This window comes from Variovorax guangxiensis (assembly GCF_003952165.1).
Lineage (GTDB): Bacteria > Pseudomonadota > Gammaproteobacteria > Burkholderiales > Burkholderiaceae_C > Variovorax > Variovorax guangxiensis.
Genome location: NZ_RXFT01000002.1, coordinates 557092 through 612937, shown reverse-complemented (window position 1 = coordinate 612937; position 55846 = coordinate 557092). Strand labels below are relative to the sequence as shown.

The following is a 55846-nucleotide window of genomic DNA, read 5'->3' as shown; positions in this document are numbered from 1 at the left end:
GGAACTTCGGCTGATCGATCGTTCGATCAGTCGTTGATCAGGTTCAGGATGTTCCCGTCCGGGTCCTTGAACCACGCGACCTTCATGTCGCCCATGACATGGAGGTCGCCGACCAGCTGCGTGTCGGGCATGTCGTAGTGCTCGAAGCGCACGCCCCGCGACTTCAGCGCGTCCACGACGCGCTCGATGTCGCCGTCGACCGACCATGTCACGGCCGTCGCCTGGTTGGTGCCCGCGAACTGCGAGCGGTACACGTTGATGCGGGTATTGCCGCTGCGATAGACGATGACCTCGTCCCCTTCCGCATCGACCTGGGTCAGGCCCAGCGTGTCTTCGTAGAAGCGACGGGCCACGGCGAGATCCTTCACCGCGAGATTGGCCACTGCGTTGATGTTTCCGAGCATGCGAGTCTCCTTCCAGGCCCCGCGCGCCATCGAAAATGAAGGGCGCCGAGCTTGCCAAAAATACTCAACCATGCGGTGCAGTATTTGCGTCGGACAGGGCCCTGTCAAGGCATCGGAAAATGGGGCCCCGCAAGTCGATACGTGCCCCATCGCGAATGAAGAAATCCTTCTTACGCGGCTTCCGGCACACTGCACCCCCGGTGCAGTGACCGCAGGCGACGGCTGCAACCCCCGATCCATTCCGACGAAGAGACAACCCATGATCCGCAGACATCTCGGCAAGCTGGCCACCTCGCTGGCGTTCTCGCTGGCACTCCCGCTGGCCCTTACCGCCACCGCCACCGCCCACGCACAGGCCACCGCCTACCCCGCCAAGCCCGTGCGCCTGATCGTGCCCTTCCCGCCCGGCGGCGGCACCGACATCCTGGCCCGCCTGGTGGCCCAGAAGCTCACCGAGGCCAAGCACTGGACCATGGTGCCCGACAACCGCGCGGGCGCCGGCGGCACCATCGGCATCGCCGAGGCCGCGCGCGCGGCGCCCACGGGCTACGACATCGTGATGGGCCAGAAGGACAACATGGTCGTCGCGCCCTGGCTCTACAAGAACCTGAGCTACAACACGGTGAAGGACCTGACCGCGGTAGCCCATGTGGCCTACACGCCGGTGGTGATCGTCACGCAGGCCAACTCCAAGTTCAAGACGCTCGACGACGTGGTGAAGGCCGCGCGCGCCGCGCCCGACACCGTCACCTACGGCTCGCCCGGCAACGGCACCACCATCCACCTGGCCGGCGAGATCTTCAACGGCGCCGCCAGGATCAAGATGCGCCACGTGCCCTACAAGGGCTCCAACGCGGCCATGATGGACGTGCTCGCGGGCAACGTCGACCTGATGGTGTCGTCGGTGCCCTCGGCCATGGCGCAGATCAAGGCCGGCAAGCTGCGTCCGCTGGCCGTCACCTCGGCCAGGCGCAGCACCTCGCTGCCCGAGACGCCCACCGTGGCCGAGCTCGGCTACAAGGACTTCGACGTGAGCACCTGGTACGGCATCTTCGTGCCGGCCGGCACGCCCAAGGACGTGGTGACCACGCTCAATGCCGAAGTCAACAAGCTGCTGGCCACGCCCGACATGAAGGCGGCCATCATCGCGCAGGGCGCCGAGCCGCAAAGCATGACGCCCGAGCAGTTCGGCGCGCTGCTGAAGACCGACTACGAGAAGTGGAAGGGCATCGTGCAAGCCTCGGGCGCGACAATCGAATAAGACTTCGCGTCGCAGAATGGTGTCTCCAGAACAGGCCGCAACGACGGCATGGAGACACCGATGGTTCCTTCGCTTCCCCTGAAGACGGCTGCCCTCGCGGCGGCCGTCGTCCTTTTCCAGGGCTGCGCGCAGACGCCTGCCGCGCAGAAACCTTCAGATGCCACCGTCGCCGCCCACGTCGCGGCAGCCACGAAGGCCGCGGGCACCGACCTCGGGCAGCTGCTCTCGCTGTGCAAGCCCGCCCCCGCCACGCGGCCGCCGCAGGAAGAGCTCGACAAGGGCCTGCCCCTGCTCATCAACAGGCCGGCACCGCCGCCCGCCAAGGCCTTCGACAACCTCTACTTCGTGGGCGCCGACTGGGTCAGCGCCTGGGCCATCAAGACCTCGGACGGCATCATCCTCATCGATGCGCTCAACAACCAGGTGGAAGCCGCCGCGCTGATCGAAGGCGGCATGCGCAAGCTGGGCCTGGACCCGGCGCAGATCAAGTACGTGATCGTCACGCACGGCCACGGCGACCACTACGGCGGCGCGCCGTATCTCGCGCAGAAGTACCGCGCGCGCGTGGTGATGAGCGAGCCCGACTGGACGATGACCGAGACCAAGCTCGAATTCGCCACGCCGATCTGGGGGGCGCCTCCGAAGCGGGACATCTCGGTGAAGGACGGCGACCGCGTCACGCTGGGCGACACCACCGTCACGCTCTACCTCACGCCGGGCCACACCATGGGCACGCTCTCGCCGGTGTTCGACGTCAGCGAGAACGGCAGGAAGCACCGCGCCATGCTCTGGGGCGGCACGGGCTTCAACTTCGGCAAGGACATTCCGCGGCTGGACAACTACATCGCCTCCACGAAGCGCATGGATTCGATCGTGAAGGCGCAGAACATCGACGTGATGCTGTCGAACCACTCGAACGTCGACAGTTCGCAGGCCAAGATGGCCGCGCTGCGCCAGCAGCCTGCGGGCGCGGCGAACCCGTTCGTGATGGGCACGCCGACGGTGGAGCGTGCGCTGAACGTGATGGGCGAATGCGCGCAGGCGCAGCGCGACAGGTTCTCGATGCAGTAGCAAACAGCAGCGCCTCCCCGATGGTTTTACTCCCTCTCCCCTCGGGGAGAGGGCTGGGGTGAGGGGGTAACGGCGGTAGCGAAGGTCGCGCATCTTCCTGAGCCGCCGCCCTCACCCTAACCCTCTCCCCAAGGGGAGAGGGAACAACGCCCGAACTCAGTCAGGCACGAACTTCCTGTTGAAGACGTCCACATCCGCCGCGTCCTCGAACGTCGCCACCTGCCCCATCTTCCCGTCGCTCATGCGGCAGGCCGAGAACAGGCTGTAGCGCCCCTTGAAGCCGAACTCGTTCATCACGATCAGCGCATAGGGGTGCGGCACGAACACCTGGTGCTCGAACACGATGCGGTGCACGTTGCGCGGCGAGGGAAAGAGCTTGTACTCGCCGGTGTCGATGGCCTGGGCCGTTGCCATGGGGTCGCTCGCCTTCCGCTCAGTCGGGGTCGCGCACGTCGGCCACGGGCTTGGCGCCGAAGTCCGCGCGGCCAAGGTACTTCAGCACCTTGGCCGCGGCCGTGGCGGGGCTGTCGAGCATGCCTTCGTTCTTCATCTTCTCGAAGCGCGTGCGGTCCGGAAACTTCTCGGCCGAGGCGCCGCGCAGCTGCACCTGCATGTCGGTGTCGATCACGCCCGGCGCCAGCGAGACGATGCGCGCGCCGTTCGGCGCATTCGCCTCCTCCAGCGCCACGGCGCGCGAGAAGTGGTCCATGCCGGCCTTCGCAGCGCAGTACGGCGCCTGGCTGCCCATGGCGTTGCGGCCCAGACCCGAGGAAATGTTGAGCACCTTGCGCGCGCCGCGCCATTCGCGCGTGGCGCCGAGGAACGCCGCCGTCAGCAGCATCGGCGCTTCCAGGCCGATGCGCAGGGCCAGCGACAGCTCGGCCTCCACGGCGCGCGACAGCGGCGCGGGGTTGCCGACGGTGCCCGCGTTGTTGATGAGCGTGACGCTGTCGAAGCGCTGCGCGTCGACGGTCTTGAGCCAGGCCGAGAGGCGCTCGGCTGCGGCCACCGGGTCGGAAAGGTCCTGCTCCCATTGCGTGAGTTCGGCGCCGGCGGCCTTGGCCGCTTCGGCCAGCGCGGGCGACTGCTTGCGCGAAATGCCGACGACCGTGTGGCCGGCCTGCAGCAGCTGCTCGGCCATGGCCAGGCCCAGGCCGCGCGAGGCGCCGGTGATGAGGGTGAGGTGAGAGGTAGACATGGGATTGCGGTGGAGACGGAAAGAAAACCGCGAGCTTAGGCGATGCGATGAATTTCGATCGGGCCCACGGTTGAATCCGTCGCCGCGGCACCCAGTCCTGAACGTACCGGCGATAGATGGAGTTTTGTCCTTCAAAATAGACAAATTCCGTTTTCAACCCAAAAATGTGGCGCATGAAGGACAAAATCAGGCTCCCCGGCGAGCTTGGACAAGCCATCAAGCGCGCGCGAAAAGAAGGCCGCCTGAAGGCGACCGACATCGCCTCACGGTCGGGCCGCGCGCGCAACGTTCTCTACCGCCTGGAGCGAGGGGAAGACGTCACCCTCGCCTCGCTTTTCGACATCCTGCGCGCCATGGATCTCACGATCAGCCTGGAGCGCCTGGGCATGCCGACGCTGGAGGAAGTCACGCAACGCTTCGGACAGGACGAGGACGACGATGCTTCCTGAAAAGATCAGGCAGCTCGACGTCGAGATCGCCGGCGCGCCCGCCGGGCAGTTGCTCAGGCACTCCGTCTACGAGTTCCGGTACCTCGACGGCCGTGCGGACCAGCCCTCGGTCGCGCTCCTCATGCCGCCGACCCGGCCCACATACCAGGACGGCGACCTCTTCGCGGTCATGGATCAGAACCTGCCGGAGGGCGACCTGTACCTGCGCCTGCGGGCGATGTTCCCCAAGCAGCAGCTCACCCCGATGCACCTGCTCGCGGTGATCGGCTCCCACGGCATCGGGCGGCTGGGCTTCCAGCTGCCGGGAGCGCAGCCGCTTGCGGCGCCTCGGACCATCGACCGCAAGACCTTGCTGCAAACCCGCTACACGCCCGAGGTGTTCGACGAACTGGTGCGGGCCTACCTGAGCACGGGCGCCGGCATTGCGGGCATGCAGCCGAAGATCATGGTGCCGGACCGGGTCACCCTTCCCGTGCCCACGATCATCGTGAAGGCCGCCGCGCCTTCCTATCCGGGCCTGTCGGCCAACGAGTTCATGTGCCTGACGGCCGCCGGCCACGCCGGCATCGAGACACCCGGCTTCGATCTCTCGGACGACGGACAGCTGCTCCTGGTCGACAGGTTCGACATCGCGGCGGACGGCTCGCGCATCGGGTTCGAGGACATCGCGGCGTTGATGAACCTCCGGGTGCGCGACATCCAGTCCGATCGGAAGTACCACGGCAGCTACCAGCGCATCGCCGAGCTGATGCAGTACCTTCAGCTGCCCAGCGAGAACCTGGCGCGCTTCTTCGAGCAGGTCGCCTTCAGCATCATGGTGCGCAACGGCGACGGCCACCTCAAGAACTACGGATTGCTCTACACCTCGACGGCGGATTGCCGCCTCGCGCCCATGTTCGACGTGGTGACCACCGCGATCTACAGGTACACGCGCTACGAGGGCGGGCCCGAGCTGGAGGACCGCACGCTTGCGCTCAAGCTCTTCGCGGGCAAGGGCTACACCAGGGCCTATCCGACGACCGAGGAGCTGCTGCTTTTCGGCAGCAAGGTATGCGGGGTCGCCAAGCCCGCCCTCGTTCTCGAGCGAATCGCCGAAGGCATGCGAAAGACGCTGGACGAGGCGCGCGGCGACCAGCGGATTCCGAAAGACCTGCTGGCGAAGATGCGAGACACGTGGACCGACGGGATGATCCACGCCAAGACGCGATAACAGCCGGAGGCGGCCCTAGCGGAACTGCTTCCTCAGGAAGTTGCGATGCCGCGCAATGTGCTGCATCTGCGCCGGCGCGATGGTGCCGCCAAGATCGACCTCGTCCGCACCGTTGAGCACCGCGTTGGCATTGGCCATGGCGCGCGCCACCACCTCTTCCTCGCTCACGCCGAGCTGCGCCGCGAGGTCGAGCGCCACGCGGCGCATGGCGCGCTGCGAGAGCATCCACATCGCGCCGAAACGGTCCCAGGCGAGTGCGGCTTCCTCGGCCTTCTCGCGGTCGGCTAGGATCTCGGCGAGCGGCTTTGCCAACACCGCGTCGAGCGCTTCTACCTTTTCGGTGAGCGCCTCGTTGCGCTCGATGACTTCCTCCAGCGTGGGGCCGGCGCTTTCGGGCTTGGCCTTGGGTGGTTCCGGAGGCGGGATGAATGCGGCCTCGGCATTCGCGGGCACGATCTGGAGCTTGTCGGAGAGATTGGTCATGATTTTTCCGCCTGGGTTGGCACCGGCTGGTTCTTCTTGTTCGACATCGCGGTCGCGCGCAGGCCCGGCAGGTCGAGCACGCGCAGGCCGCCGTACTCCACGCGGATCAGCCCCTGCGCCGACAGCGCGTTGAGCGCCTCGTTCACGCGCTGGCGCGAGAGGCCGACCAGGTAGGCCAGTTCCTGCTGCGTGATCCGTAGCACTTCGCCCACGCCAGGGTAAAGCACCGGATTGAACAGCGACACGAGGTTGCGCGCCACGCGCGCGTCGGGGTTGTTGAGCCGGTCGATCTCGAGCGCAGCGATGAACTGGCCCAGCCGCTCGTTGAGCTGGTTCATCACGAAGCGGTTGAAGCCGATGGAATGGTCGAGCAGCCAGTGAAAGCTGTCGGTGGGCAGGCCGGCGATGAGGCTGCGCCGCAGCGCCTGGATGTTGTAGCGGTAGGGCTCGCGCTTCATCACCGTGCCTTCGCCGAACCAGCCGCCGGGCGGCACGCCGGTGTAGGTGACGGAGCCGCCGTCGGCGTTGTCGTTGCTCATCTTCAGGAGCCCCTCGACCACGCCGAACCAGTAGGTGGGCGAGCGCCCGACACGGCAGACGAGGTCGCCGGGCTCGGCCTCGCCGACCACCAGCGCGGCCTCGGCGCGGCGCCGCTCGGCGGGCGTGAGCGTGGGCAGCCACGGAATGCCTTCCAGTTCCTGCGCATTGGCTGCGCGCACCCGGTCCCTGATGGTCGAACCGCCGAGCGCGCTGTGGGTGGGATGGCCATGAGGCATCGGGAAACTCCGGGGAGTAGTGTCCCTAGGATTGTCGTTGGAACGACAAGCGGGCGTCAAAGTGAGTCCTACGATCCGGCCACTGTGCAAACACCCGCCCCCACCTTTCCCCGTCTGCTGCTCGCGCACGCCGAGGCCCAGCCCGAGGCCCCAGCCATGCGCGAGAAGGACCTCGGCATCTGGCAAACCTGGAGCTGGAGCGCCGTCGCGCAGGAAGTGCGCGAGACCGCCTGCGGCCTCGCGAGCCTGGGCTTCAGGCCCTTCGACAACCTGGCCATCGTCGGCGCCAACCGGCCCCACCTGTACATGGCGGCGGTCGCGGCGCAGAGCCTGCGCGGCGTGCCGGTGCCGCTGTACCAGGACGCGGTGGCCGGCGAGATGGTCTTCATGCTGCAGGACGCCGGCATCGAGTTCGTGATCGTCGAAGACCAGGAGCAGGTCGACAAGCTGCTCGAGTGCCGCGAGATGCAGCAGGGCAAGCAGCCCGGCATCCGCTACATCGTCTACGACGACCCCAAGGGCCTGCGCCACTACGACCAGCCCGGGCTCATGAGCCACGAGCAGCTGCGCGCGCTGGGCCGCGAGTTCGACAAGGCCAACGTCGGCTACTACGACCGCGCGGTGGCCAGCGGCGAAGCGACGGACGTGGGCGTGATCCTCTACACCTCCGGCACCACCGGCCGCCCCAAGGGCGTGTGCCAGACGCACGCGAGCTTCATCGCGGCGGGCCGCGGCGGCGTGGAGACCGACAGGCTCGGCCCCGGCGACAACATCATGAGCTACCTGCCGATGGCGTGGGTGGGTGACCACCTGTTCTCGGTGGCGCAGTGGCTGGTGGGCGGCTTCACGCTCAACTGCCCCGAGTCGAGCGAGACGGTGATGAACGACATGCGCGAGATCGGCCCGAGCTACTACTTCGGCCCGCCGCGCACCTTCGAGGGGCTACTGACAGCCGTGTCGATCCGCATGGAAGACGCGGCGGCTCCGAAGCGCTGGCTGTACGCGAAGTTCATGGCGCTGGCGCAGCGCGTGGGCGCCGACATTCTCAACGGCGCGCCGGTGAGCATGGGCGACCGCCTGATGTATCGCCTGGGCGACCTGCTGATCTACGGCCCGCTGCGCAACGTGCTGGGCATGAGCCGCATCCGCGTGGCATACACCGCGGGCGCGGCCATCGGGCCCGACCTGTTCCGCTTCTACCGCTCCATCGGCGTCAACCTGAAGCAGTTCTACGGCCAGACCGAGACCTGCGCCTACGTGTGCCTGCAGCAGGACGGCAAGGTCAAGCTGCAGACCGTGGGCACGGCCGCGCCCGGCATCGAGCTGAAGATCGCCGAAGACGGCGAGGTGCTGGTGCGCGGCGTGTCGGTGCTCAAGGAGTACTACAAGCGCCCCGACGCCACCGCCGAGGTGCTGGACGCGAACGGCTACTTCCACACCGGCGACGCGGGCGTGCTCGACAGCGAGGGCCACCTGCGCATCATCGACCGCGCCAAGGACGTGGGCCGCCTCGTGGGCGGCGCGATGTTCGCGCCCAACTACATCGAGAACAAGCTCAAGTTCTTCCCGCAGATCAAGGAAGCCGTGTGCTTCGGCAACGGCCGCGACGAGGTCTGCGCCGCCATCAACATCGACTACGAGGCCGTCGGCAACTGGGCCGAGCGCCGAGGCCTGGCCTACGGTGGCTACGTCGACCTGGCCGGCAAGCCCGACGTGCTCGCGCTGGTGGCCGAGTGCATCGCCAAGGTGAACGCCGACCTCGCCGCCGAAGACGGCATGGGCGAGACGCAGATCGCGCGCTTCCTCGTGCTGCACAAGGAACTCGACCCCGACGACGACGAGCTCACCCGCACGCGCAAGGTGCGCCGGGGCTTCATCGCCGACAAGTACGCGGTGCTGGTCGACGCGCTCTACGGCGGCAGGAAGGAGCAGTTCATCGAGACCCAGGTCAAGTTCGAGGACGGACGCACGGGCGTGGTGAGCGCGACGCTGAAGATCGTCGAGGCGAAGCGGTTCGCGCCGTTGGGAAAGGCGGCGTGAGATGAATGCACTCGAATTCGGACAGCCGAACGCAGAAGAAATACAAAAACTACGCAGAAGTCGCAGAGGGAATCGGATGAACTTTTCATGGTCTTCTTTCGCGACTTCTGCGAAACCTTCGCGACTTCTGCGTTCGGCTGTCCGCGTCCAGGAGCCCGTCCATGGCTAGAAAAACCGGCGACGTCATCCTGGACGTGCAGAACATCTCGCTGAGCTTCGGCGGCGTGAAGGCGCTCACCGACATCAGCTTCAACGTGCGCGAGCACGAGGTGCGGGCCATCATCGGGCCGAACGGCGCGGGCAAGAGCTCGATGCTGAACTGCATCAACGGCGTGTACTGGCCTCAGCAGGGCTCCATCACCTTCCGGGGCCAGACCTTCAAGCACATGAACTCGCGCCAGGTGGCCGAGATGGGCGTGGCGCGCACCTTCCAGAACCTGGCCCTCTTCAAGGGCATGAGCGTGCTCGACAACATCATGACGGGCCGCAACCTCAAGATGAAGAGCGGCCTGTTCGCGCAGGCGCTGCGCTGGGGACCGGCCGAGCGCGAGGAGCTCGCGCACCGCGAGTTCGTCGAGCACATCATCGACTTCCTCGAAATCCAGGCGCACCGCAAGACGCCGGTGGGCCGCCTGCCCTACGGCCTGCAGAAGCGCGTGGACCTGGGCCGCGCGCTCGCGATGGAGCCGCAGGTGCTGCTTCTGGACGAGCCCATGGCCGGCATGAACGTGGAGGAGAAGCAGGACATGAGCCGCTTCATCCTCGACGTGAACGACGAGTTCGGCGCGACCATCGTGCTGATCGAGCACGACATGGGCGTTGTGATGGACATCTCCGACCGCGTGGTGGTGCTGGACTACGGCAAGAAGATCGGCGACGGCACGCCCGACGAGGTGCGCAGCAACGAAGACGTGATCCGGGCCTATCTGGGTGTGGAGCACTGATGGCCGCGCACGACCGCTTCCTGTCTTGCCCCCTCTCCCGCCTGCGGGAGAGGGTTGGGGTGAGGGTCGACGGCCTCATCACAAACGGCAGCATCTCCAACGCCGCTTGCCCTCACCCCTGCCCTCTCCCGCAAGCGGGAGAGGGAGAAAGAAACTGACCATGGGCTTTTTCCTCGAAACCCTCTTCGGCGGCCTGATGGTCGGCATGCTCTATTCGCTGATCGCCATCGGCTTCGTGCTGATCTACAAGGCCTCCGGCGTCTTCAACTTCGCGCAGGGCGCGATGGTGCTGTTCGCGGCGCTGGCTATGGCGCGCTTCGCCGAGTGGTTCCCGCAGTGGTTCGGCTTCGAAAGCCAGATCCTCGCGAACATCCTGGCCTTCGTCGCGGCCATGGCGGTGATGGTTCTCGTGGCCTGGCTCATCGAACGGCTCGCGCTGAGCAAGCTGGTGAACCAGGAAGGCATCACGCTGCTGATGGCCACGCTGGGCATCGCCTACTTTCTCGACGGCGTGGGCCAGACCATCTTCGGCAACGACATCTACAAGATCGACGTGGGCATGCCCAAGGAACCGCTGATGGTGCTGGAGAACACCTTCCAGGGCGGCCTGCTGCTGAGCCAGGAAGACCTGATCGCCGCACTCGTGGCCGCGGGCCTCGTGGTGGTGCTGGCCATCTTCTTCCAGAAGACCGCCACCGGCCGCGCCCTTCGCGCGGTGGCCGACGACCACCAGGCCGCGCAGTCCATCGGCATTCCGTTGAAGCGCATCTGGGTGATCGTGTGGTCGGTGGCCGGCTTCTCGGCGCTGGTGGCCGGGATCATCTGGGGATCGAAGCTGGGCGTGCAGTTCTCGCTCTCGCTGGTGGCGCTGAAGGCGCTGCCGGTGGTGATCCTGGGCGGCCTCACTTCCATTCCGGGCGCCATCATCGGCGGCCTCTTGATCGGCGTGGGCGAGAAGCTCTCCGAAATCTATCTCGGCCCCATGTTCGGCGGCGGCATCGAGATCTGGTTCGCCTATGTGCTGGCGCTGGTGTTCCTGCTGGTGCGTCCACAGGGCCTCTTCGGCGAAAAGATCATCGATCGGGTGTGAGATGAAGAACTTCGAATACCGACAGCCGAACGCGGAAGAAATACAAAAGTTGCGCAGAGGTCGCAGAAGAAAACCTCAAGATTTTCTGCATTCCTTCTGCGACCTCTGCGAGACCTTCGCGACCTCTGCGTTCGGCTGTCCGATCCCGCTTTCGACCTACTGACATGTTCTACAGAGAAAACGGCCAATTCAAGTCGAGCTACCGCGCCGACCAGCAGATCTTCCCGATCGCGCAGGACCGCCTGGCCATCCTCGTTCTGCTGCTCGTGGCGTTCGTGGTGGTGCCGCTGGGCGTGTCGGACTACTGGATGCGCGCCATCCTCACGCCCTTCCTCATTCTTTCGCTCGCCGCACTGGGGCTGAACATCCTCGTGGGCTACTGCGGCCAGATCTCGCTGGGCACCGGCGCCTTCATGGCGGTGGGCGCATACGCGGCCTACAACTTCCAGGTGCGCATCGACGGCATGCCGCTCATCGCATCGCTGCTGCTGGGCGGACTGTGCGCCACGGTGATCGGCGTGCTCTTCGGCATTCCGAGCCTGCGCATCAAGGGGCTGTACCTGGCCGTGGCCACGCTGGCGGCGCAGTTCTTCACCGACTGGGCCTTCCTGCGCATCCAGTGGTTCACCAACAATTCTTCCTCCGGCTCGGTGAGCGTGGCGGGGCTCAACGTGTTCGGCGTGCCCATCGAGTCGCCGGCGCAGAAGTATCTTTTCTGCCTGATCTTCGTTTCGGTGTTCGCGCTGCTGGCCAAGAACCTGGTGCGCAGCGCCATCGGCCGCGAATGGATGGCGATGCGCGACATGGACGTGGCGGCCGCGGTGATCGGCATCCGCCCCGTCTACGCCAAGCTCACGGCCTTCGCGGTGAGCAGCTTCATCGTCGGCGTGGCCGGCGCGCTGTGGGGCTTCGTGCACCTGGGCGCGTGGGAGCCGGCGGCCTTCAGCATCGACCGCTCGTTCCAGCTGCTGTTCATGGTGATCATCGGCGGGCTGGGATCGATCATGGGCAGCTTCTTCGGTGCCGCCTTCATCGTGCTGCTGCCGCTCCTGCTCAACCAGCTGCCGGGCTGGCTGGGCTTCTCGATTTCCACCGCGCTGGCCTCGCACCTGGAGACCATGATCTTCGGCGCGCTGATCGTGTTCTTCCTGATCGTCGAGCCGCACGGCCTCGCGCGGCTGTGGTCCACGGCCAAGGAGAAGCTGCGGCTGTGGCCCTTCCCTCATTGATGAGTTCGCGTTCGTAAAAACCCGGCACCGAGGTGCCCACAAAGGAGACAGGCATGAAACTGAAATCGCTCGCTCTGACCGCCGCCCTGGTGGCCGGCACCCTCGGCGCCGCGCTCGCGCCATCCGTGGTCAACGCGCAGGCCAAGGAGCAGTTCTTCCCGCTGCTGGTGTACCGCACCGGCCCCTACGCACCCAACGGCACGCCCTGGGCCAACGGCAAGCAGGACTACATCAAGCTGGTCAACGCCACCGGCGGCATCAACGGCGTGAAGATCGCGTACGAGGAGTGCGAGACCGGCTACGCCACCGACAAGGGCGTGGAGTGCTACGAGCGCCTGAAGGGCCGCCCCGGCGTGGCGCTCTTCGACCCGCAGGCCACCGGCATCACCTTCGCGCTGACCGACAAGGTGCCCACCGACAAGATCCCGCTGATCACGCTGGGCTACGGCCTGGCCGCCTCGCAGGACGGCGGCGTCTTCAAGTGGAACTTCCCGCTGATGGGCTCCTACTGGACCGCGGCCGATATCCTGATCCAGCACATCGGGAAGAAGGAAGGCGGCATGGACAAGCTCAAGGGCAAGAAGATCGCCCTCGTCTATCACGACTCGCCCTTCGGCAAGGAACCGATCCCGCTGCTGCAGGAGCGCGCCAAGCAGAACGGCTTCGAGCTCTCGCTGATTCCGGTGACCGCGCCCGGCGTGGAGCAGAAGTCGGCCTGGCTGCAGGTTCGCCAGCAGCGCCCCGACTTCGTGCTGCTGTGGGGCTGGGGCGTGATGAACTCCACCGCACTGAAGGAGGCCGTGGCCACCGGCTACCCGCGCGAGAAGATGTACGGCGTGTGGTGGGCCGGCGCCGAGCCCGACGTGAAGGACGTGGGCGCCAACGCCAAGGGCTACCACGCGCTGGCGCTGAACACCTCGGGCACGCAGCCCAAGGTGATCCAGGACATCCTCAAGCAGGTGCACGACAAGGGCCAGGGCACAGGTCCGAAGGACGAAGTGGGCTCGGTGCTCTACACGCGCGGCGTGATCATCCAGATGCTGACCATCGAGGCCGTGAAGCGCGCGCAGGAGCGCTTCGGCAAGGGCAAGGTCATGACCGGCGAGCAGGTTCGCTGGGGCATGGAGAACCTCGCGCTCGACCAGAAGAAGCTGGACGCGCTGGGCTTCTCGGGCGTGATGCGCCCGGTGAGCACCTCGTGCCAGGACCACATGGGCTCGACCTGGGCGCGCGTGCACACCTGGGACGGCGCGAAGTGGGGCGACATGTCCGACTGGTACCAGGCCGACGAGCAGATCATCAAGCCGATGGTGAAGGCCGCGGCCGACAAGTACGCGGGCGAGAAGAAGCTGACACGCCGCGAAGCAGCGGATTGCCAATCTTGAGCTGACCCCCAGTCTGCGCGCACTTCGTGTCGCTTCGCCAACCCCCTTCCAGGGGGCAACACCTGCGGCCCGGCAAAGCCGGTTCCGCGGTGTTCCCCGAAGGGCGGTAGGCCAAGCGGGCATCTGAAAGAACAGCACCGTTGTTCTTTCAAATGCTTCGGACCACACCATGAGCGAATCCAACATCCTCCTCAACGTCAACGGCATCGAGGTCATCTACAACCACGTGATCCTGGTGCTCAAGGGCGTGTCGCTCACCGTGCCCGACGGCGGCATCGTGGCGCTGCTCGGCGGCAACGGCGCGGGAAAGACGACCACGCTGCGCGCGGTGAGCAACCTGCTGGCGGGCGAGCGCGGCGCGGTCACCAAGGGCACCATCGAGCTGCGCGGCGAGCGCATCGAGGCGCTGTCGCCGGCCGAGCTGGTCAAGCGCGGCCTGATCCAGGTGATGGAAGGCCGCCACTGTTTCGCGCACCTGACCATCGAGGAGAACCTGATGACCGGCGCCTACACGCGCACCGACGGCAAGGCCGCGGTGCAGCAGACGCTGGAGAAGGTCTACGCGTACTTCCCGCGCCTGAAGACGCGCCGCACCTCGCAGGCGGCCTACACCTCCGGCGGCGAGCAGCAGATGTGCGCCATCGGCCGCGCGCTGATGGCCAACCCGACCATGGTGCTGCTCGACGAGCCCTCGATGGGCCTCGCGCCGCAGATCGTGGAGGAAGTGTTCGAGATCGTGAAGGACCTCAACGCCAAGGAGCGCGTGACCTTCCTGCTGGCCGAGCAGAACACCAACATGGCGCTGCGCTACGCCGACTATGGCTACATCCTGGAGAACGGCCGCATCGTGATGGACGGCGAGGCCAAGAGCCTGCGCGAGAACGAGGACGTGAAGGAGTTCTACCTCGGCGTCGGCGGCGCGGACCGCAAGAGCTTCCGCGACGTCAAGAGCTACAAGCGGCGCAAGAGGTGGCTGGCCTGACTCTCCCCCAGTCTTCGCGCACTTCGTGTCGCTTCGCCAACCCCCTCACCGGGGGCAATACCAGCGGCCCGGCAAAGCCGGTTCCGCGGTATTCCTGAAAGAGCATGTTGAGCGCCTTGAACCGAACTGAAAGACAAAGGGTACGGACATGACCGACCACTACGACAAACTCGAGATCCGAGACCCCGCCGAACGCGAGCGCGACCTGCTGGCCGCGCTGCCGAAGCAGATCGCTCAGGCGCAGACCGCCGCGCCCGCCTTCGCGAAGATCCTCGACGGCGTGAAGCCTGCCGACGTCACCACGCGAGAGGCGCTCGCCAAACTACCGGTCACGCGCAAATCGGAATTGCTCGAATTGCAGAAGGCACGGCGCGCGGACGACCCCTTCGGCGGCTTCTCGACGATCGTACGCGGGCCGCGCATGCCGCGCGTGTTCGCGAGCCCCGGCACCATCTACGAGCCCGAGGGCGAGGCGCGCGACTACTGGCGCACCGCGCGCGCGTTGCATGCGGCAGGCTTTCGCGGCGGCGAGCTCATCCACAACAGCTTCAGCTACCACATGACGCCCGCGGGCTCGATCATGGAAAGCGGCGCGCACGCCATGGGCTGCACCGTGTTCGCGGGCGGCACCGGTCAGACCGAGCAGCAACTCGAGGCCATGGTCGACCTCAAGCCCGAAGGATATGCAGGCACGCCGAGCTTCCTGAAGATATTGCTGGAGAAGGCCGAGGAGAAGAGCGTCAAGCTGCCATCGCTCACCAAGGCGCTGGTGTCTGGCGAGGCCTTCCCGCCGAGCCTGCACGACTGGATCGCGGCGCGCGGCGTGAAGGGCACGCAGTGCTACGCCACCGCCGACCTGGGCCTCATCGCGTACGAGACCAGCGCGCGCGAAGGGCTGGTGCTTGACGAGGGCGTTCTGGTGGAGATCGTGCGCCCCGGCACCGGCGACCCGGTGCCCGACGGCGAAGTCGGCGAGATCGTCGTCACCACCTTCAACCCCGACTACCCGCTGGTGCGCTTCGGCACCGGCGACCTTTCCGCCGTGCTCGCGGGCACCTGCCCCACGGGCCGCACCAACAAGCGCATCAAGGGCTGGATGGGCCGCGCCGACCAGACCACCAAGGTGCGCGGCATGTTCGTGCACCCGTCGCAGGTGGCCGAGATCGCGCGGCGCTTTCCCGAAGTGCAGCGCGCGCGCCTCGTCGTCTCGGGCGAGATGGGCGACGACAGGATGACGCTGCAGCTCGAATGCGCGGGCAGTGCACCCGAAGGGCTTGAAGCGCGCGTGAGCGCGGTGATCCGCGAGGTGACCAAGCTGCGCGGCGAGGTCGTCGTCGTGGGCGCGGGCTCGCTGCCCAACGACGGCAAGGTGATCGAGGACGCGCGCAGCTACAAGTAGCGGCGGTAGAAGCCGCGCGTCGCGGCGCGCGTGAGCAGCACCGCGAGCAGCGTGTAGACCAGCACGAGCGCCAGCGCGAAGCCGACGAGGCTGCCCGCGCTGTTTAAGCCGTGCAGCCAGACCGCCAGCGCCAGCCAGGCCAGCGCAATGGCGATGCAGCCGATCTGCACCAAGGCGAAAGCCAGCACCGATGCCGCCACGGCCCTGAAGGGCCGCACCCTCGAAAGGCCAGCCGTCGCGCCCAGCCAGCCGCCCCAGAAAGCCAGCGCGAAGGCGGCCAGCGGCGGCACCACCCATGCCACCAGCAGCCCGGCGCCGTCCAGGCCTTGCGACACGGAACTCCAGCGGCTCAGCGCCGCGCCGCTCCACATCTGCAGCGACGCGAACACCGACGCCCCCACCAGCGCCACCGCGCGGCGCGGCGAAGAGGCCGCGGGTACGTCATCGCCCCGCGTATCCGAGGCATCGGCACGGCCGGCCCTCAGCGCGAACCATGCCGCGAGCCACACGCCGAGCACCAGCACGATCAGCTGGGCCACGGACTGCAGGAACATGAACACCGGCATCGCCGCGCGCATCGAGGTGTCGCCCAGCGATTCGTGCAAGCGCCCGCCCGGCATGAAAAGCAGCTGCAGGTCGTAGAGCAGCGGGCTCAGCGCGTAGAAGTTCAGCAGCAGCACCACGACGTATGCCGCGCCGTAGCGCACGCGCGGCTGGGGCAGCCGTGCCACGCTGTCCACGCCGCGCTTTTCGAGCGCATTGCGCCCGTGGCTCCAGGCCAGCGCGGCCGCCAGCACCCAGGCCATGCCGATGCTGAACACCATCGGGACCCACACGCCCGGCAGCGCATAGGCGCTGCGCAGCTGCTCGGCATTGGGCGAGTCGGGCCAGAGCTGGAGGGTCATGTTGACCAGCACCATCACGGCGTCGATGGCCACGGTGATGAGCGCGAAGTCGCGCGGCAGGCGCAGTGCCTGCCGTGCTTGCGGATGGGAAGAAGTCGCCGTCATGGAAGAGATACTTTCGCCTTTCACGACGCATGACGCGGCCGGCGCGGCCGCGTCATGCGGAAAAGGCGAGCGTATCGGATGACGGCGGGTGCGCCCTGTAGGCTCAGTGCGCGAGTGCGGCCTCGCCCGATTCCTCCGGTGCAGGCCCGACGTAGACCGACTGCGGACGGATCAGCCGCCCCTTCTTCACCTGCTCGCGCGCATGCGCCACCCAGCCGCTCACTCGGCCCGCCGCGAACACGCAGGTGAAGCTCTCGCGGCCGAAGCCCAGCGCTTCGAGCAGCAGCGCGGTGTAGAACTCCACGTTGGTCTCCAGCGCACGGCCCGGCTTCTTCTCGCGCAGGATGGCGAGCGCGGCCTGCTCGGCGGCTTCGGCCAGCGCGAAGCGCGCGGCGTTCACGCTGCCTTCCTCGCCGAGCCTGCCGAGCGCGCCCTTGAGCGCATCGGCGCGCGGATCGCGCACGCGGTAGATGCGATGGCCGAAGCCCATCAGCCGCTGGCCGTCGGCTACGGCCTGCTCCAGCCATGCGCGCGCGTTGGCGGCAGTGCCGATGGCATCGAGCGCATCCAGCACCGGGCCGGGCGCGCCACCGTGCAGCGGCCCCTTGAGCGCGCTGACGCCCGCGAGCACCGCCGATGCGAGACCCGCGCCTGTCGATGCGACCACGCGCGCCGCGAAGGTCGATGCGTTGAGGCCGTGGTCGCACACGGTGACGAGGTAGGTGTCGAGCGCGGCGCTTTGCGCGGACGTGGGCGCACGGCCATGCAGCATGCGCAGCATGTCGGCGGCGTGCGGCAGCGCCTCGTCCGGCGCGAGCGCCGGCACGCCCAGGCGCCAGCGCATCACGGCGGCGGTGTAGACGGCCGGCGCGGCCACCAGGCGCAGCGCGGTCGGCAGGTCGTCGCCATCGGGAAGCCGCGCCATCAGCGCGCGCACGGCCTCGATGGGCGGCATGCGGCGCAGCTGCGCGTCGTCGTTCGGCTGCAGCAGCTCGAAGGCCCCGCGGCGCGCGCGGCCCAGGGCGCGGCGCAGGGCCGAGGCGGTGGGCAGCGTGTCGAAGAAGCCTTCGAACAGCAGGCCCACCACGTCTTCATAGCGCCAGCGCTGCGCGATCTCGTCGAGCTCGTGGCCACGGATCACCAGCCGGCCGGCCTCGCCGTCCACCTCGGACAGCACGGTATGCGCTGCCACCACGCCTTCGAGGCTGCCGTCATCGTTGTTCATCGCTCTTTGCTCCTGGGTTGTCACGATGACATCGATTCTGGTCCGATGGATATTGACGTCAATCTTGATCTATTCTGTCAACATGACCATGAAGAGAAGCACGCCCCTGTGGCTGCCGGCCACCGAGGCGCTGGAGCTGATGCAGGTGCGTCCGCAGACGCTCTACGCGAGCGTGAGCCGCGGCCGCATCCGCGCCAAGCCCGATGCGGCGGATCCGCGCCGCAGCCTCTATCACCGCGACGACGTGCAGCGCATCGCGGCGCGCGCGAGGGGCCGGCGCAGTGTCGAGACGGTGGCGACCGAGGCGATCCAGTGGGGCGAGCCGGTGCTGGCCTCTGCCGTATCGACGGTGGCCGAAGGGCGGCTGCTGTATCGCGGGCAAGATGCCTGCGTGCTGGCGGAGCAGGCCGCGCTGGAGGATGTGGCGGGGCTGCTGTGGGAAAGCACGCCACCGCGCTTTCCTGCTTCGGCCGCATCCGCTGCTTCAGGCAACGCACCGCTGCAGGCCGGCCTGCTCGCGCTCGCGGCGCGCGCCGCCACCGACCTGCCATCGCGCGGCCGCTCGCGCAGCGTGCTGCAGGCCGAGGCGGCAAGCGCGATCGGCGCGCTGGCCGATGCGATGCTGGGCACCACGCCTGCCGCGCGCGAGATGCCGCTGCACATGCGGCTGGCCACGGCGTGGCGCCGGCCGCGCGCCGCCGACGACCTGCGCCGCGCCCTGGTGCTGCTGGCCGACCACGAACTCAACGCTTCGACCTTCGCCGCGCGCGTGACGGCATCGACCGGCGCGTCGATGGCTGCCTGCCTGCTCACCGGCCTCTCGACGCTGACCGGGCCGCTGCATGGCGGCGCCTCGGCAGCGGTGCAGGCGCTGATGCACCGTGCGTCGGACATCGGCGCCGAGGCCGCGGTGCGCGAGTGGCTCGCGCACGACCGGCCGCTGGCGGCCTTCGGCCATCCGCTCTACCCGGGCGGCGACGCGCGCTGCGGCGCCCTGCTCGCGAACATCGAGCTGCCGCCCGCCTTCGAGGAATTGCGCGGCATCGGCGAGAGACTGCTGGGCGAGGCCGCGAACATCGATTTCGCGCTGGCCGCCCTCGCTGCCGTGCACAGGCTGCCGCCAGGCGCGGCGCTCACGCTCTTCGCGCTCTCGCGTACCGTCGGCTGGACCGCGCACGTGCTGGAGCAGCAGGCCACGGGGCAACTGATCCGTCCGCGAGCCCGCTACACGGGGCCGATGCCCGGCGCGGCCGAAGAGATCAGTGAGCCGCGGTTTCCCGCGCGAGCGCGAAGGCCTTCGTCATCTCGCGGTTGAAGGCGGGCAGGTCGTCCGGCTTGCGGCTGGTGACGAGGCTGCGGTCGACCACGACTTCCTCGTCGGTCCACTTCGCGCCGGCGTTCTTCAGATCGGCATGCAGCGAGGGCCACGAGGTCATCTTGCGACCCTTGACGCCGCCGGCATCGATCAGCGTCCAGGGTCCGTGGCAGATCGCCGCGATGGGCTTGCCGGCCTCGACGAAGGCACGCACGAAAGCGACTGCCTTCTCGTCGATGCGCAGCGCGTCCGGGTTCACGACGCCGCCGGGCAGCAGCAATGCGTCGAAGTCGTCGGGCCTCGCATTCTTCAGCGGCACGTCGACGGGGAAGCTGTCCGCCGGGTCGTGATGGTTCCAGCCGCGCACGCGCCCGACGGGCGAGACGATTCGCGTCTGCGCGCCGGCGAGGTCGAGCGCCTTGCGCGGCTCGGTCATCTCGACCTGCTCGAAGCCGTCGGACACGAGGATGGCAACTTTCATTCCGTCCAGCGAGGATGACGATGTGGTGGTGTTGGGCATGGGTTGAATCTCCTTCAAAAGCCCTTCACCCTAGGTCCGGCATGCGCCGGCCGCATCGTCCGGCGCCGGCTCCGCCTGTCGGACAGTTCGACGGCCGGCAAACTTCCTTTACGAAGAATGTGCAGCCGCTTGCTGCTACTTGTCGATCCCCGCGAGGCAGACGTACTTCACCTCGAGGAAATCGTCGAGCCCGTACTTCGAGCCCTCGCGGCCGAGCCCCGACTGCTTCACGCCGCCGAAGGGCGCTTCGGCCGTGGACACGAGCCCCGTGTTCACGCCCACGATGCCCGATTCCAGCGCTTCGGCCACGCGCATGATGCGGCCGATGTCGCGCGCGTAGAAATAAGAGGCCAGGCCGAACTCGGTGTCGTTCGCGGCGGCGATGGCTTCCTCCTCGGTGTCGAAGGCGAAGATCGGCGCGAGCGGCCCGAAGGTTTCTTCGCGCGCGAACAGCATGCCGGCGGTGGCGCCACCTATCACCGTGGGCTCGAAGAAGAGGCCGCCCAGCGCGTGGCGCTTGCCGCCGGTGAGCACCTTGCCGCCCTTGGCCACGGCGTCGGCCACGTGCTCCTCGATCTTCTCGACGGCCTTGGCGTCGATCAGCGGGCCCTGTGTGACGCCGGGCGCGGTGCCGTCGCCCACCTTCATCGCCTCGACCTTCGCCACCAGCTTGCACGTGAAGTCGTCGAGCACGCCGCGCTGCACGTAGATGCGGTTGGCGCACACGCAGGTCTGGCCGGTGTTGCGGTACTTGGAGACCATCGCGCCCTCGACGGCCGCGTCCACATCCGCATCGTCGAACACGATGAAGGGCGCGTTGCCGCCCAGCTCGAGCGAGAGCTTCTTGATGGTGTCGGCCGACTGCTTCATCAGCGTGCGCCCCACCTCGGTCGAGCCCGTGAAGGTGAGCTTGCGCACGATGGGGTTGCGCGTCATCTCGCCGCCGATCTTGCTGGCCGAGCCGGTGAGCACCGACAGCAGCCCCTTGGGCACGCCCGCGCGCTCGGCCAGTTCGGCGAAGGCCAGCGCGGAGAACGGCGTCTGCGTGGCGGGCTTCACCACCATCGCGCAGCCGGCAGCGAGCGCGGGGCCGGCCTTGCGCGTGAGCATGGCGGCGGGAAAGTTCCACGGCGTGATGGCGGCCGTCACGCCCACGGGCTGCTTGAGCGCGAGGATGCGGCGGTCGGCCTGCGGCGCGGGAATAGTGTCGCCGTAGACGCGGCGCGCCTCCTCGGCGAACCATTCGATGAACGAGGCTGCGTAGGCGATCTCGCCGCGGCTCTCGGCCATGGGCTTGCCCTGCTCGGTGGTCATGATGAGCGCGAGGTCGTCCACATTGGCCAGCATCAGGTCGTTGAGCCTGCGCAGCACGGCGCAGCGCTCCTTGGCCGGCACCTTCGCCCACGCACGCTGGGCAATCTCGGCGGCGGCGATGGCGCGCGCGGTCTCTTCGGCGCCGCACATCGGCACGGTGCCGATCTGCTGGCCGTTGGCCGGGTTGGTGACGGCCACGGTCTCGCCGCCGTCGGCGTCGGCCCATGCGCCTGCGATGTAGGCCTGCTGGCGCAGCAGGGTCGGGTCTTTGAGCTGGATGGTCTGCATCGGTGGTGGTCTCCTGGTGTCGGGATGGATGAGGGGGCCTGCAGGACGAGAGGACCACGCCGGCGGCATCGCCGCAAGCGGCCCACCGCAAACCCGTTCGCGAGGCCCGGGTTTGCAAGCCCCGCCATGCGCCCCGCCGAGGTGCGCAAGACGGCCTTTGGCTAAGGGCTATTCGCTATAGGTCAGGCCCTGGTCAGCCCTTAAGATCGCGGCGTTTTTATTCCCCCCTTTCGGAGACGACATGAAGAAACTGTTCGCCCTCGCGGCGATTGCCGCCGCGGCCGTCGGTGCACACGCCCAGGATTTCCCCGCGGGCAAGACCGTGACGCTGGTGGTGCCTTTCGCCGCCGGCGGCCCGACCGACCGTGTCGCGCGCGACCTGGCCGAAGCCATGCAGAAGACGCTGGGCACCACCATCGTGGTGGACAACACCGCCGGCGCGGGCAGTTCCATCGGCACCGCCAAGGTGGCGCGCGCCAACCCCGACGGCTACACGCTGCTGCTGAACCACATCGGCATGTCGACGATGCCGGCGCTCTACCGCAAGCTGCCCTTCAACGTCGAGACCGACTTCGAGTACCTGGGCATGGTCAACGAAGTGCCGATGACGCTGATCGGCAAGCCCGGCCTGCCGGCCAACAACTACAAGGAGTTGACGAGCTGGATCGCGGCCAACAAGGGCAAGATCAACCTCGGCAACGCCGGCCTGGGCGCCGCCTCGCACCTGTGCGGCCTGCTGTTCCAGAGCGCACTGAAGGTCGAGATGACGCCGGTTCCCTACAAGGGCACCGCACCGGCCATCGCCGACCTGCTGGGCGGCCAGATCGACCTGCTGTGCGACCAGACCACCAACACCACGTCGCAGATCGAGGCCAAGAAGGTCAAGGCCTACGCCGTGACCACCAGCAAGCGCCTGACCACCCCCGCGCTGAAGGACCTGCCGACGCTGGACGAGTCGGGCCTCAAGGGCTTCGAAGTGACGATCTGGCACGGCGTGTACGCGCCCAAGGGCACGCCCGCGCCGGTGCTGAAGAAGCTCAACGAAGCCATCAAGGCCGCGATGAAGGACCCCGGCTTCATCAAGCGTGAAGAGGCGCTGGGCGCGGTGATCACCACCGACAAGCGCACCGAGCCGGCGGAACACAAGAAGTTCGTCTCGGCCGAGATCGCGAAGTGGGGGCCGATCATCAAGGCCGCCGGCGTCTACGCCGATTGACCTGGTTCGCCCCCAGGCTGCGCGCACTTCGTGTCGCTACGCCAACCCCCTTCCGGGGGCAACACCTGAGGCCCGGCGAAGCCGGTTCCTCGGTGTTCCCGGAATTGACAAATTGAAGCCGCTGTCCTTTGGGACGGCGGCTTTCTTTTTTGTTGGTGCTGCTGCGTCCTCTACTTCGGGCGGATGGCGTCGGCGGTTCCCTGGATGAAGGCCTTGATGCTCTCGATGTCGTCGTTCGAGAGCTTGCCCGTGAAGTCGGGCATGCCGCGCGACATGGCCGGGCCCTTGAGCACGAACTTGTCGAGGTTCTCGATGTAGGCCGCGTCCATGTAGCCGAGGTTGGGGATGTTGCCGCCGCGGTCCACGCCAGGCACGCCGTGGCAGAACACGCAGTTGCTCACGTAGAGCATGGTGCCGGCCTGGACCTTGGCGGGGTCGTACTTCACGCCCTGCACCAGCTTGTCCATGCGGTACTGCACGAACTCGGGCATCCTGGCGGTACCGCCCACCGCGAAGGTGTAGACCGTGCCCGGACCCTGCCGCTCGGTGGCTCGCTGCGCGAGGCCGTAGACGCCGCCCCAGCCCACCGCGACCGACACGTACTGCTTGCCGTCGACCATGTAGGTCGATGGCGCGGCAACCACACCGGTGCCGGTGGGCGTTTCCCAGAGCTTCTCGCCGGTCTTCGCGTTGTAGGCCAGCAGGCGGCCATCGGCCGTGCCCTGGAACACGAGGTTGCCGGCGGTGGTGAGGGTGCCGCCGTTCCAGGGCGATGCATAGTCCACGCCCCAGGCTTCCTTCTGCGCCACCGGGTCCCAGGCCACGAGGCGGCCGAAGGGCTTGCTCTTGGGAGGCTCGGCGTTGGCGAACTTGCCCAGGTTCCAGCCCAGGCCCGAATGCGGACGGCCGGGCACGTTCTCGTCGAACTTCCAGTCCTTGTCGTCCATGAGGTTGATCGGCACATGCTGCGCGGGCAGGTAGGCGAAGCCGGTCTGCGGGTTGAACGACATCGGATGCCAGTTGTGCGCGCCGAAGGGCCCGGGGATGCTGTCGCCGGGCTTGGTGGCGTCGCGCGCGGCGGCGATCTCGATGGGGCGGCCGTTCCTGTCGTAACCGGTGGCCCAGTTGACCTCGACGAAGTTCTTCGCCGAGATGAACTTGCCGTTGGTGCGGTCGATGACGAAGAAGAAGCCGTTCTTCGGCGCATGCAGCAGCACCTTGCGCTGCTTGCCGCCGATCTTCACGTTGGCCAGGATCATCGACTGCGTGGAGGTGTAGTCCCAGTTGTCGCCGGGCGTCTCCTGGTAGTGCCACTTGTACTTGCCGGTGTCGGGGTCGAGCGCCACCACCGAGCCCAGGTAGAGGTTGTCGCCGCCCTTGGGGCTGCGCGCCTTGTGCGACCAGGGCGAGCCGTTGCCGGTGCCCACGTACATCAGGTTGAGCTCGGGGTCGAAGGCGAAGCTGTCCCAGGCGGTGCCGCCGCCGCCGGCCTCCCAGTACTTGCCGCTGGGGTCCCAGGTCTTGGCGGCGCGCGCCATCGACTCGTCCTCGAAGGGCTTGCCCGGGTCGCCCGGCACCACGAACCAGCGCCACTTCTGGTCGCCCGTCTTCACGTCGTAGGCGGTGACGAAGCCGCGCACGCCGTATTCGGCCCCGCCGTTGCCGACGATGACCTTGCCCTTGAACACGCGCGGCGCGCCGGTGATGGTGTAGCTGCCCTTCTGGCCCTCGATGGTGTTCTTCTCCCAGACCTTCTGGCCGGTGGCGGCATCGAGCGCGATCAGCCGGCCGTCGTAGGCCGCCACGTAGACCTTGCCCTCGTAGATCGCGACGCCTCTGTTCACCACGTCGCAGCAGCCCCTGAAGCCCTTGGACCTGTCGACCTGCGGATCGAAGGTCCACAGCCGCTGGCCGGTGCGCGTGTCGATGGCGTGCACCACGCTCCAGGAGGCGGTGATGTACATGATGCCGTCCACCACCAGCGGCGTGGCTTCCACGCCGCGCGTGGACTCCAGGTTGTACGACCAGACCAGCCCCAGGTCCTTCACGTTGCCGGCGTTCACCTGGTCGAGCTGGCTGAAGCGCGATTCCGAATAGTCCAGGCCCACGCTGGGCCAGTCCGGCGTCTTCTTCTGCGCGGCGTTGGCGCGGATGAAGCCGCCGTCGACGCGTTTCGTGGCGGCTGCCGCGCGGTCCTGTGCGTTCTGGGCCGTGGCTGCGGTGGTGGCGCCCAGGCACAGCAATGCGCCGGCGAGCACGAGCAGCCCGGAGTGTGTTTTTTTCATCGCAGGTCTCCTTTGTGCGCCAAGAATCGTCGGGACGGGCCGCGCGTTCATCTTCGGGATTTCCCCAGTCCGGCGCTGTTCCATTGCGGAACACATTCGACGCTGGTCCTGAACCGGGAGGCAGCTCACCCATGGCCCTCGACAGAAGCCTTGTCGGAAGAATCGGTACACCCGATGCCCCGCGCCAGCTCTTCGCCAGCACGCCCGCGCAGCGCGTGGCGCTCGCGCGGCGGCAGTTCTTCGAGGAAGGCGTGCGCCCCTCGGGGCTGGTGGGCGAGGCGGTGATCCAGTCGTGGATGCGCTGCAGCCGCACCCACGCCGACCGCCAGCGCATCGTGCCCTTCGACCCGGTCACGCCCAGCCGGCTGCACGCCACGCTCGCGCGCAACCGCCAGCTGCTCGAAGCGGCGCGGCAGGAACTCGGGCAGATGGAGCACGCGCTCGCGGGCACCGACTGCCACGTGATCCTCACCGACCGCGAGGGCGTGGTGGTGCACGTCACGCAGCATCCCGCCGCCGCGCACCAGCCCGTGCTGCGCAAGACCGCGCGCGTGGGCGTGAACATTGCCGAGCACATCGTCGGCACCACGGCGCCGGGCATCGTGGCGAGCACCGGGCAGGCCTGCACCGTCGACGGCGCCGAGCACTACTTCGACCTGCTGTGCCACATGCAGTGCGCGGCCGCGCCGATACGCGATGTGACAGGGCAGCTCGCCGGCGTGCTCGACCTCACGGTGGAGGCGCGGCGCTTCGGCTTCGACGCGGCGTCGATGGTGTCGCTGTACGCCACCACCATCGAGAACCGGCTGCTGCAGGCGCAGTCGCGCGACCACCTGATCCTGCGCTTCCAGGCCAGCCCCACGCTGCTGGGCACGCCGCTCGAAGCGCTGGCCGGCATCGCGCCCGACGGCACCATCGCCTGGCTCAACAACGCGGGCGCGCGGCTGCTGGGTCGGCTGCCCGAGGCGGCGGACGAGCGCGACGTGGAGTTTTTGCTGGGGCACGATCTTGCGAGCCTGCTGCGCTTGGGCCGACGCGAGGCTGCGCAGCCGTTGCGGCTGGCAAGCGGCCTTGGCGTGTGGATGCAGGCACAGTTGAAGGGCGGCGCGGATGGCGCGGACTTCCGGCACGCAGTGGCGATGCCGGGCGAGGCTGCCCCACTGGCCATCGAGCGGCACGATGCGATGCCGGCCGCACAGGCCAGCGAGCACGCAGATGGTGACGAGGCAGCGCCCCACGAGCAGACCACGCTGCGCGAGCACAGCCGCAAGCTGATCGAGGAGACGCTCGCCGCGCATGGCGGCAACGTGTCGCAGGCGGCGCGGCAGCTGCGCGTGTCGCGCGGCACGCTCTACCGGCGGCTGCGGGGCTGGCGCGACGAAGCCGCGGCCGTGGCCGACGCACGCGACTGAAGGCCGTTCAGCGCCTGGGCAGCGCGTAGGCGATCACATGGTCGCCGGTACGCGTGCCGAGCGAGCCGTGGCCGCCGGCCACCACCAGCAGGTACTGGCGCCCGTCGGCGCCACGGTAGGTCATTGGCGTGGCCTGTCCGCCGGCCGGCAGGCGGCTGCGCCAGAGCTCCCTGCCGTCGTTCACGTCGTAGCCGCGCACGAACTGGTCGAGCGTCCCGGAGAGAAAGGCCACGCCCCCTGCCGTCATGATGGGCCCGCCGAGATTGGGCACGCCCATCGCAAAGGGCAGCGGCAGCGGCGAGCTGTCGCGCACCGTGCCGTTTTTGTGCATCCAGGCGACCCGGCCGGTGCGCAGGTCGGCCGCGGCGACGTAGCCCCAGGGCGGCGCCTGGCACGGCAGGCCGAGCACCGAGGTGAAGGCGCTGAGCTTCACCGCGAAGGGCGCGCCGAAGTTCTCGTTGAGCGCCGGGAGGCTGTCGTTGGGGCGTTCCTTGCCCTGAACGTAGAGCGAGGTGTCGTCCGCGCGCGGCACGAGCCTGGAGACGAAGGCCAGCGACGCGGGCGTGGCGAAGACGATCTGCCGGCGCGGATCGACCGCCACGCCGCCCCAGTTGAAGACGCCGAAGTTGCCCGGGTGGATCAGCGAGCCCTCGGTCGAGGGCGGGGTGAACCGGCCCTCGTAGCGCAGCCGGTGGAAGGCGATGCGGCAGGCCAACTGGTCGAAGACGGTGGCGCCCCACATGTCCGAGGGCTTGAGCGCCGGCGGATCGAAGGACAGGGCCGATGACGGCTGCGTCGGCGCGGTGACGTCGCCCGCGGCGGCGCCCTGCGGCGCGGCGCGCTCGTTCACCGGCAGGATCGGCTTGCCGTTGCGGCGGTCGAGCACGAAGAGCTCGCCCTGCTTGGTCGGCTGCACCAGCGCGGGCACGGTCTCGCTGCCCACGCGCAGGTCGACCAGGCTGGGCTGCGCGGGCACGTCGTAGTCCCACAGGTCGTGGTGCACGGTCTGGAAGCTCCAGCGCACGCGGCCGCTGGCCAGGTCGAGCGCCACCACCGCCGACGAATACTTCTTCGCGCCTTCGCTGCGCGCGCCGCCCCACTGGTCGGGCGGCTGGTTGCCCATGGGCACGTAGACCAGGCCCAGCGCCTCGTCCACGCTGGAGATCGACCAGCTGTTGGGCGAATTGGCGGTGTAGGTGCGGTCGGCCGCGATGGGGGCGGTCTCCTCGGGGTTGCCGGAGTCCCAGTTCCACACCAGCGCGCCGGTGTTCGCGTCGAAGGCGCGGATCACGCCGGAGGTTTCCTTCGTCGAGACGTTGTCCAGCACGGTACCGCCCACGATGAGGAGCGAGCGCGTCACGACCGGAGGCGAGGTCGAGTAGTAGGAGCCTGCCTTCACGTTCGGCATGTTCTTCCAGAGATCGATCTGGCCAGTGCCGCCGCCGAAGGCCGGGCAGGGCTGGCCGCTGGCGGGATCGAGCGCGATGACGCGGCCATCGGCTGTGGGCATGAACAGCTTCGCGTCGCAGGCGGCCGGCGACCCGGATGCGGGCGTGGATCCGGCAGATGGCGCCGCCGCAGCACCCGGGTAGTACGAGAGCCCCCGGCAGGTCAGGTGCTGCAGCGCGAGCGGCCGCGCGATCTGGGGCGTGTAGCGCCAGACCTGCTGGCCGGTGGTGGCGTCGAGCGCGATCACCGACTGGTGCGGCGTGCACAGGAACAGCCTGCCGCCGATCTTCAGGGGCGTGACCTCGAAGGTCGTCTCCTCGGGGTCGCCCGGCTGGCCGCGCACGTCGCCGGTACGGAAGTGCCAGGCCTCCTCGAGCTGGCTCACGTTCTGCGGCGTGATCTGGTCGAGCGCCGAATAGCGCTGGCCGAAGCCGGTGCCGCCGTAGGCCGTCCACTCGTCCGCCGCGGCCGCGGGGCCCACGGGCGCGCTCGCCGTCGCGGCCGTGGCATCGGCCGGGGGCGAGATGCCTTCGATGCGGCGGGGATCGCGCATCCACGAGAACACCGCCGCCACCAGGAAGGCCACGAGCACCACGCCGAGCACGGCGCGCGCGCTTCCAACGCCCGCGGCATTGCGCAGGGTGAGCGCACGCGCCACCCACGGCGTGAGCAGCAGCAGGCCGATCACGAAGAACACGTCGCCGCGCGCGGCCATCGGCCACCAGTCGAGCCCCACCTCCCACAGTGCCCAGGCCAGCGTGAGCAGGACCACCGCCGCGTACACCATCAACCCGGCACCGCCGCCGCGCCGCAACAGCAGCGCCGCCGCCGCCAGCCCCAGTCCCGCGACGAGGTAGTACCACGAGCCGCCGAGCGCGATCAGCCATGCACCGGCCACGGCGAGCGCCACGCCTGCAAGCCCGATCAGCACGGCCATCGCGGCCAGCAACACGGAAGCGGAACGGGCGGGCTCGGCGGACGGGCGCGGATTCATGGCAGGAACTCCAGGGACGGAGTCCGAACGCTAGACCGCTGCGGGCAGCCCGTGCGTAGGCCGAAGGCTCAGGTGGCGGCGAGAACCTGCGCGGCGCGCGCCCTGCGTGCCTTCGCATCGGGCTGCAGCGGCCTTAAGTATTCGTGCAGCGCGAGCGCCGCCGCACCCACCGCGGGCGCCAGTTCGCCGTAGCGCGCTGTGCGCAGGTCCGGTGCCGGCATGCCGGCGTCGTCCGCATGCCGCTTCATGCATTCGAAGGCAGCCTGCGCGAAGCCCTTGTGGTCGGCGCAGGCCTTGCCGCCGAGCACGATGGCGCGCGGATTGAAGGTGACCCACAGGTTCTGCAGCAGCACGCCGAAGAATGCGGCGGCGCGCGGCAGATCGGCGCCTTCGCGCTCCAGCACGCGCGAGCCGAAGAAGGCCTCGGCGCAGCCACGACGGCCGCACGAGCACAGTGGCCCGTCGAGCTGGAGGATGGTGTGGCCGATCTCGCCGGCCATGCCCTGCGCGCCGGTGAAGAGCCGGTCGTTGAGCACCACGCCCGCGCCAACGCCCACGTCGCAGTTGACGAAGATCAGCGGGTCTTCGCCCTCCTGGCCGACGCTGGAGGCGAACTCGTATTCGCCCAGCGCGGCGGCATCGGCGTCGTTCTGCAGCTGCACCGTCACCCCGGGTAGCCCGACGGCGGCGAAGGCTTTCTCGAGCGCCGGCAGCAGGCTCACGTTGCGCCACCCGAGGTTGGGCGCGAAGCGGACGACGCCGGTGCAGTCGTCCACCGCGCCGGGCACGCACACGCCGATGCTCGACAGCTGCAGGCCGAGCTGCTGCAGCTTCGCGTGCGCGGCCGCCGCCATGCGCGCGACCTGCGCGCATACGCCGGCGGGCGAACCGTCGGTCAGGTCGTGGCTCTGCGAATGCAGCACCTCGCCCTGCAGCGACATGCACACGAGGCGCACGGTCTCCACGGCGATCTCCACGCCCATGAGCGCGCGCACGCCCACGTCGATCTGCAGCGGCGTGGAGGGGCGACCCAGCCCGTCGGCCACGGTCGTGCCGGCCTCGCTGAGCCAGCCCTCGTCGATCAGCTCGCGCACCAGCAGGCTCACGGTCGACTTGGTGAGGCCGCTCTCGCCGGCCAGCCGTGCGCGCGAAAGGCCGGGCTGCGCGCGCAGCAGCCGCAGCAGCACGCTGCGGTTCATGCGCTTCACCAGTTGCAGGTCGGCCGTGGTGGTCACGTCGGGTCTGTCTCCGTCTACCTGTGCGTCAGGCGGGTGCCGCCGCGGTATCGGCGTGGTGGGCCTGCTCCTTGCCCTCGGGCCGCTTGCCGGCAATGATCATCCCGAGCACCTCGTCCTCGGTCACGTCGGCGGTGCGGTAGGTGCCCACGAGCCTGCCGTTCTTCATCACCGCGAGGCGGTCGCTCAGCGAGAACACGTCGGGCATGTCGTGCGTGATGAGGAAGATGCCCACGCCGTCGGCCTTGAGCTGCTTCACCAGGCCGCCGACCATCGCCGTTTCTTCGGGGCCCAGCGCGGCGCAGGGCTCGTCCATGATGAGGATGCGCGCATTGAAGTACAGCGCGCGCGAGATCGCCACCACCTGCCGCTGCCCGCCCGAGAGCCGGCGCACCGGCACGCGGATGTTGGTGAAGTTCCTGTTCAGGCGCTGGAACACCTTGCGCGCCTGCACTTCCATGAAGTGGTCGTCGAGCGTGTTCCACGGCGTCATCTTCTCGCGGCCGAGGAAGAGATTGGCCACCGAGTCGAGGTTGTCGGCGAGCGCGAGCGTCTGGTAGATGGTCTCGATGCCTTGCGCCTGCGCCTCGGCCGGCGTGCGGATGTTGACCTTCTCGCCCGCGATCAGCGTGTCTCCCGAGTCGATGGGGTAGGCACCCGCGAGCATCTTCATCAGCGTGGACTTGCCCGCGCCGTTGTGGCCCAGCAGCGCGACCACCTCGCCGGGGTAGAGGTTCACGCTCACGCCGTCCACGGCCTTCACGCCGCCGAAGGCCTTGCGGATCTCGCGCAACTCGACGAGGGGTTTGGAGGTGTCGATATCTGCCATTTCAGTTTTCCCCAAACTTGCGGCGGTAGAGCACATCGAACACCACCGCCACGATCAGCACCTGGCCGATGATGACCATGCGCTTGCCGATGGGCACGTCCAGCAGCAGCATGCCGCTGTCGAGCGACTGCATGATGAGCGCGCCCAGCACCGAGCCGAAGATCGAGCCGCTGCCGCCCGCGAGCGCGGTGCCGCCGATGACGGCCGCGGCGATCACGTACAGCTCCATGCCCGTGCCCAGCGAATTGGTGCCGGCGTTCAGGCGCGCGATCGACACGATGGCCGCGACGGTGACCAGCACCGCCAGCAGCGCGAACAGCATCAGCGTGACGCGCTTGACCGGAATGCCCACCAGCGCCGCCGCGTCGGGGTTGCCGCCCATCGCGAACACGTAGCGCCCGAAGCGCGTGCGGTGCACGATGAACGACAGCACGATGGCCACCACCGCCCAGATCAGCACCGGGATCGGAATGCCCTGCGGCTCGTTCTTGGACGAGATCTGGTAGCTGTTCATCACCCAGGCGAAGCCGAACACCACCGCCACCGGCACGGCCGTGATGAGCACGTCCAGCCACAGCGCCTCGGTGGGCATGTCGTAGCGCTGGCGCGCGCGGCGCTTCTGCACCATGCGCGCGAACAGCACCACCGCCACGAACGCCGCGAGCACCCAGCTCGCTGTGACGCCGATGCCGCCGTCGTAGCCGCCGCCCAGGCGCTGGAAGAATTCGTCGTTCACCGGCTGCGTCTTGCCGTCGGCCACAAGGAAGGCCGCGCCGCGGAAGGACATGAGGCCGCCCAGCGTGACCACGAAGGAAGGCACGCCCAGCACCGCCGTGAGCCAGCCCTGGTAGATGGACACCAAGAGCGCCACCGCGAGCCCCGCGAGGCAGGCCGTGGGCCACGACCAGCCCGAGGTGTATTGCAGGTAGGCGATGAGAACACCGACGAAGCCCATCACCGAGCCCACCGACAGGTCGATGTGCCGCGCCACGATGATCAGCACCATCACGGTGGACACGATGCCCACCACCGCCGTCTGCTGCGCGACGTTGTAGAGGTTCTCGGGCGAGAGGAACACGCCGCCGGACATGACGCTGAACGCCACGGCCATGATGACCAGCAGCACGCACATCAGGATGAGCCGCAGGTCGACGCCGGTGCGGCGCCACCAGCCCGGTGTTGATGACGATGGGTTGCTCATGTTTCGGATCCTTTTTCTGGACTGCGCGGACTACGAAGAGATGCGCAGGCCCTGCCGGCCGGCCCCGTGGGCGCCGGCAGCTGGTGCGTTGCATGGGAAAGGGAAAAAAGCCGGCGCGCTTTCCGCGGATGGCGCCGGCGCGTCGCTCGCCTGTCGTGCGGCGTTACTTGCAGGCCGCGGGCGCGCTCGCGCCCGACACGCCCTTGCAGAGCTCGTCCTTCTTGATCCAGCCGGCCTTGACCACGAGGTCGAGGTTGTCGCGCGTCACCGCCACCGGCGTCAGCAGGCGCGACTGCAGTGCGACCTTCTTCGGGCCCGAGTTCCACGGCGCGGCCTTGTCGACAGGCTTGCCCTGCGACAGCGCGATGGCCGCGGCGGCGGCTTCGCGGCCGAGCTCGCGCGAGTCCTTGAAGATGGTGGCGGTCTGCGTGCCCAGCGCGATGCGGTTGAGCGCCGCGAAGTCGGCGTCCTGGCCCGACACCGGAATGCCGCGGATGCCCTTGGCCGTGAGCGCGGCCACCGCGCCGCCGGCCGTGCCGTCGTTGGCGGCCACCACCGCGTCGACCTTGCCGCCGGCCTTGGTGAGGATCTGCTCCATGTTCTTCTGCGCGACCTCGGGCTTCCAGCCTTCGGTGTATTCGTCGCCGACGATCTTGATGTCGCCCTTCTTGATGGCGGCGTCCAGCACCTCCTGCTGGCCCGCGCGCAGGAAGTCGGCGTTCGGGTCGCTGGGCGAGCCCTTGATGATCACGTAGTTGCCCTTGGGCTTGACCTTGAAGACCTCGCGCGCCTCCATGCGGCCGACCTCGACGTTGTCGAAGGTGATGTAGAACACGCCAGGCGCCTCGATCAGCCGGTCGTAGGCCACCACGGGCACCTTCTGGCGCGTGGCCTTGGTGACGGCCGGCAGGATGGCGTCCTTGTCCATCGCCAGCACGATGAGCGCCTTCGCGCCCTTCGACATCAGGCCCTCGATGTCGCCCAGCTGCTTCTCGGGCGAGCCGCCCGCATCGGCACTGATGTACTTGGCGCCGAGCTTCTCCAGCTCTGCCTTGATGGCGGCCTCGTCGGTCTTCCAGCGCTCTTCCTGGAAGTTGGACCAGCTCACGCCGACGACGGTCTGCGCCATCGCGCCCACGGCCGTGGAACCGAGTGCCGTGGCGAAGGCCATGGCGGCCAGGGTTTGTTTCAGTCGCATCGATGTCTCTCCTGAGTTGAGTCGCCCGCAGGCGCCAGCCGTGTAAGAAATTAGTTAGTTTGAAGGGCGAACTAACTATCCCATCGAGCTGCGATCGTGGGCATCGGGGAATTCCCGGAGCGTTCGGCGCCCATGAAAAAAGGCCGGGCGAGCCCGGCCTTCATGCGCTCCATCGCTCGATTGCGATTGATCAGTCGCGAGCGCGAGCGGCGTTGCGCAGGTCGCGGATCTGGTCGTGGTTGCGCTGCGCGCCTTCGGCCTGGGCAGCGACCACGCTGCGCACGTCGGCGGGCAGGTTCTGCTTCAGGGCCTTGCGATAGCGCGCGACACCGGTGTCTTCGCCGCGCTCGCACGATTCGAGGATGGAGAGTTCGCTGTTGGCGCCGAGCGAGCCCTTCACGTGCACCCAGCCGCGATGCAGCGCACCGGCGGCGGTGCCGCCGTCGGCCGGCTCGCCGCCATAGGCCGCGATGAGCGCCATCAGTTCGGCGCCGGACTTGCGACATTCCTCGGCGCGATTGGCGAACAGCTGCTTCGCCGCGGGGCTCTCGACTTCATCGGCGCAGGCGCGGAAGCCGTATTCGCCGTCGCGCGAGTTCTCGAGCAGGTCGTTGAGCACGTCCACCACTTCGTCGTTGGCCAGCGCGGGGCCGGTCGACTGCACGGTGCCGAGGGAAGCTTCTTCGTATGCCATGGCGTTGATCCTTTCAGTTGATGATGTTCCGTGGATGGGCTGTCTGCCTCTGTTTGTTTGATTTGCCATCCGTCGCAGGCACATCGTCGAAAGACCCGTGGTGCCACCGCGTCGTCCCGTCGGGCGATACGTCGTAGGACGACCCCGCACCGGCCGACGTCAGCCGATGCGCCAGGCCTGCATCCAAACGGCGATGCCGTCGAGCAGTTCGTCCAGCGCCTCCTCGTCGGTGCGGCCGGTGCGCCTGAGCAGGTGGAAGGAATGGTCGGCGCCCTCGATCTCCAGCACGGTGGCGAACGGGCCCAGCGCCTGCACGGCGTTGTCGAAGGGGGCGGACTCGGCGAGCGCGTCGCGCGGCCCGTGCGCGAAGAGCATGGGCAGTTCGACCTCGCTCAGGTGCGCCGCACGCTCGGTCGCCTTCGCGGGCGAGCCCGGCGGGTGCAGCGGAAACCCGAGGAAGACCAGCCCTTCGACGCCCGCGAGCGGCTCCAGCGCCTGGGCCTGCGACGTCATGCGGCCGCCGAAGGACTTGCCGCCCGCGAAGAGATGCATGCCCGCGAAGCGCGCCGACGCGCAAGCCACCGCCGCGCGCACCGTGGCATGCGCCAGCGCAGGTGCGTCCGGGCGCTTGCTGCCCTGCTCCATGTAGGGAAACTGATAGCGCAGCGTGGCGATCCGCCGCTCGGCGAGCCCCTCGGCCACCGCCCGCATGAAAGGATGCGCCATGCCCGCGCCCGCGCCGTGCGCGAGCACCAGGCAGGCCTCGGCCGAGGGTGGCGACATCGCGAGGGCGGACACCGCGGTGCCGGGCCTCACGTCGATGGAAAGCTGTTGCTGGGTGGTCATCGCGCGAGTGTGCCCGCGCGGTGGTCTAGAGCTGCGACGACAGCAGCGCCGCCAGGTGCTCCATCGCCTTCTCGCGCAGCGGCCGGTCCTTCCAGGCCTCATAGGTCAGGCGCTTGGACAGGCGCAGGTCGGCCTCGAACTGCGCGGTCTGTTCGGCGGCGAAGGCCTCGTCGTAGATGTTGAGGTTGGCCTCGTCGTTCAGGCGGAAGGAGCGGTTGTCGAAGTTGGTGGAGCCCACGGACACCAGCAGTCCATCGACCGTGAAGACCTTGCAGTGGAACATGGTCGGCTGGTATTCGCTGATCTCGGCGCCTGCCTCCAGCAGCGGACCCCACGCCGCGCGCGAGGCGCCACGCACGGTCTGCGAATCGATGATCGGACCCGGCGTGATGATGCGCAGCCGCACGCCGCGCCGCATGGCCGCGACCAGCGCGCCCACGGTCAGGTCGTCGGGCACGAAGTAGGCGCTCGACAGGTCGATGGTCTTGGTGGCTGCCGCGATCGACAGCAGGTACATCAGGTGCATGCTCTCGCTGCCGCCGGAGGGCGAGCTGCTGAACATCTGCGCACGCCCGTCGCCCACCGGAGAGATCGGCGGAAAGTAGGTTTCGCCGTGCAGCACGTCGCCCGACACCTTCACCCAGTTGTCCATGAACACGGCCTGCATCTGCGCCACCACCGGCCCCTCGACCTTGTAGTGCGAATCGCGCCAGTGCTCGGCGTCCTGTGCGTGGCCGGTCCATTCGGGCGCGATGCCCACACCGCCGGTGAAGCCGGTGCGGCCGTCGACCACCAGCAGCTTGCGGTGGGTGCGGTTGTTCATGCGCGCGACGTCGTACCAGCTGGGCTTGTGGAACCTGCGGATCTGCACGCCGGCGCGTTCCATCTCGCGCACGAAGTCCTTGTCGACCTTGGCGCTGCCCACCCAGTCGAGCAGCACGTGCACCTTCACGCCCGCGCGGGCGCGCTCCGACAGCGCGTCGGCGAACTGGCGCCCGATGTCGCCAGACCAGTAGATGTAGGTCTCGAAAGTGATGCTCCGCCTGGCGCCGCGGATGGCGGCGAGCATCGGAGGAAAGATCTCGTCGCCGTTCTGCAAAGCCTCGAAACGGTTGCCGCCGGCGATGGGCGGCCCGAGCATCACGCCCAGCGCGCGCTGGTACTGGGCGTCGTGCAGGCCGTACTCGCGCTTGATCTGCTCGTCGAGCTTCTTCTCGCCGCTGGTGAAGTTGAGCACCAGCAGCGTGGCGGCCAGCGTCAGGACGAAAGTCCAGACGATGGTCCCGAGCGCGCCCCGGCGGCGCACTTCAGGACGCGGAGACTGCCTGCCCAAGCGATAAGCCGATCAAACGATCAATCGATCAGCTGCGTCTTGATCGCGTAGTAGGTGAGGTCGCTGTTGGTGGAGAGGTTCATCTTCTCCATCAGCCGCGTGCGGTAGGTGCTGATGGTCTTCACCGAGAGCGACAGAGCCTCGCCGATGGCGCCCACCGATTCTCCCTTGGCCAGCTTCAGGAACACCTGGAATTCGCGCTCCGACAGGTGCTCGTGCGGCGGCGCGTTGTCCTTGCGTTCCAGCTGGCCCGCGAGCAGCTCGGCCACCGAGGGCGAGATGTAGCGCCGGCCCAGCGCGATCGTGCGGATGGCCTTGGCGATCTCCTCGGGCTCGCATTCCTTGTTGAGGTAGCCGGATGCGCCCTGGCGGATGAGGTTCACCGCGTAGTGCTCCTCGGGGTAGCCGCTGAGGATGAGCACGCCGAGGTCGGGCGCCTTGGCGCGCACCATCGCGAGCGCGTCGATGCCGCTCTGGCCGGGCATGGAAAGGTCCATCACCAGAACGTCGAGATCGGCCGTGCGCACCAGGTCGATGGCCTCCCGGCCGGTGCCGGCCTCGCCGACCACGCGGAAGTCGACGAAAGTGGAGAAGAACGACTTCAGGCCTGTGCGGACGACCGCGTGGTCGTCGACGATGCCGATCTTGATCATGGTGATGTGCCTCCTGCGCTGTGTTTGGTGGATGGCCGCGAGCCGGCACGCGGGCCGGCAGACGGAATGAGTAGGTGAAGATGCCACAGGCCCTTGCGCCGCGGGGCCTCGCCAGGCGGGTCGGGCATTTGTCCTGCACGCGTTCGCAGAAACGTCTCGCAACGATGTAGGAGGGCAGGCAGGTGCCCGCTGCGCCGAGGGATGCGAAGGCTTGCTCACTCCTCTGGATTTCTTGCCCGATCCTTCGGGGACACGGCTCTTTTGTGGATGACGAAGCGCCCCGCGGGTAGAGTCCTGCGCAAAGTCTCGAAGCAAGCAAGATGGCCCCCAGACAGGATGCGGACGAGGACGCCGCAGCGCGGTGCAGGGCGCTGCAGCAGGCGATGGCGCGGGTCATCGATGCCCGCACGCCGCTGCCGGGCGACCACGACACGCCCATCGCCAACCTCGGCTTCTTCAGGCGCGAATCTCCCGCGCCACCGGCCGTCTGCATGGTCGAGCCGAGCATCGTGCTCGTCGCGCAGGGCGCCAAGCAGATGTGGGTGGGCGGCGAGGCCTATCCGTACGACACATCGCGGTTCCTCATCACCTCGCTGGACATGCCCGCCAATTCCGAAGTGAAGACGGCGAGCCCGCGGCAGCCCTGCCTGGGCCTGATGCTCAAGCTCGACGTGCGCGTGCTGGCCGAGCTCATCGCGCAGGGCGGCCTGCCGCCGCATCGCGAGCGGCCCATCGGCATCGGCGTGGGACTCGGCGAGGCGACGCCCGCGCTGCTGGCGCCGATCACCCGGCTGGTGGAACTGCTGGACGAGCCCGAGGCCATTCCCGTTCTCGCGCCGATGATCCATCGCGAGATCCACTACCGGTTGCTGATGAGCGACCAGGCCGCGAGGCTGCGGCAGATCGCCTCGGTCGACGGGCAGGGCCACCGGATCGCCAGGGCCATCGACTGGCTGAAGCTGAACTACGCCTCCCCCTTTCGCATCGACGAGCTCGCGGCCCGCGTGCAGATGAGCGCGCCGACCTTCCACCACCACTTCCGCCAGCTGACGGCGATGAGTCCGCTGCAGTACCAGAAGTGGCTGCGGCTGAACGAGGCGAAGCGGCTGATGCTCAACGAGCACTTCGATGCGGCGAGCGCGGCCTTCCAGGTCGGCTACGAAAGCCCGTCGCAGTTCAGCCGCGAGTACAGCCGTCTGTTCGGCGCACCGCCCAGGCGGGACATCGAAGTGCTGCGCGGCGGTGCGCGCGCGGGTGGCAGGGGAATCGACGCAGCGGGAGCCGGGCAAGGCCACGCCAGCGGGGCCTGAGGCAGGACCCGTTGCCGCCGCGCCTCATCGGATCGGGCAAGAAATGAAGAGGATTGCGCTATCGATCCTCGCGCGGCTTCAGAAGAATGGGAATCGGCCGGTCTGCCCCCGCGGCCTCCCAAGGTGAGAACCATTTTCGGAAGCGGGGAGCCCCGCGGGCCGCGGGCAGGGATCAACAGCAGCCGTTTTCCTACCGCCACCGCCCATGGCACGCGCTATCAGCAGTACTCGCCATCCCCACGAACCTCGAACAGCAGGAGCTGACATGGACAGTCCCACGACACAACTGATCTCGCGGCGCGACGCGCTCATCGTCGGCGCCGCGACCGCCGCGGCGGTCTCGGCATCCACCGCGCCGCCCGCGTCGGCGCAGACCGCGGCCCCGGCAGCGGCCGCGGGCGGCTCGCGCATGAAGCTGACGCTGAACGTCAACGGCACGGCGCAGGCGCTCGACCTGGACACGCGCACCACCCTGCTCGACGCACTGCGCGAGCACCTGCACCTGACGGGCACCAAGAAGGGCTGCGACCACGGCCAGTGCGGCGCCTGCACGGTCATCGTCGACGGAAGGCGGATCAACTCCTGCCTGACGCTCGCCGTGATGCACGAGGGCGCGCAGGTCACGACCATCGAAGGGCTGGGCACGCCGCAAGGCATGCATCCGCTGCAGGCCGCCTTCGTCCGGCACGACGGCTACCAGTGCGGCTATTGCACGCCCGGCCAGATCTGCTCGGCGGTCGGGGTGATCGACGAGGTCAGGCGCGGCGTGCCGAGCCACGTGAGCGCCGACCTCACGGCGCGCCCCATTCTCTCGGCGGAGGAACTGCGCGAGCGCATGAGCGGCAACATCTGCCGCTGCGGCGCCTACTCCAACATCGTCGATGCCATCACGGAAGTGGCGGGGAGCAAGGCATGAAGGCTTTCACCTACGAGCGCGCCGCAACCCCGGCGCAGGCGGCGTCCGCCGTCGCGGGCAGGCCCGGCGCGAAGTTCATCGCCGGCGGCACCAACCTGCTCGACCTCATGAAGCTGCAGATCGAGGCGCCGGTGCACCTGGTCGACGTGAACGGCCTGGCGCTGGACCGCATCGAGCCGACGCCCGAGGGCGGCCTGCGCATCGGCGCCCTGGTGCGCAACACCGACCTGGCGGCCGACGAGCGCGTGCGACGCGACTACGGCGTGCTCTCCCGCGCGCTGCTGGCCGGCGCATCGGGCCAGCTGCGCAACAAGGCGACCACCGCGGGCAACCTGCTGCAGCGCACGCGCTGCCCCTATTTCTACGACACCGACCAGCCGTGCAACAAGCGCCGCCCCGGCAGCGGCTGCGGCGCCATCGGCGGCGTGACGCGGCAGCTCGCGGTGATCGGGGGTAGCAAGTCCTGCATCGCCACCAACCCCAGCGACATGGCCGTGGCGATGCGCGTGCTGGACGCCTCGGTCGAGACCGTGCGGCCCGACGGACGCACCCGCGTGATTCCGATCGCCGACTTCCATCGCCTGCCAGGCGACACGCCGCACGTCGAGACGACGCTGGAGCGCGATGAGCTCATCACCGGCGTCACGCTGCCCAGGCCCGTGGGCGGCACGCACGTCTACCGCAAGATCCGCGATCGCGCCTCCTATGCCTTCGCGCTGGTGTCGGTCGCGGCCATCGTGCAGCGCGACGGCTCCGGCCGGGTGGCGCTCGGCGGCGTCGCGCACAAGCCGTGGCGCATGGAGGCTGCAGAGACCGCCATGCCGCAAGGCGCCAGGGCCGTTACCGCGCGGCTGCTCGCCGACGCGCAGCCCACCCACGAGAACGCGTTCAAGCTGCAGCTCGCCGAGCGCACGCTGGCCGCCGCCATCACGCAAGCGAGGAGCTGACCATGAGATTCGACACCCCCGCCACGACCAATCCCATCGACCAGCTGAAGATCATCGGCAAGCCGACGGACCGCATCGACGGCCCCATGAAGACCACGGGCTTCGCGCGCTACGCCTACGAGCGCAACGCCGAGGCGCCCGACGCGGCCTACGGCTATGTCGTGGGCGCGGGCATCGCGAAGGGCCGCATCGCGTCGATGGACATGGCCGCCGCCCGGGCGGCGCCGGGCGTGCTGGCGATCGTCACCGCGCGCAATGCGGGCAAGCTCGCCAAGGGCGACTTCAACACGGCCAAGCTCCTGGGCGGCCCCGAGATCGACCACTACCACCAGGCGGTGGCGCTGGTCGTGGCCGACACCTTCGAGCAGGCGCGCGCGGCCGCGCAGCTGGTGCGCGTCGAGTACGAGCGCACGCCGGGCCGCTTCGACCTGTCCGCCGAGAAGGACGCGGCGAAACTGCCCGCGCCCAACCCCTTCGCGGGCGAGCCGCAGACGAAGACGGGCGATTTCGCGGGCGCCTACGCGGCGGCCCCCGTGCAGCTCGACGCGACCTACACCACGCCCGACGAGTCGCACGCGATGATGGAGCCGCACGCCTCCATCGCGCAGTGGCAGGGCGACAAGCTCACCATCTGGACCTCGAACCAGATGATCGCCTGGGGCGCCGGCGACGTCGCCAAGACGCTCGGCATCGCGAAGGCGAACGTGCGGCTGATCTCGCCCTTCGTCGGCGGCGGCTTCGGCGGCAAGCTGTTCGTGCGGGCCGATGCGCTGCTCGCGGCGCTGGGTGCGCGGGCGGCGCGGCGGCCGGTGAAGGTGGCGCTGCCGCGGCCGCTGATGGCGAACAACACCACGCACCGGCCCGCGACCATCCAGCGCATCCGCCTGGGCGCCGGCCGGGACGGCAGGCTCACCGCCATCGCGCACGAAGGCTGGTCGGGCGACCTGCCGGGCGGCCAGCCGGAGACGGCCGTGAACCAGACCCGCCTGCTTTACGCCGGCGCGAACCGCCTCACGACCACGCGCCTGGCGGTGCTCGACCTGCCCGAGGGCAACGCGATGCGCGCGCCCGGCGAGGCGCCCGGCATGATGGCGCTGGAGATCGCCATGGACGAGATGGCCGAGAAGCTGGGCATCGACCCGATCGAGTTCCGCGTGCTCAACGACACGCAGGTCGACCCCGAGAAGCCGCAGCGTCCCTATTCGCAGCGCAAGCTGATCGAATGCCTGCGCACAGGCGCCGAGCGCTTCGGCTGGAACAGGCGCAACCCGGCGCCGGGGCAGCAGCGCGACGGCCGCTGGCTCGTCGGCATGGGCGTGGCCGCCGCGTTCCGCAACAACCTGGTGATGAAGTCGGGCGCGCGCGTGCGTCTGGACAACCGGGGCATGGTCACGGTGGAGACCGACATGACGGACATCGGCACCGGGACCTACACCATCATCGCGCAGACCGCCGCCGAGACCATGGGCGTGACGCTCGACAAGGTGCAGGTGCGCCTGGGCGACTCGGCGCACCCGGTTTCGGCCGGCTCGGGCGGCCAGTGGGGCGCCAACAGCTCGACCTCCGGCGTCTTCGCGGCATGCATGAAGCTGCGCGAAGCCGTGGCGTCGAAGCTGGGCATTCCGGTAGCCGAGGCGGAGTTCTCCGAAGGCATGGTGCGCGCCGGCTCGCGCGCAGTGCCGCTGGCCGAGGCGGCGGGAGCGCAGGAGCTGGTGGTGGAGGACAGCATCGAATTCGGCGACCTCGACAAGAAGTACCAGCAGTCGACCTTCGGCGCGCATTTCGTGGAGGTCGGCGTCGATGCGGCCACCGGCGAGATCCGCGTGCGGCGCATGCTCGCGGTGTGCGCGGCGGGGCGCATCCTGAACCCGAAGTCCGCGCGCAGCCAGGTGATCGGCGCGATGACGATGGGCGTCGGCGGCGCGCTGATGGAAGAGCTGGCGCTCGACAGGCGGCACGGCTTCTTCGTCAACCACGACCTTGCGGGCTACGAGGTGCCGGTGCATGCGGACATTCCGCACCAGGACGTCGTCTTCCTCGACGAGACCGACCCGATCTCCTCGCCGATGAAGGCCAAGGGCGTCGGGGAGCTCGGCATGTGCGGCGTCGCCGCGGCGGTGGCGAACGCCGTCTACAACGCAACGGGCGTGCGGGTGCGCGACTACCCGATCACGCTCGACAAGCTGCTGGATCGCCTGCCGCCGGTGGCCTGAATTTGCCGGCACGTGGCGGGTAAGCCCGGTGCCGCGAGTCCGTATCGCTTGATACGATTTTTTCCGGAACGCCCGCCCCAAGGGCGTCGGAGACAAGATGGACTCGAGCATTTCCGGCAGCGCCGTCCATGGCGCGCACGGCACGGCTGTGGCCCTGTACCGCGTCATGGTGCGGATACGGGCCTTCGAGAACGCGGCGGAGACCGCCAGCCAGGGCGGCGTGAGCGCCTATGGCCAGCAGGCGGCGGGCGCCGCCAAGGTGCGCGGGCCGCTGCACCTCTCCACCGGGCAGGAGGCGGTACCGGCCGGCGTCTGCGCCCACCTACGCGCCGCCGACTACCTCACTTCCACCCACCGGGGCCACGGCCACACGCTGGCCAAGGGCGCCGATCTCGCGCGGATGATGTGCGAGCTGTTCGGCAAGGCCACCGGCTTCAACGGCGGCAAGGGCGGCTCGATGCACATCGCCGACTTCTCGGTCGGCATGCTGGGCGCCAACGGCGTGGTGGCGGCGGGGCTGCCGATCGCGGTGGGCGCGGCGCACGCGCAGAAGCTGCTGAACAAGGGCGACGACATCACCGTCTGCTTCTTCGGCGACGGCGCGATCAACCGCGGCCCCTTCCTCGAGGCGCTGAACTGGGCGCGCGTGTACGAGCTGCCGGTGCTCTTCGTCTGCGAGGACAACCGCTGGAGCGCGACCACGGCGAGCGGCCCGATGACGGCCGGGGAAGGCGCCTCGGCGCGCGCCGAGTCGCTCGGCATCGCGTCCACGCAGGTCGATGGCAACGACGTGTTCGCGGTGCATGCGGCCGCCGCGAAGCTGGTGGCGCAGGTGCGCAGCGGCGGCGGGCCGCGCCTGCTGCATGCGCTGACCTACCGCGTGAAGGGGCATGTGTCGGTGGACGTGGCAGCCTACCGCGATCCGGCTGAACTGGCCGCCGCGCTCGAGACCGACCCGATCGCACGGGCACGCGCCCATCTGCTTTCGGCCGGCGTCGCGGCTTCCGCGCTCGACGCCATCGAGAACGCCGCGCGCGACGAGGTCGACACCGCCCTCGCCATCGCCGACGCGGCCCCCTGGCCCGAGCCGGCCGCCGCCTTCACCGACGTGCAGACCGTCGGGGAGGGCCAGTGGCGATGAAGCACGAACTCAGTTATTCGGAAGCCGCCCTGCTCGCCCTGCAGCGCGAGATGGAAGCCGACCCGCGCGTGGTGGTGCTCGGCGAGGACGTGGGCCGCGGCGGCATCTTCGGGCAGTACAAGGGGCTGCAGCAGAGCTTCGGCCCCGGCCGCGTGATCGACACGCCGATCAGCGAGGCCGCGATCATGGGCGCCGGCGTGGGCATGGCGCTCGCAGGGCTGCGGCCGGTGGTCGAGATGCGCGTGGTCGACTTCGCGCTGTGCGGCATGGACGAGCTGGTGAACCAGGCCGCCAAGAACCGCTTCATGTTCGGCGGCCAGGGCCGCGTGCCGCTGGTGGCGCGCATGCCCGGCGGCATCTGGGACGCCTCGGCCGCGCAGCATTCGCAATCGCTCGAAGCCTGGTTCGCGCACCTGCCGGGCGTGGTAGTGGTGAGCCCCTCGACGCCGCAGGACAACCACGGGCTGCTGCGCTCTGCCCTGCAGTGCGGCGACCCCGTGGTCTACATCGAGCACAAGACGCTGTGGGGCGCGCGCGGCGAGGTCGACGAAAGCGTCGCCGTGCCGCTGGGCAAGGCGGCACGCGTGCGCGAGGGCGATGCGCTCACACTCGTGAGCTGGAGCCGGCAGATGCAGGCCAGCGCGGCGGCGTGCGATGCGCTGGCGGCCGAGGGCATCGCGGTGGACCTGATCGACCTGCGCACGCTGTGGCCCTGGGACCGCGAGACGGTGCTGTCGTCGTGCGCGCGCACCGGCCGGCTGCTGGTGGTCCACGAGGCGGTGCAGGCGGCGGGCTTCGGTGCGGAGATCGCGGCCAGCGCTGCGGAGGCCACCGGCTGCCGCGTGGCACGGCTGGGCGCGCCGCGCATTCCGGTCGGCTATGCGCCGGTGCTGGAGGCGCAGTCGCGCGTCGGCACCGAGGCCATCGTGGCGGCGGCGAAAAGGCTCGCTGGCTGAACGCGACCCGCCATGGACCCGCTCTTCTTCAAGCTGGTGCGGGTCGTGAATCTCACTGCGCGGCCTTTCCATGAGCGCGTGGGCCGCGAGCACCGGATCACGCTGAACGAGTGGCGCACGATGGCGGTTCTGGCAGCGCAACCCGGCCTCAACGCCACGCAGGTGGCCGACCAGACCGGCCTCGACAAGATGGCGGTGAGCCGCGCTCTCGCCGGCCTGCTGCGCCACAAGCGCGTGCAGCGCCACGACGACCCGACCGACCGGCGCAGCAGCCGGCTCTATCTCACCGCCGCCGGCAAGGCGCTGCACGAAACGGTAGGCGCGCTCGGTCGAGAACGCGAAGTCGCACTGTTCGGCGGCATCGGAGCCGTCGAACTGACCCAGCTCGACGCCACGCTCGACAAGCTCATCGAGGCCGTGCAACGCGGCACCCCCTGACCGCAACCACGATCAGGCCACGTCCCATTCCAGAACACCACGGAACCGGCTTCGCCGGGCCGTCGGTGTTGCCCCCGGAAGGGGTTGGCGAAGCGACACGAAGTGCGCGAAGCCTGGGGGCGAGCCAAGAACACCGCGGAACCGGCTTCGCCGGGCCGCTGGTGTTGCCCCCGGAAGGGGGTTGGCGAAGCGACACGAAGTGCGCGCAGCCTGGGGGCGAACCAAGTTATGCCGCGAAGCCACCGTCGATGTTGAGGCTCGCACCCGTCACGAAGCCGGCTTCGGGGCTGGCGAGGTAGCCGACCATGGCGGCGATTTCATCAGGATGGCCGTGGCGGGCCAGCGCCATCAGGCCGTGCATCGAAGCGGCGTTGGGGCCGTCGACGGGGTTCATGTCGGTGTTGACCGGGCCGGGCTGCACGTTGTTGACGGTGATGCCGCGCGGGCCGAGGTCGCGCGACAGGCCCTGCACCAGGCCGACCAGCGCCGACTTGCTCATCGCGTAGGCGCTGCCGCCGGGCCAGGGCATGCGCTCGGCATTCGTGCTGCCGATGTTGATGATGCGGCCGCCCTCGCCCATGTGGCGCGAGGCCGCCTTGGCGGCGACGAAGACCGCGCGCACGTTGATGGCCAGCGTCTTGTCGAAGTCTTCGAGCGAGAACTCGTCGAGGGTGCCGCCGAGGAACACCCCCGCGTTGTTCACGAGGATGTCGATCCTGCCGAAGGTGCGGGCGGCCTCGTCGATGCCGGCGGTGAGGGCCGCGGCGTCGGCGCTGTCGATCTTCAGCGCGAGGGCGCGGCCGCCTTCGGACTGGATGCTGCGCACCAGTTCGTCGGCGGGAGCTGCCGAGGCCGCGTAGCTGAAGGCCACGGCGGCGCCGTCGCGCGCCAGGCGGCGCACGATGGCCGCGCCGATGCCGCGCGAGCCGCCGGTGACGAAGGCGACCTTGCCGGCCAGGACGGAGGAAGAAGAAGCGAAAGAGGAAGCGGTGCTGGAGGCCATGATTTTTTCCTGTGCGATGGTGGAGAAGAAGGCCTCAGTTTGGGCGCTTCATTCCTTCTCCGGTAGCCGTCAATCGGGTCAATCAGATTCAACCGATGGTTGAAGATGGGCGCCACAATGCGGCCATGGAACCGCTCAATCACCTCGAATCCTTCGTGCAGAGCGCGGAAGGCGGCAGCTTCTCCGAGGCCGCGCGGCGCCTTGGCCTGACGCCGGCCGCCGTCAGCAAGAACGTGGCAAGGCTGGAAGCGCGGCTGAGGCTGCGGCTGTTCCAGCGCAGCACGCGCAGCCTGACGCTGACGGAGGGCGGCGAGCGCTTCCTGGCGCAGATCGGCGGCGCGCTGGCCACGCTGCGCGAGGCGGTGGCCGGCGTCGACACCGACGACGGCCAGCCCTCGGGCACGCTGAAGGTGAGCATGGGCCAGGCCTTCGGGCGCGAGCACGTGCTGCCGCTGATGGGCGGGTTCCTCGCGCGCTATCCGGCCATCGTGCCCGACTGGCACTTCGACAACCAGCAGGTCGACCTGGTGGGCGAGGGCTTCGACGCGGCCATCGGCGGCGGCATCGAGCTGCCGGCCGGGCTGGTGGCGCGCGAGCTGGCGCGCATCCACGTGGTGGCAGTGGCCTCGCCCGCGTACATGCAGGGGCGCAAGCCGCCCCGGCATCCGTCGGACCTGGCCGCGCTCGACACGCTGATGCGCCGCTCCTCGCCCACGGGGCGCGTGCGCAGCTGGACGCTGCGGCGCGTGCGCGGCGCGGGCGGAGGCGAAGGCGAAAGCGAGGTCAGCGTCGAGCTGCCCCGGCCGCGCGCCATCTTCAACGACCCCGAGGCGATCGCGCATGCCGCGCTTATGGGACTGGGTGTGGCGATGCTGCCCATGCCCTTCGTGGAGCGCGGGCTGCGCAGCGGGGAGCTGCTGCGGCTGCTGCCCGACTGGTACCAGGACGCCGGTGCGGTGTGGCTGTACTACCCGAGCAAGAAGCTGCTGCCGCCGAAGACGCGGGTGTTCATCGATTTCGTGCTGGAGCGCTTCCGCGAGGAGCGGTTCGCGCAGCGGATGCAGGTGGCCTGAGGCGCCCCAGACCACGCGCTGTCAACTCCCTCACGCGGCCACGGGGTTTTCACCCGCGACGGCCGGAGCGCGCACCTGTACAAACGCGCGCATGACCCATCAGACTTTCTCTTCCTCCCCGAATCGCCGCACCGCGCTGGCCGCATCCGTCGCCGCCGCGCTGACCCTCATCACCGCTCCCTCGTGGGCACAGAGCACCTGGCCGACCAAGCCGGTGCGCATCGTCGTGCCCTTCGCGGCCGGCGGCACGACCGACATCCTGGCGCGCGCGGTGGCGCCCGAGCTTTCCAAGGCCTTCGGCCAGCAGTTCATCGTCGACAACCGCGCGGGCGCGGGCGGCAACGTGGGCGCCGAGATCGTGGCGCGCGCGCCGAACGACGGCTACACGCTGCTGATGGGCACCGTGGGCACGCACGGCATCAACCGCGCGCTGTATCCCAAGCTGCCCTTCGACCCGATCAAGGACTTCGCGCCGATCACGCTGGTGGCCGCCGTGCCGAACGTGATGGAGATGAACGCCGACAAGGCGAAATCGCTGAACATCCACAACGTGCAGGACTTCATCAAGTACGCCAAGGCCAACCCCGGCAAGCTGAACATGGCCTCCAGCGGCAGCGGCACCTCGATCCACCTGGCGGGCGAACTCTTCAAGAGCATGACGGGCACCTTCATGGCCCACATCCCGTACAAGGGCTCGGGCCCGGCGCTGCTGGACATGGTGGGCGGGAATGCCGACGTGATGTTCGACAACCTGCCTTCGTCGATGGCGCAGATCAAGGCGGGCAAGCTCACCGCGCTGGCGGTGACGAGCGCGCAGCGTTCACCGGCCCTGCCGGACATTCCTACGGTGGCTGAAGTGGGCGGCCCCTCGCTCAAGGGCTACGAGGCGAGTTCGTGGTTCGGGCTGCTGGCGCCGGCGGGCACGTCACCGGAGATCGTGAACCGCATTCAGCAGGAAGTGGCCAAGGCGCTGGGCACGCCGGCCATGAAGGAGAAGATGCTGGCTCAGGGCGCGATCCCGAGCGGGAATTCGCCGGCCGACTTCACGAAGCTCATTGCGAGCGAGCATGTGAAGTGGGCGAAGGTGGTCAAGGACTCCGGCGCTAAAGTTGACTAACCCCCAGGCTGCGCGCACTTCGTGTCGCGCGCGCCTTCCCCCTTGCAGGGGGCAACACCTGCGGACCGGCAGAGCCGGATCCGTGGTGTTTCACGCAAAGACCGGTGGCTGATCTTTGGTGATCAGGTCTTCCAGGTCACGTCCTTCTTTTCGGCAAGCGAGTCCTTGAGCATGTGCAGCAACGGGATCGCACGCTGGTGCAGGCCCACGTGCTGCTTCTCGGCCTCGTTGGCGTGGCCTTCGACGGCGTAGTCGTCGTTGTTGTGGGTGTTGGAAGCCTCGCGTGCCAGCGCGGCTTCGAGGGCCGCGATGGCGCCGGGGATCTGCTCGACGGTAATGATGCCCTGCGGGGCGATCGACTTGCCGACGATCTCCAGCAGCTGGCGGGCATGCACTTCGAGCATCACGAAATCGGGAGAGGCGCGGGACTGGAATCGATAGAGCATGGTGTTCTCACTCACTTGTTGTAGATGTAGTCACGTGCAAAAGGGTACACGGATTGCGCGCCGCGAAGGACGCCGTGTTCGACGTTGCCGTCGGGTTTGGTGGAAAGCATCTGGTGCAGCGAGATCCAGCCCTGCTCGAAGCTCATGGCGGAGCCCGCGAGGTACAGGCGGTAGGCGCGCAGCACGCGCTCGGCGTTCTCGGCCTGCCGGCCGCCGCTGCGCTGGAGCACTTCGCGCGCGGCGTCGAGCTGCGCTTCCAGCGCGTCGGACCATGCCCAGAGCGTGCGCGCGTAATGCGGGCGCAGGCTCTCGGTGTCGACCATCTCCAGGCCGGCCGCGGCCGTCTCGCGCAGCACGTGCGTCACGTGCAGCAGCTCGCCGCCGGGGAAGATGTATTTCTCGATGAAGTCGCCCATGCCGGCGCCGAGCTGGCGGTAGTTGAGCTCGCCGGAGGTGATGCCGTGGTTCATCACCAGGCCGCCCGGCTTGAGCAGCGAATGGATCTTGCGGAAGTAGGTCGGCATGTTGGCCGCGCCCACGTGCTCGAACATGCCGACGGAGGAGATCTTGTCGAAGGGCTTGTCGGTGGGCACTTCGCGGTAGTCGCGCAGCTCGACGCGCACGCGGCCCTGCAGGCCCTTCTCCTCGATGAGCCGCTGCACGTGCGCATGCTGGTTCTTCGACAGCGTGATGCCGGTGGCGTCCACGCCGTAGTGCTCGGCCGCCCACAGCAGCAGTGCGCCCCATCCGGAGCCGATGTCGAGGTAGCGCTCGCCAGGCTGCAGCATCAGCTTGCGGCAGATGTGGTCGAGCTTGGCTTCCTGCGCCTGCGCCAGCGTGAGGTCGGGCGTACGGAAGTACGCGCATGAATACACGCGGCGCGGGTCCAGCCACAGCGCGTAGAAGTCGTCGGAAACGTCGTAGTGGAACTCGATCTGCGCCGCGTCCTTGCGCAGCGAGTGCGAGCCGTGCGACTTGGCCCGGCGCTGCAGGCGGCTCCACCAGCCGGTGTCGGTCTCCGCCGGGTTGCCGGGGAGCATGCCGACCGTGGCATCGATCAGGTCGCGCATGGCGCCTTCGATCTGCACCTTGCCTTCGACGTAGGCCTCGCCGATGGCGCCCACCTGCCGTGCCGCCAGCTTGGCCAGCACCGCCCATTCCTTGAAGGCCAGCGTGACGCGGGCTCCGGCCTGTGCGACGCGCCGGCCATCGGGCAGCTCGAGCGCGATGGGGACAGGCAGCGAAGCCAGCTGCGACTCGATCTTGGGTATCAAGTGTTGCATGGGGCCATGGTATTGATTTTTCCAAGCTTTTGCATGACTTCCCGTGTCGGCGCAAGCCGCGATCTGAGGCGGCTTCGGGCTTGCGCGAACCCGGATTGACATTGGATTGTTTATGTCTAAACTATTTAGCCATGAACAGCCTCGACCCGTCCAAGTCCGCTCCCGCCTCGGACCTCCAACGCATCCTGTGCATCGGTGGCGGGCCGGCGGGCCTCTACTTCGCCCTGTTGATGAAGGCGCGCAACCCGGCGCTGCAGATCACCGTGGTGGAGCGCAACCGCCCCTTCGACACCTTCGGCTGGGGCGTGGTACTCAGCGACCAGACGCTCGCCAACCTGCGCGCGGCCGACGCGCCGACCGCAGCGCTCATCGGCAACGAGTTCCACCACTGGGACGACATCCAGGTCTTCTTCAAGGGCCGCCAGGTGCGCTCGGGCGGCCACGGCTTCTGCGGCATCGGCCGCAAGCGGCTGCTCAACATCCTGCAGGAGCGCTGCCTCGAGCTGGGCGTCGAGCTGGTGTTCGAGACCGACGTCGCCGACGACCAGGCGATGGCCGCCAAATACAAGGCCGACCTGGTGATCGCCAGCGACGGCCTCAACAGCCGCATCCGCCAGCGCTACGCCGAGGTGTTCAGGCCCGACATCGACCTGCGCAACTGCCGCTTCGTGTGGCTGGGCACGCACCAGACCTTCGACGCCTTCACCTTCGCCTTCGAACAGACCGAGCACGGCTGGTTCCAGGCGCACGCCTACCAGTTCGACGACAAGACCTCGACCTTCATCGTCGAGACGCCCGAGGCCGTGTGGAAGGCCCACGGCCTCGACCAGATGGAACAGCCCGAGGCCATCGCCTTCTGCGAGAAGCTCTTCGCCAAGTACCTCGGCGGCCATTCGCTGATCAGCAATGCCACGCACCTGCGCGGCTCGGCCAACTGGATCCGCTTTCCGCGCGTGGTGTGCGAGCGCTGGACGCACCGCATCGACGTAGAGGGCCGCTCGGTGCCCGTGGTGCTGATGGGCGACGCGGCGCACACGGCGCACTTCTCGATCGGCTCGGGCACCAAGCTGGCGCTGGAAGACGCGATCGACCTGGCCAACGAGTTCGCGCAGGGCGGCACTGTCGACCATGTGCTCGAAGGCTACGAGGCACGCCGCAGCGTCGAGGTGCTGAAGATCCAGAACGCCGCGCGCAACTCCACCGAGTGGTTCGAGAACGTGCCGCGCTACACCGGCATGCAGATCGAGCAGTTCGCCTACTCGCTGCTCACCCGCTCGCAGCGCATCAGCCACGAGAACCTGCGCCTGCGCGACACGCAGTGGCTCAGCGGCTACGAGCAGTGGCTGGCTGGCGGCAAGGCGCTGCCGCCGATGCTCATGCCCTACAAGGTGCGCGGGCTCACGCTGAAGAACCGCATCCTGGTGTCGCCGATGGCCACCTACAGCGCGGTCGACGGCGTGCCGCAGGATTTCCTGCTGGTGCACCTGGGCGCACGCGCGCTCGGCGGCGCCGCGATGGTGTTCGTCGAGATGACCAGCCCGACGCCCGAAGGCCGCATCACGCCCGGCTGCACCGGCCTCTACAACGATGAGCAGCAGGCCGCCTTCAAGCGCATCGTCGACTTCGTGCACACGCAGTCGAGCGCGAAGATCGCGATGCAACTCGGCCACAGCGGCCCCAAGGGCTCGACCCGCGTGGGTTGGGAAGGTACCGACGAGCCGCTCGAGAGCGGCAACTGGCCGCTGCTGGCCGCGAGCGCGCTGTCCTACGGCGAGCAGAACCAGCTGCCCGCGGCCATCACGCGCGCCGAGATGGACACGCTGCGCGACCAGTTCGTCGACTCGACCCGCCGCGCCGCCGAATGCGGCTTCGACTGGCTCGAGCTGCACTGCGCGCACGGCTATCTGCTGTCGGCCTTCATCAGCCCGCTCACCAACCTGCGCACCGACGAGTACGGCGGCGACATCGAGGCGCGCTGCCGCTACCCGCTCGAAGTGTTCCGTGCCATGCGCGCCGCGTGGCCGGCCGACAAGCCGATGAGCGTACGCATCTCGGCGCACGACTGGGCGCCCGGCGGCAACACCGATGCCGACGCCATCGTGGTCGCGCGCCTCTTCAAGGAGGCCGGCGCCGACTTCATCGACGTGTCGTCCGGCCAGACCACGCGCGCCGCGAAGCCGGTGTACGGCCGCATGTACCAGACGCCGTTCTCCGACCGCATCCGCAACGAGGTCGGCATCTCGACCATCGCCGTGGGCGCCATCACCGATGCCGACCAGGCCAACAGCATCATCGCCGCCGGTCGCGCCGACCTGTGCGCCATCGCGCGCCCGCACCTGGCCGACCCGGCATGGACGCTGCACGAAGCCGCCAAGCTGCAAAGCCGCGACGTCGAATGGCCCGTGCAGTACCTGAGCGGGCGCGACCAGATGTACCGCGAGATCGCCAAGCAGCAGCAGCTCGCCGCGGCCGCCAATGCAGCGATGGCCGCGCAGAACAGCGAGGAGACGCACTGAGATGGACCTCGAAGCGCGCGCGCACAGCGAACACCCGGAGGCGCTGCGGCTTTGGCTGCGGCTGCTCACCTGCACCCAGCTGATCGAGAAGCAGGTGCGCAACGAGCTGCGCTCGCAGTTCGCCACCACGCTGCCGCGCTTCGACCTGATGTCCCAGCTCGAGCGCTCGCCCGAGGGGCTGAAGATGAACGAGCTCTCGCGCCGCATGATGGTGACGGGCGGCAATGTGACCGGCATCACCGACCAGCTCGTGTCCGAAGGGCTGGTGGAGCGCATCAACGTCGAGGGCGACCGCCGTGCATGGCGCGTGCGCCTCACGCCGCGCGGGCGCAAGCTCTTCAACGACATGGCGCAGCAGCACGAGGACTGGATCGTCGAGGCCTTCGCGGGCCTCAGCGCCAGGGAGATCGCGCAACTGCACAAGCTGCTGGGCAAGGTCAAGCAGCACTCGCACAACCAACTACTGATGGCGGAGACCGAATGAAGCACTACATCGGCGCGGGCAATCCCATGCGCGCCCAATTCGAACCCAAGGCAGCCTACAAGGCCGAGCACTTCGCATGGAGCTACGAGGCCGGCGTCGGCACCATCACGCTGAACCGGCCCGACCGCAAGAACCCGCTGACCTTCGACTCGTACGGCGAGCTGCGCGACCTGTTCCGCGCGCTGGTCTACGCCACCGACGTGAAGACGATCGTCGTGACCGGCGCGGGCGGCAACTTCTGCTCCGGCGGCGACGTACACGAGATCATCGGCCCGCTGACCGGCATGCGCATGCCCGAGCTGCTGGAGTTCACGCGCATGACGGGCGACCTGGTGAAGGCGATGCGCGCCTGTCCGCAGCCCGTCGTCGGCGCGATCGACGGCGTGTGCGCCGGTGCCGGCGCGATGATCGCGCTGGCCTGCGACCTGCGCTACGGCTCGCCCGCCACGCGCACCGCCTTCCTCTTCACGCGCGTGGGCCTCGCCGGCGCCGACATGGGCGCCTGCGCGCTGCTGCCGCGAGTGATCGGCCAGGGCCGTGCGTCCGAACTGCTCTTCACCGGCCGCGCGATGACGGCGCAGGAAGGCCATTCGTGGGGATTCTTCAACGCGCTGCACGAAAGCGATGCGCTGCTCGAAGCCGCCACCAAGGTCGCTCGCGACCTGGCCGAAGGCCCGACCTTCGCGCACGGCATGACCAAGACCATGCTGTCGCAGGAATGGTCGATGACCATCGACCAGGCCATCGAAGCCGAGGCGCAGGCGCAAGCCATCTGCATGCAGACCGAAGATTTCAGGCGCGCCTACGAGGCCTTCGCGGCCAAGCGCAAGCCGGTGTTCGGCGGGGACTGACGCGATGATGACCAAGGCTCCCGCACCACCCTCGACGGCGCACCTTGCGCTGCCCTTCTTCGACGACGCGCACCGCACGCTGGCCGACGGCCTGCTGCCCTGGGCCGACGCGCAGCAGGTCGACGAGCACGACGACCGCGCGGCCTGTCGCGACTGGGTACAGCGGCTAGGCGCCGGCGGCTGGCTGCGCTATTGCGTGCCGGGCAGCTCCGGCGGCGCGCTGGAGCGGCTCGATTCGCGCGCCCTGGTACTGCTGCGCGAGACGCTCGCCTACCACTCGCCGCTCGCCGACTTCGCCTTCGCGATGCAGGGCCTGGGCAGCGGCGCGATCACGCTCGCGGGCACACCGCAGCAGCACGCCGATTACCTGACCGCCGTTGCCAAGGGCGGCAAGATCGCGGCCTTCGCGCTCAGCGAGCCCGAGGCCGGCTCTGACGTGGGCGCGATGGCGATGCGCGCCGAGGCGACCACCGACGGCTGGAAGCTGAGCGGCGAGAAGACCTGGATCAGCAACGGCGGCATCGCCGACTTCTACTGCGTGTTCGCGAAGACCGACCCGGCGGGCGGCACGCGCGGCATCACCGCCTTCATCGTCGATGCGACGACGCCGGGCCTCGACACCTCCGCGCACATCGACGTGATGGCGCCCCACCCGCTGGCCACGCTGCGCTTCGAGAACTGTGTCGTGCCGCGCGCCGCGCAGCTGGGCGAGCTCAACGGCGGCTTCAAGCTCGCGATGCGCACGCTCGACATCTTCCGCGCCTCGGTGGCCGGTGCGGCGCTCGGCATGGGCCGGCGCGCGCTGTCGGAAGCGATCGCCCATTCGAAGAAGCGCCGAATGTTCGGCCAGACGCTGGCGGACTTCCAGCTCACGCAGGCCAAGCTCGGCGAGATGGCCGCGCTCATCGACGGTGCAGCGCTGCTCACCTACCGCGCCGCATGGATGCGCGACGACGCCGAGCGGCGCGGTGCACCGGCAGTGGGCGACGTGTCGGCCGCCGCGGCCATGGCCAAGATGTGCGCGACCGAGAACGCGAGCCGCGTGATCGACATGGCGCTGCAGATGCATGGCGGCCTCGGCGTGAAGGTTGGCACGAAGGTTGAAAGCCTCTACCGCGACATCCGCTCGCTGCGCATCTACGAGGGCGCGACGGAAGTCCAGCAACTGATCATTGGCAAATCCGTTCTACGGGGATAAACACCGTGTCTGCCCAAGTCGACCGCTTCGTTCACGACCGCTTGCCGCCCGCGGCACAGCTGCCCGTCTTTCGCTACGACCTGCCCGAGCTGCAGCTGCCCGACCAGCTCAACCTGGTCGAGGAGCTGCTCGACAAGGCCGCAGCGAAGGGTTTCGGCGACAAGCCGATGCTGCGCTCGCCGCAGGGCACGCTGACCTATGCGCAGGCGGCCGTCGAGGTCAATCGCATCGCGCAGGTGCTGGTGGAAGATCTCAAGCTGGTGCCGGGCAACCGGGTGCTGCTGCGCGGCGGCAATTCGGTGGCGATGGCGCTGGCATGGCTGGCGGTGGTGAAGGCCGGGCTGATCGCGGTGGCCACGATGCCGCTGCTGCGCGCGAAGGAGCTGGGCGACATCATCGAGAAATCGCAGCCCGTGGCCGCGCTGTGCGATGGTCGGCTGCTCGATGAGTTGCTGCTGGCGCAGCAGGCGCATCCGGTGCTTGCCACGGTGGTTGCATTCAACAAGCCCGATGCGGAAGATTCGCTTTCGGCACGCGCGACGAAGAAGAACGGTGTGTTCAAGGCATGCCCCACGGCATCCGATGACATCGCGCTGCTGGCTTTCACCTCGGGCACCACGGGCAAGCCGAAAGCGCCCGTCACCACGCACCGCGATGTGCTCGCGATGTGCGAGACCTGGCCGCGCCACGTGCTGCGCGCGCGCAGCGACGACATCGTGGTGGGCTCGCCGCCGCTGGCCTTCACCTTCGGGCTCGGCGGATTGCTGGTGTTTCCGATGTGGGCCGGCGCCTCCGTCTACTTCCCCGATGCGCCGTTCACGCCCGAGGGGCTGGTGAAGCTCATCAACGAGGTCGGCGCAACCATCTGCTACACGGCACCCACGTTCTACCGGCAGATGGCGCCGTTCGTGAAACAGCACGGCATGCCCAGCCTGCGCATCAGCGTGAGCGCGGGCGAGGCCCTGCCCGATGCCACACGGCAGCTGTGGAAGGAAGCATCCGGCATCGAGATGCTG

General features: G+C 68.6%; 50 protein-coding genes (1 of these 50 cut by a window edge). 28 read left to right on the top strand and 22 right to left on the bottom strand.

All coding sequences use genetic code 11. The features are described from left to right. Positions 1-26: 26 nt before the first annotated feature. Positions 27-404, bottom strand: a complete 378-nt coding sequence (locus tag EJP67_RS08455; RefSeq protein ID WP_126021251.1) for a VOC family protein — start codon at positions 402-404, stop codon at positions 27-29. A 259-nt stretch (positions 405-663) separates the two neighbouring features. Here EJP67_RS08455 and EJP67_RS08450 point away from each other — a divergent pair, with 259 nt between their 5' ends. Together EJP67_RS08450 and EJP67_RS08445 are read left to right on the top strand one after the other, a co-directional pair. Next, a complete protein-coding gene (locus tag EJP67_RS08450; RefSeq protein WP_126021250.1) occupies positions 664-1665 on the top strand; it encodes a Bug family tripartite tricarboxylate transporter substrate binding protein in 1002 nt (333 codons plus the stop codon). A 60-nt stretch (positions 1666-1725) separates the two neighbouring features. Further along, positions 1726-2736 carry an MBL fold metallo-hydrolase gene (locus tag EJP67_RS08445; RefSeq protein WP_126021249.1) on the top strand — a complete coding sequence of 337 codons (1011 nt, stop codon included), beginning with the start codon at positions 1726-1728 and terminating at the stop codon, positions 2734-2736. Between the two features lie 156 nt (positions 2737-2892). Here the strand turns inward: EJP67_RS08445 and EJP67_RS08440 are convergent, their stop codons facing one another. Continuing rightward, entirely contained in the window at positions 2893-3150 is a 258-nt protein-coding gene (locus tag EJP67_RS08440; RefSeq protein ID WP_126021248.1) for a hypothetical protein, read from the bottom strand. A gap of 19 nt (positions 3151-3169) precedes the next feature. Next, complete coding sequence (locus EJP67_RS08435; RefSeq protein ID WP_126021247.1) at positions 3170-3934, bottom strand: SDR family NAD(P)-dependent oxidoreductase; 765 nt, start codon at positions 3932-3934, stop codon at positions 3170-3172. Between the two features lie 173 nt (positions 3935-4107). Here EJP67_RS08435 and EJP67_RS08430 point away from each other — a divergent pair, with 173 nt between their 5' ends. Beyond that, on the top strand, positions 4108-4383 hold the full coding sequence (locus tag EJP67_RS08430) for a helix-turn-helix domain-containing protein (RefSeq protein ID WP_240650555.1): 276 nt from the start codon (positions 4108-4110) through the stop codon (positions 4381-4383). Continuing rightward, entirely contained in the window at positions 4373-5593 is a 1221-nt protein-coding gene (locus tag EJP67_RS08425) for a type II toxin-antitoxin system HipA family toxin (RefSeq protein WP_126021245.1), read from the top strand. Before EJP67_RS08430 ends, EJP67_RS08425 begins: the two co-directional genes overlap by 11 nt. 15 nt (positions 5594-5608) lie before the next feature. Here EJP67_RS08425 and EJP67_RS08420 read toward each other — a convergent pair whose 3' ends face one another. Together EJP67_RS08420 and EJP67_RS08415 are read right to left on the bottom strand one after the other, a co-directional pair. Next, positions 5609-6076 (bottom strand): hypothetical protein, encoded by a 468-nt coding sequence (locus tag EJP67_RS08420; protein WP_126021244.1) that lies wholly within the window; start codon positions 6074-6076, stop codon positions 5609-5611. Next, positions 6073-6852: a Crp/Fnr family transcriptional regulator gene (locus EJP67_RS08415; RefSeq protein WP_126021243.1), complete on the bottom strand. Its 780-nt coding sequence runs from the start codon at positions 6850-6852 to the stop codon at positions 6073-6075. The genes EJP67_RS08420 and EJP67_RS08415 overlap by 4 nt, the downstream gene beginning before the upstream one ends. A gap of 84 nt (positions 6853-6936) precedes the next feature. Here EJP67_RS08415 and EJP67_RS08410 point away from each other — a divergent pair, with 84 nt between their 5' ends. From EJP67_RS08410 to EJP67_RS08375, 7 genes are all read left to right on the top strand, one after another. Further along, the gene (locus tag EJP67_RS08410) at positions 6937-8892 is read left to right on the top strand and encodes an AMP-dependent synthetase/ligase (protein WP_126021242.1); all 1956 of its coding nucleotides are present in this window, start codon (positions 6937-6939) and stop codon (positions 8890-8892) included. Between the two features lie 161 nt (positions 8893-9053). Continuing rightward, on the top strand, positions 9054-9836 hold the full coding sequence (locus tag EJP67_RS08405) for an ABC transporter ATP-binding protein (RefSeq protein ID WP_126021241.1): 783 nt from the start codon (positions 9054-9056) through the stop codon (positions 9834-9836). A gap of 160 nt (positions 9837-9996) precedes the next feature. Beyond that, entirely contained in the window at positions 9997-10926 is a 930-nt protein-coding gene (locus EJP67_RS08400; RefSeq protein ID WP_126021240.1) for a branched-chain amino acid ABC transporter permease, read from the top strand. A gap of 164 nt (positions 10927-11090) precedes the next feature. Continuing rightward, the gene (locus EJP67_RS08395) at positions 11091-12155 is read left to right on the top strand and encodes a branched-chain amino acid ABC transporter permease (RefSeq protein WP_125950549.1); all 1065 of its coding nucleotides are present in this window, start codon (positions 11091-11093) and stop codon (positions 12153-12155) included. 53 nt (positions 12156-12208) lie between these two features. Next, entirely contained in the window at positions 12209-13540 is a 1332-nt protein-coding gene (locus tag EJP67_RS08390; RefSeq protein ID WP_126021239.1) for an ABC transporter substrate-binding protein, read from the top strand. Positions 13541-13709: 169 nt separating this feature from the next. Further along, complete coding sequence (locus EJP67_RS08380) at positions 13710-14522, top strand: ABC transporter ATP-binding protein (RefSeq protein WP_026346745.1); 813 nt, start codon at positions 13710-13712, stop codon at positions 14520-14522. A 148-nt stretch (positions 14523-14670) separates the two neighbouring features. Next, positions 14671-15921, top strand: a complete 1251-nt coding sequence (locus EJP67_RS08375) for a phenylacetate--CoA ligase family protein (RefSeq protein ID WP_126021238.1) — start codon at positions 14671-14673, stop codon at positions 15919-15921. Here EJP67_RS08375 and EJP67_RS08370 read toward each other — a convergent pair. Next, positions 15912-16931 (bottom strand): hypothetical protein, encoded by a 1020-nt coding sequence (locus tag EJP67_RS08370; RefSeq protein WP_126021237.1) that lies wholly within the window; start codon positions 16929-16931, stop codon positions 15912-15914. The two genes, EJP67_RS08375 and EJP67_RS08370, sit on opposite strands and share 10 nt — an antisense overlap. Before the next feature lie 103 nt (positions 16932-17034). After that, complete coding sequence (locus EJP67_RS08365; protein ID WP_126021236.1) at positions 17035-18156, bottom strand: citrate synthase/methylcitrate synthase; 1122 nt, start codon at positions 18154-18156, stop codon at positions 17035-17037. Between the two features lie 82 nt (positions 18157-18238). On the opposite strand from EJP67_RS08365, the gene EJP67_RS08360 reads away from it, so the two are divergent. Continuing rightward, complete coding sequence (locus EJP67_RS08360; RefSeq protein ID WP_126021235.1) at positions 18239-19471, top strand: citrate synthase; 1233 nt, start codon at positions 18239-18241, stop codon at positions 19469-19471. Here EJP67_RS08360 and EJP67_RS08355 read toward each other — a convergent pair. After that, the gene (locus EJP67_RS08355) at positions 19416-19991 is read right to left on the bottom strand and encodes a type 1 glutamine amidotransferase domain-containing protein (RefSeq protein WP_126021234.1); all 576 of its coding nucleotides are present in this window, start codon (positions 19989-19991) and stop codon (positions 19416-19418) included. The genes EJP67_RS08360 and EJP67_RS08355 overlap by 56 nt on opposite strands. 135 nt (positions 19992-20126) lie before the next feature. After that, a complete protein-coding gene (locus EJP67_RS08350; protein WP_126021233.1) occupies positions 20127-21593 on the bottom strand; it encodes an NAD-dependent succinate-semialdehyde dehydrogenase in 1467 nt (488 codons plus the stop codon). 241 nt (positions 21594-21834) lie between these two features. On the opposite strand from EJP67_RS08350, the gene EJP67_RS08345 reads away from it, so the two are divergent. Further along, positions 21835-22809 (top strand): tripartite tricarboxylate transporter substrate-binding protein, encoded by a 975-nt coding sequence (locus EJP67_RS08345; protein ID WP_126021232.1) that lies wholly within the window; start codon positions 21835-21837, stop codon positions 22807-22809. Positions 22810-22979: 170 nt separating this feature from the next. On the opposite strand, the gene EJP67_RS08340 is transcribed toward EJP67_RS08345, so the two are convergent. Next, on the bottom strand, positions 22980-25094 hold the full coding sequence (locus tag EJP67_RS08340) for a PQQ-dependent dehydrogenase, methanol/ethanol family (RefSeq protein ID WP_126021231.1): 2115 nt from the start codon (positions 25092-25094) through the stop codon (positions 22980-22982). A 131-nt stretch (positions 25095-25225) separates the two neighbouring features. Here EJP67_RS08340 and EJP67_RS08335 point away from each other — a divergent pair, with 131 nt between their 5' ends. Further along, the gene (locus EJP67_RS08335) at positions 25226-26506 is read left to right on the top strand and encodes a helix-turn-helix domain-containing protein (protein WP_126021230.1); all 1281 of its coding nucleotides are present in this window, start codon (positions 25226-25228) and stop codon (positions 26504-26506) included. Between the two features lie 7 nt (positions 26507-26513). Here EJP67_RS08335 and EJP67_RS08330 read toward each other — a convergent pair whose 3' ends face one another. The 9 genes from EJP67_RS08330 to EJP67_RS08290 form a co-directional block, all read right to left on the bottom strand. After that, positions 26514-28949, bottom strand: a complete 2436-nt coding sequence (locus EJP67_RS08330; protein ID WP_206169467.1) for a membrane-bound PQQ-dependent dehydrogenase, glucose/quinate/shikimate family — start codon at positions 28947-28949, stop codon at positions 26514-26516. Between the two features lie 68 nt (positions 28950-29017). Next, entirely contained in the window at positions 29018-30184 is a 1167-nt protein-coding gene (locus EJP67_RS08325) for an ROK family transcriptional regulator (RefSeq protein ID WP_126021229.1), read from the bottom strand. Between the two features lie 28 nt (positions 30185-30212). Beyond that, positions 30213-31013, bottom strand: a complete 801-nt coding sequence (locus EJP67_RS08320) for an ATP-binding cassette domain-containing protein (RefSeq protein ID WP_126021228.1) — start codon at positions 31011-31013, stop codon at positions 30213-30215. Position 31014: 1 nt separating this feature from the next. Beyond that, positions 31015-32214, bottom strand: coding sequence for a sugar ABC transporter permease (locus EJP67_RS08315; protein WP_126021227.1), 1200 nt, complete (start codon positions 32212-32214; stop codon positions 31015-31017). A 163-nt stretch (positions 32215-32377) separates the two neighbouring features. Next, complete coding sequence (xylF, locus tag EJP67_RS08310; protein WP_126021226.1) at positions 32378-33412, bottom strand: D-xylose ABC transporter substrate-binding protein; 1035 nt, start codon at positions 33410-33412, stop codon at positions 32378-32380. 190 nt (positions 33413-33602) lie between these two features. Further along, entirely contained in the window at positions 33603-34106 is a 504-nt protein-coding gene (locus tag EJP67_RS08305) for a ferritin-like domain-containing protein (protein ID WP_126021225.1), read from the bottom strand. A 159-nt stretch (positions 34107-34265) separates the two neighbouring features. Then, entirely contained in the window at positions 34266-34952 is a 687-nt protein-coding gene (locus tag EJP67_RS08300) for an alpha/beta hydrolase family protein (RefSeq protein WP_126021224.1), read from the bottom strand. Between the two features lie 25 nt (positions 34953-34977). Then, positions 34978-36258 carry a phospholipase D-like domain-containing protein gene (locus EJP67_RS08295; protein WP_126021281.1) on the bottom strand — a complete coding sequence of 427 codons (1281 nt, stop codon included), beginning with the start codon at positions 36256-36258 and terminating at the stop codon, positions 34978-34980. A gap of 47 nt (positions 36259-36305) precedes the next feature. After that, positions 36306-36938, bottom strand: coding sequence for a response regulator (locus EJP67_RS08290; RefSeq protein ID WP_126021223.1), 633 nt, complete (start codon positions 36936-36938; stop codon positions 36306-36308). A 320-nt stretch (positions 36939-37258) separates the two neighbouring features. Between EJP67_RS08290 and EJP67_RS08285 the strand changes: the two genes are divergently transcribed. The 7 genes from EJP67_RS08285 to EJP67_RS08255 all read left to right on the top strand — a co-directional run bounded on the left by EJP67_RS08285 (position 37259) and on the right by EJP67_RS08255 (position 44859). Then, on the top strand, positions 37259-38248 hold the full coding sequence (locus tag EJP67_RS08285) for an AraC family transcriptional regulator (RefSeq protein ID WP_126021222.1): 990 nt from the start codon (positions 37259-37261) through the stop codon (positions 38246-38248). Positions 38249-38513: 265 nt separating this feature from the next. Further along, a complete protein-coding gene (gene paoA, locus EJP67_RS08280) occupies positions 38514-39164 on the top strand; it encodes an aldehyde dehydrogenase iron-sulfur subunit PaoA (RefSeq protein ID WP_126021221.1) in 651 nt (216 codons plus the stop codon). Beyond that, the gene (locus EJP67_RS08275) at positions 39161-40111 is read left to right on the top strand and encodes an FAD binding domain-containing protein (protein ID WP_126021220.1); all 951 of its coding nucleotides are present in this window, start codon (positions 39161-39163) and stop codon (positions 40109-40111) included. The genes paoA and EJP67_RS08275 overlap by 4 nt, the downstream gene beginning before the upstream one ends. A gap of 2 nt (positions 40112-40113) precedes the next feature. Then, positions 40114-42324, top strand: a complete 2211-nt coding sequence (gene paoC / locus EJP67_RS08270) for an aldehyde oxidoreductase molybdenum-binding subunit PaoC (RefSeq protein WP_126021219.1) — start codon at positions 40114-40116, stop codon at positions 42322-42324. Positions 42325-42421: 97 nt separating this feature from the next. After that, positions 42422-43465, top strand: coding sequence for a thiamine pyrophosphate-dependent dehydrogenase E1 component subunit alpha (locus EJP67_RS08265; protein WP_126021218.1), 1044 nt, complete (start codon positions 42422-42424; stop codon positions 43463-43465). Then, positions 43462-44421 (top strand): alpha-ketoacid dehydrogenase subunit beta, encoded by a 960-nt coding sequence (locus tag EJP67_RS08260; RefSeq protein ID WP_126021217.1) that lies wholly within the window; start codon positions 43462-43464, stop codon positions 44419-44421. The genes EJP67_RS08265 and EJP67_RS08260 overlap by 4 nt, the downstream gene beginning before the upstream one ends. Positions 44422-44433: 12 nt before the next feature. Then, on the top strand, positions 44434-44859 hold the full coding sequence (locus tag EJP67_RS08255) for a MarR family winged helix-turn-helix transcriptional regulator (protein ID WP_126021216.1): 426 nt from the start codon (positions 44434-44436) through the stop codon (positions 44857-44859). Positions 44860-45085: 226 nt separating this feature from the next. Here EJP67_RS08255 and EJP67_RS08250 read toward each other — a convergent pair whose 3' ends face one another. Further along, the gene (locus EJP67_RS08250) at positions 45086-45862 is read right to left on the bottom strand and encodes an SDR family oxidoreductase (protein ID WP_126021215.1); all 777 of its coding nucleotides are present in this window, start codon (positions 45860-45862) and stop codon (positions 45086-45088) included. Between the two features lie 125 nt (positions 45863-45987). On the opposite strand from EJP67_RS08250, the gene EJP67_RS08245 reads away from it, so the two are divergent. Beyond that, entirely contained in the window at positions 45988-46935 is a 948-nt protein-coding gene (locus EJP67_RS08245) for a LysR family transcriptional regulator (RefSeq protein WP_126021214.1), read from the top strand. A gap of 91 nt (positions 46936-47026) precedes the next feature. Next, the gene (locus EJP67_RS08240; protein ID WP_126021213.1) at positions 47027-48052 is read left to right on the top strand and encodes a Bug family tripartite tricarboxylate transporter substrate binding protein; all 1026 of its coding nucleotides are present in this window, start codon (positions 47027-47029) and stop codon (positions 48050-48052) included. A gap of 122 nt (positions 48053-48174) precedes the next feature. On the opposite strand, the gene EJP67_RS08235 is transcribed toward EJP67_RS08240, so the two are convergent. Next, positions 48175-48498, bottom strand: coding sequence for a DUF1840 domain-containing protein (locus EJP67_RS08235; RefSeq protein ID WP_126021212.1), 324 nt, complete (start codon positions 48496-48498; stop codon positions 48175-48177). A gap of 11 nt (positions 48499-48509) precedes the next feature. After that, entirely contained in the window at positions 48510-49781 is a 1272-nt protein-coding gene (locus tag EJP67_RS08230; protein WP_126021211.1) for an SAM-dependent methyltransferase, read from the bottom strand. Positions 49782-49912: 131 nt separating this feature from the next. On the opposite strand from EJP67_RS08230, the gene EJP67_RS08225 reads away from it, so the two are divergent. The 5 genes in view from EJP67_RS08225 to EJP67_RS08205 are tightly spaced (at most 5 nt apart) and all read left to right on the top strand, a layout consistent with a single transcriptional unit that may run on beyond the window. Then, entirely contained in the window at positions 49913-52297 is a 2385-nt protein-coding gene (locus EJP67_RS08225; protein ID WP_126021210.1) for a bifunctional salicylyl-CoA 5-hydroxylase/oxidoreductase, read from the top strand. A 1-nt stretch (position 52298) separates the two neighbouring features. After that, a complete protein-coding gene (locus tag EJP67_RS08220; RefSeq protein WP_126021209.1) occupies positions 52299-52781 on the top strand; it encodes a MarR family winged helix-turn-helix transcriptional regulator in 483 nt (160 codons plus the stop codon). Next, the gene (locus EJP67_RS08215; protein ID WP_126021208.1) at positions 52778-53632 is read left to right on the top strand and encodes an enoyl-CoA hydratase family protein; all 855 of its coding nucleotides are present in this window, start codon (positions 52778-52780) and stop codon (positions 53630-53632) included. Before EJP67_RS08220 ends, EJP67_RS08215 begins: the two co-directional genes overlap by 4 nt. A 4-nt stretch (positions 53633-53636) precedes the next feature. Next, entirely contained in the window at positions 53637-54830 is a 1194-nt protein-coding gene (locus tag EJP67_RS08210) for an acyl-CoA dehydrogenase family protein (protein WP_126021207.1), read from the top strand. A 5-nt stretch (positions 54831-54835) separates the two neighbouring features. Then, positions 54836-55846: the 5' portion of an AMP-binding protein gene (locus EJP67_RS08205; protein WP_126021206.1), read on the top strand. 615 nt of this gene lie beyond the right edge of the window; 1011 of the gene's 1626 nt are visible here — the first part of the coding sequence; its start codon is at positions 54836-54838; the stop codon falls past the right edge of the window.

Bases quoted from the DNA above. Each gene is read 5' to 3' on its own strand.
- EJP67_RS08455 (WP_126021251.1), bottom strand. From the start codon at position 404: ATGCTCGGAAACATCAACGCAGTGGCCAATCTCGCGGTGAAGGATCTC.
- EJP67_RS08450 (WP_126021250.1), top strand. From the start codon at position 664: ATGATCCGCAGACATCTCGGCAAGCTGGCCACCTCGCTGGCGTTCTCG.
- EJP67_RS08445 (WP_126021249.1), top strand. From the start codon at position 1,726: ATGGTTCCTTCGCTTCCCCTGAAGACGGCTGCCCTCGCGGCGGCCGTC.
- EJP67_RS08440 (WP_126021248.1), bottom strand. From the start codon at position 3,150: ATGGCAACGGCCCAGGCCATCGACACCGGCGAGTACAAGCTCTTTCCC.
- EJP67_RS08435 (WP_126021247.1), bottom strand. From the start codon at position 3,934: ATGTCTACCTCTCACCTCACCCTCATCACCGGCGCCTCGCGCGGCCTG.
- EJP67_RS08430 (WP_240650555.1), top strand. From the start codon at position 4,108: ATGAAGGACAAAATCAGGCTCCCCGGCGAGCTTGGACAAGCCATCAAG.
- EJP67_RS08425 (WP_126021245.1), top strand. From the start codon at position 4,373: ATGCTTCCTGAAAAGATCAGGCAGCTCGACGTCGAGATCGCCGGCGCG.
- EJP67_RS08420 (WP_126021244.1), bottom strand. From the start codon at position 6,076: ATGACCAATCTCTCCGACAAGCTCCAGATCGTGCCCGCGAATGCCGAG.
- EJP67_RS08415 (WP_126021243.1), bottom strand. From the start codon at position 6,852: ATGCCTCATGGCCATCCCACCCACAGCGCGCTCGGCGGTTCGACCATC.
- EJP67_RS08405 (WP_126021241.1), top strand. From the start codon at position 9,054: ATGGCTAGAAAAACCGGCGACGTCATCCTGGACGTGCAGAACATCTCG.
- EJP67_RS08400 (WP_126021240.1), top strand. From the start codon at position 9,997: ATGGGCTTTTTCCTCGAAACCCTCTTCGGCGGCCTGATGGTCGGCATG.
- EJP67_RS08395 (WP_125950549.1), top strand. From the start codon at position 11,091: ATGTTCTACAGAGAAAACGGCCAATTCAAGTCGAGCTACCGCGCCGAC.
- EJP67_RS08390 (WP_126021239.1), top strand. From the start codon at position 12,209: ATGAAACTGAAATCGCTCGCTCTGACCGCCGCCCTGGTGGCCGGCACC.
- EJP67_RS08380 (WP_026346745.1), top strand. From the start codon at position 13,710: ATGAGCGAATCCAACATCCTCCTCAACGTCAACGGCATCGAGGTCATC.
- EJP67_RS08375 (WP_126021238.1), top strand. From the start codon at position 14,671: ATGACCGACCACTACGACAAACTCGAGATCCGAGACCCCGCCGAACGC.
- EJP67_RS08370 (WP_126021237.1), bottom strand. From the start codon at position 16,931: ATGACGGCGACTTCTTCCCATCCGCAAGCACGGCAGGCACTGCGCCTG.
- EJP67_RS08365 (WP_126021236.1), bottom strand. From the start codon at position 18,156: ATGAACAACGATGACGGCAGCCTCGAAGGCGTGGTGGCAGCGCATACC.
- EJP67_RS08360 (WP_126021235.1), top strand. From the start codon at position 18,239: ATGACCATGAAGAGAAGCACGCCCCTGTGGCTGCCGGCCACCGAGGCG.
- EJP67_RS08355 (WP_126021234.1), bottom strand. From the start codon at position 19,991: ATGCCCAACACCACCACATCGTCATCCTCGCTGGACGGAATGAAAGTT.
- EJP67_RS08350 (WP_126021233.1), bottom strand. From the start codon at position 21,593: ATGCAGACCATCCAGCTCAAAGACCCGACCCTGCTGCGCCAGCAGGCC.
- EJP67_RS08345 (WP_126021232.1), top strand. From the start codon at position 21,835: ATGAAGAAACTGTTCGCCCTCGCGGCGATTGCCGCCGCGGCCGTCGGT.
- EJP67_RS08340 (WP_126021231.1), bottom strand. From the start codon at position 25,094: ATGAAAAAAACACACTCCGGGCTGCTCGTGCTCGCCGGCGCATTGCTG.
- EJP67_RS08335 (WP_126021230.1), top strand. From the start codon at position 25,226: ATGGCCCTCGACAGAAGCCTTGTCGGAAGAATCGGTACACCCGATGCC.
- EJP67_RS08330 (WP_206169467.1), bottom strand. From the start codon at position 28,949: ATGAATCCGCGCCCGTCCGCCGAGCCCGCCCGTTCCGCTTCCGTGTTG.
- EJP67_RS08320 (WP_126021228.1), bottom strand. From the start codon at position 31,013: ATGGCAGATATCGACACCTCCAAACCCCTCGTCGAGTTGCGCGAGATC.
- EJP67_RS08315 (WP_126021227.1), bottom strand. From the start codon at position 32,214: ATGAGCAACCCATCGTCATCAACACCGGGCTGGTGGCGCCGCACCGGC.
- xylF (WP_126021226.1), bottom strand. From the start codon at position 33,412: ATGCGACTGAAACAAACCCTGGCCGCCATGGCCTTCGCCACGGCACTC.
- EJP67_RS08305 (WP_126021225.1), bottom strand. From the start codon at position 34,106: ATGGCATACGAAGAAGCTTCCCTCGGCACCGTGCAGTCGACCGGCCCC.
- EJP67_RS08300 (WP_126021224.1), bottom strand. From the start codon at position 34,952: ATGACCACCCAGCAACAGCTTTCCATCGACGTGAGGCCCGGCACCGCG.
- EJP67_RS08290 (WP_126021223.1), bottom strand. From the start codon at position 36,938: ATGATCAAGATCGGCATCGTCGACGACCACGCGGTCGTCCGCACAGGC.
- EJP67_RS08285 (WP_126021222.1), top strand. From the start codon at position 37,259: ATGGCCCCCAGACAGGATGCGGACGAGGACGCCGCAGCGCGGTGCAGG.
- paoA (WP_126021221.1), top strand. From the start codon at position 38,514: ATGGACAGTCCCACGACACAACTGATCTCGCGGCGCGACGCGCTCATC.
- EJP67_RS08275 (WP_126021220.1), top strand. From the start codon at position 39,161: ATGAAGGCTTTCACCTACGAGCGCGCCGCAACCCCGGCGCAGGCGGCG.
- paoC (WP_126021219.1), top strand. From the start codon at position 40,114: ATGAGATTCGACACCCCCGCCACGACCAATCCCATCGACCAGCTGAAG.
- EJP67_RS08265 (WP_126021218.1), top strand. From the start codon at position 42,422: ATGGACTCGAGCATTTCCGGCAGCGCCGTCCATGGCGCGCACGGCACG.
- EJP67_RS08260 (WP_126021217.1), top strand. From the start codon at position 43,462: ATGAAGCACGAACTCAGTTATTCGGAAGCCGCCCTGCTCGCCCTGCAG.
- EJP67_RS08255 (WP_126021216.1), top strand. From the start codon at position 44,434: ATGGACCCGCTCTTCTTCAAGCTGGTGCGGGTCGTGAATCTCACTGCG.
- EJP67_RS08250 (WP_126021215.1), bottom strand. From the start codon at position 45,862: ATGGCCTCCAGCACCGCTTCCTCTTTCGCTTCTTCTTCCTCCGTCCTG.
- EJP67_RS08245 (WP_126021214.1), top strand. From the start codon at position 45,988: ATGGAACCGCTCAATCACCTCGAATCCTTCGTGCAGAGCGCGGAAGGC.
- EJP67_RS08240 (WP_126021213.1), top strand. From the start codon at position 47,027: ATGACCCATCAGACTTTCTCTTCCTCCCCGAATCGCCGCACCGCGCTG.
- EJP67_RS08235 (WP_126021212.1), bottom strand. From the start codon at position 48,498: ATGCTCTATCGATTCCAGTCCCGCGCCTCTCCCGATTTCGTGATGCTC.
- EJP67_RS08230 (WP_126021211.1), bottom strand. From the start codon at position 49,781: ATGCAACACTTGATACCCAAGATCGAGTCGCAGCTGGCTTCGCTGCCT.
- EJP67_RS08225 (WP_126021210.1), top strand. From the start codon at position 49,913: ATGAACAGCCTCGACCCGTCCAAGTCCGCTCCCGCCTCGGACCTCCAA.
- EJP67_RS08220 (WP_126021209.1), top strand. From the start codon at position 52,299: ATGGACCTCGAAGCGCGCGCGCACAGCGAACACCCGGAGGCGCTGCGG.
- EJP67_RS08215 (WP_126021208.1), top strand. From the start codon at position 52,778: ATGAAGCACTACATCGGCGCGGGCAATCCCATGCGCGCCCAATTCGAA.
- EJP67_RS08210 (WP_126021207.1), top strand. From the start codon at position 53,637: ATGATGACCAAGGCTCCCGCACCACCCTCGACGGCGCACCTTGCGCTG.